Raw genomic sequence first — 57,671 nt, forward strand, 5'->3', positions numbered from 1 at the left:
ATAGCTATAGAGGGTATACCTGCAATAGCCCCTTCAAGAGCTCCACTCACTGTTCCGGAATAAACAACATCCGTTCCCAAGTTCTCTCCCCGGTTAATTCCGCTTATGACTACATCCGGGGCAATTCCCTTATCCTTATAAATCACATCTAAACCTATTTTCACACAGTCAGCTGGTGTTCCTGAAACTGCATACATCTCAAATGGTTCGTTTATGTCCAATTTTCTTGCCCATAATGGAAATCTAAGCGTTATGCCATGTCCAACTGCACTTTGCTCAGATTCCGGGGCACTCACGATCACATAGTGTTCTTTACTTAAGTAGCGTGCAGCACACAGTATACCTGGAGCAGTAACACCATCATCGTTTACAAGTAGTATGTTCATTCGCATTCCCCCTAAAAACTGTTAACATGTTTTGCTTTTTTGTCCGCCAAAATCCGATTTATCAATTCCTTTAATTTTATCAGACCTTCATCGAATTTGTAAGTCCCTATTATCTCCCCTTTATAGAAAACCACAACTCCATCTCTAACACCGGCAATTCCTACATCGGCATCCTTTCCCTCGCCTACACCATTTACCACGCAACCCAAAACAGAAATTGCTATATCTTCCTGCACACCTGATACAAGCTTTTCCACTTCTAAAGCAACAGACTCAACATCAAAAACTGTCCTCGCACAAGTAGGGCAAGCAACTACGTTTGGACCTTTTCTTAAGTGAAGTGCTGTCAATAATTTCTTTGCTGCAATCACTTCGTTCACCGGGTCTCCAGCAATTGAGATTCTTAATGTATCTACAATGCCTTCAAGTATCAATACTCCAAGAGCGATGGAGGATTTTATGAGCGAGTTGTAAAGCGTACCTGCTTCAGTCACACCAACATGGAGAGGATAATCCACAACGTTGGCAACATATCTATTAGACTCTATTGTTTCAACCACATCAGAGCTCTTCACGGATACAACGATATCATCAAACCCGTGTTTTTCTAGAATCCTAACCTCTCTAAGTGCCGCTTCTGCTAAAGCTTGCGCACGTGGTAGGTGTTCTAAATCCTTAGGCAGAGAACCACTGTTGGCTCCAACCCTTATAGGTATCCCTCGCTGTTTTGCCGCTTTAACTACTTCAACAATTTTCAATTCGCTCCCTATATTCCCCGGGTTGATTCTTATCTTATCGATACCTTGTTTTATAGCCTCCAGTGCAATTCTATAGTCAAAATGTATATCACCAACTAACGGAACTTCCACATTTAATTCTTTCAATCTCTCCTTAATAACACGAACTTTACGCGCACTTTCCAAGTCAGGGAGAGATATCCTAACAATCTCACATCCAGCATCAACCAAAGCTTTGATTTGCTTCACTGTAGCTTCAACATCTTTTGTATCAGTGTTTGTCATTGATTGTATAGTTATAGGAGCATCCCCACCAATAATGAGATTTCCAACCTTTACCGCTCTTGATGTTCTCTTAGTTACCAATGTTTCCACAACCTTTCCGACATTCGAGCTTTCCAATCATTCACCAAAGAATCTACTTATATCGACGAAGGTCATAAAGAACAAGAAGCCTAAGAGTAAGAAGAAACCAATTGTATGTATGAGGTTTTCAACTTTTCTGTTTATCTTCTTTCTGGATATCATCTCAACGAGTGCAAATATAATCCTACCACCGTCTAAAGCAGGAAGCGGGAAAAGATTGAATATACCCAAATTTATCGTTATCACTGCAACAACTATTAACACCGTCTCCAAACCAAATTGCACAGCTTGTCCGATAACTTGAACAACACCAACAGGTCCTGAAACATCCTGAATATTCCTGCCTACAAAGACTCCAGGCAACGTTTTCCAAATGTACAAAGCAAGTCTGTTGCTTCGGGCTATTGCTATGGAGAAAGCCTCCAATCCTCGAGGCTTCATTTTGGGTGCTTTCATTTCAAATATCCCAGGCGTAGAAAGAACACTTAAAAGTTTTTCTTTCGAAATTGTGATTTCTTTTTGAGTGCCGTTTTTTGAACTATAACGAACTTTTACATTAGCTGGTAAAGGTCTTATAACCTGTTCAACTTCTTCTCCTTTGATTCGAATATAAATCTCATCAGAGTTTAGACTTAGCGCCGTCACTATATCCATCAAATCCGTTGTTGACTCTACTTTTATACCTTCAACCTCAACTAACGTATCACCTTTTGAAAATATCTCACTATCCTTGGCAAATACATTAGAGAACTGTCCATAGTAAATCCCTATTGCATATCTCTCCGGAATGTTAGATACATTATCGAGCAAGCCTTTCAGTTCTCCTAATTCCGATTTTATTGTCACATACTCCTTTGTGTACTTTTCGATGTATCTTTCAAAAGGAATGTTGTTGACGCTTTCTACTTTACCTCCTATATTCCCCTTGACATCCTTCAAATACAAAAAATATTCTTTTTGAGTAAGTGCCGGTGTCACTTTTACAGTTATTCGCGTATCTTTTCTAAGCACTTCAAGTGTTAGTGGTTTACCTTTTCGTATAATGCTGGTCATATCCATCGTATCAAAAACATACTTCCCGTTAAGCTTTAAAACTATATCGTTTGCTTGAAGTCCTGCTTGTTCAGCTGGTGAACTCGGGATGACTTTATCGATTATTATAGGAGTGTATCCCCATATGGAAATTATCAATACAAATAGCAGGTAACCTGCCAAAATTGAAAAAACAGGTCCCGCGAGTACAATCAAAAATCTCTTCCATGCAGCAACTCCGTAAAGTGAATCTGGGTCTTCTTGCTCTTGAGGATCTTCACCCTTCAGTCTGACGTATCCACCAAGTGGAAAAACGTTTATTCTAAAATCTGTCTTCTTCCCTTTCTTTCTGTAAATCGCCGGTCCGAAACCGATTGCAAACTCATGCACCTTAACGCCAAACGCTACTGCAAAAAGATAGTGACCAAATTCGTGAACAACTACAATAAATATGAAAACCAAAATGAAAGCGATGATATTAACAAGTACACTCATTTCTGAACCTCCCTTTCGATGAAATCTTTAGCGTAACTTCTTGCTAATTCGTCAGTTTTGTAGACATCTTCTATAGACGTAATGATTATGTTTTGCGAATCTATGCGCTCTATTGTCTTTCTAACTACCGTTTCAATATCTTTGAATGATATTTTCCCACTAAGAAATGCGTTAACTGCTAACTCATCTGCTGCGTTCAGTGCAATCCTCCACGACAAATCGTCTTTTCTTTTTAACATATCCAATCCATAGAAGAAAAGAGGATAGCGTTCCCGTTCAACATCAGATAATAGAAGGTCAAATTCTGAGACGTCAGCCACAGATGAGTGATATTTCCTTTCCGGGTAAGTAAGCGCGTAAGCAATGGGTATCCTCATATCAGGTTTACCTGCATGTATTTTTATAACCCCGTCCTTAAGAAAGACTATCCCGTGTATAAAACTTGAGCGATTGATTTTTACCTCTATTTTGTCATACTCCAAATCGAAGAGCTCGTGCGCTTCAATTACCTCAAAAAGTTTGTTCACCATCGTTGATGAATCGACAGTTATCCTACCTCCCATGCTCCATGTTGGATGTTTCAAAATGTCTGAAGGCTTCAGGTCCGATATGTATTTGAGAGGAACGTCCCTAACAGCACCTCCTGAAGCGGTTATGAGTATTTTTTCAATGTGAGGTTCGTAGAGCTGGAAGACCGCCGAATGCTCACTATCAACAGGGATAATCTCAACATGTTTCTCTTTGGCTATCTTCTTAACAAATGGACCTGCACAAACTAAAGCTTCTTTCGTTGCAAGTGCTATTCTTTTTGTGTATTGCAAAGCAACAATTGTGGCTTTGACACCCTCGAATCCAGGAATTGCGCAAACCACTATATCAGGAGCTACCTCTTCTAATAATTGCTGTGTATTTTCAAAGCGCTTTCCAAACCCTACTTCTTTATTTGAAACGTAATAATCTACTTTTAAATCTTCCATTATCTTTCGTGCTTGTTCTACGTTTGAACCAAAGGAAATACCAACAACTTTGAAGCCTTCAAGTTGTTTTATCACATCGACCGTCTGCGTTCCTATCGAACCTGTAGCACCTAGTATTACGACTTTTTTTATAGTGGATTTTTCTTCCAACGCACAAACACCACCTTACCATTTTTCACTTCTATCTTCACAAAGTCGCTTAAAGCAACGTTACTGACACCTATCGGAGCTGTTATATCCATACTTCCATTGAATTGATATTTGAACCCTTCTATCAAAAACTCGGCATGACACAAAGGTATAAATGACCAAATCTCTCCGGGGACAGCTTTCAAGGTTTGGGTTCCTTTCTCACCCGCTTTGATAACCCCAACCTCACATTTATCAGATATCGCTATTACATTGTCGTATTTACTCATCAAGCCCACCATTGCGAGTATCATATCAAGCCTTTCACCTTGCCAGTTAAGTATTTCAACTTCCGTTGCACCGTGCTTGAAAACATAATTCAATGCAAGCTCAAGGTCAGTTTCGTCTTTCTCTGTAGGATACGTGTAAATCTTAACACCTTTTGTTTCGAAATACTCGAGTGTATCATCTGATACAGAATCCATATCTCCAATAATCACATGTGGAATAATCTTTCTTCTTCTTAATTCGTCAGCACCTCCATCAACTGCAACAACAAGTTCACCAGTTATATACATTGTGCCATTCGAATTTCCATTAAGAATTATGGAAGCTTTCATTCACACGCCCCCTATCTTGTATAATACCTCGTATAATAAATCACAATACTCATATAAGTATAAGCCCCTTTTCAATGTAAGCTTTTGCAAGCAACAACATTTGACCCCAACCATATGCACATCCGTACCTTATGTGTAATTCTCCCTCATCCTTCACAAACGTCCTATCTCTCACTGTCACAATCGTTTCTTCTTCATCTGTTGGCTGAAACGTCATTTCCACAAACGAACGGTAACCATCCTCGTATTCATACCACCAGAAAGAGAAAAGACGCTTGTGAATCACACTAACAATCCTACCAGTGTCCGTAACGACCTGACCATCGGTGAGCCTGAACCAACGAAAGTATATCTCGCCACTATCCTCGTATATCTTCATTCCATCTGTAAACCATGGGTCCCAACCGTTGGGGTTATAAAATGTCTTCCATACAACGTCAACGGGAGCTTTGAACCGCTCGTGAAATTCCATTTCATCGTTCGAAAGTGGCATCAAAACGACACCTCGACTCTCTTTTGATTAAATTATCAGCAATCTATTTTTTCCCATATCGCCTTAACCTTTGCTATATCTTCTGCGTGTTCTGGATTGTCACCTGGAGTTTCCAAAATCAATGGTAGTGAGTTAAAAATTGGATTTGACAAAAATACTTCGAGCTTTTCTCCAATCTTTCCGTTTCCTATATTCTCGTGTCTGTCTTTCTGAGAACCAAGTTCGTTTTTGGTATCGTTAAGATGGACAAACTTCAGCCTTTTTATTCCCACTTCCCGGTCAATCTCCTCGAGGAGTTGCTTTATGCCTTCAGCTGTTGTGACGTCGTATCCCGCGTCATAGCCGTGACATGTATCAAACGTCAAACCTATCCTGTCTTCGTATTTGCATAGACTTATTATCTCCCTCATTTGAGCGTAGTTGTATCCTATGTTTCCACCTTTCCTGACAACGTTTTCCAATAATATATAAACGTTCTTTTCCTTTTCCATAACTATATTCAGAGCTTTTGCAACTCTTTCTATCCCTTCCTTCTCACCAAGTCCTAGATGGCTTCCAGGATGGATGTTCAAATACTTAATTCCAAGTCTTGCACATATCTTCGCTTCGGTGATAAGCAACGCAACAGACTTTTCCCAAATATCTTCTTTAGGGCTTGCTATGTTAACAAGATAACCAGCGTGACACATGAAATTTTCTGGGTTCAAGTTGTACTTTTTAACGTCTCTTAAGAAATGGACAACATCATCATCAGATGGTAACTTCGCATTCCATTGACGAGGGTTATGTGGGAAAATCTGGAATGCATTTCCTCCTATTTCCACGGTCTCCTTTGGAACTCTTGCAAAACCGCCACCTATTGGCATGTGAGCACCGATTATCAGTTCTCTTTTACCACTCATATTCTCACCTTCTAAACTCTTCACTATTTTTCCAATCTTCTTTCATTAATCCCATTACAATTATATCCCAGTATCTTCCATCGTGGAATTTTGCTTCTTTGAGAATGCCTTCTTTTTTGAACCCCAAACTTTCAAGTAACCTCAGCGAACGTTCATTATACTCGTAAACTTCGGCTGTTACTCTACGAAGATTTAATTCTTTGAAAGCAAACTCTAAGGCTTTCCTTATAATGAGCTTTCCTATGCCCTTACCACGGTATTGTGGAGCCACATAAAATGTGATATACGCATTTTTGTTTATGACTCTCAAATCAAATTCAACAAATCCAATTTTCTCGTAATTACCATCGTTTGTTTCAAAGAAAAATACTAATGTAACAGGTTCTGCCTTCGTTATTCTCCTTTCAGAGAAGTACTTTATATCTTCGTCACTTAATTCAGCCACAAAACTATTACCGATATGAAACTTTAATTCTTCACCCTTTGGGTTGTTCATGATTGGAACTCCTCCTAACCGCCTAATCTTCTATATTCTCGAATTCCTTTATCTTTCTTTCGATTTCTTCGAAGGTCTCCATTACTCTTAGCAATTCCTCCTCTAATTTTTCTTTCTCACCCATCAATTCCATCAACTTAACATAATCTTGTTCTTTGTGCATACGACTTTCTAAATCACTTATCATGTATGTTATCTCGTTCTCTCTTTCCTTTAGTTCTTCCAATTGTTTTTTCCAACTCTTTAACTGATTTCTCAGTCTCTTTTTCTCTTCAAAATCTACGTTCTTTTCTTTTTCAACCTTTTTCTTTTCTTTAGAAAAGAGTATCGGCTCGTTAGATTCCAACAGTTCCCCATTTTTGATGGTAAAAAACCTGTTGCATACGTTTCTAATCAACTCGAGGTCATGGGAAACCAACAAAACTGCTCCCTTATATTCTTTAAGTGCCGATTCAAGCGCTTCGACTGTTTCCAAATCCATATGGTTCGTTGGCTCGTCCAGAATAAGCACATTCGGTCTTCTTAGCAAGACCTTTGCAAGAGCGAGTATCTGTCTTTCTCCACCACTCAAATCAGCAATTGTTTTAAAAACATCTTCACCGCGAAATCCGAATCTACCTGCATAGGCTCTGATAACGTAGTCTGGTTTATCTGGCATCTCTTCGAAGAGCTCATCGAAAACAGTGTTTTCTAAATCAAGCTGGTCAACAAACTGTTCAAGATAAACTGCTTTTACATTGTATCCGAATGTTACTTGACCAGCGTATTTGGTTAGCCCGTTGATGATTTTTAATAGTGTTGTTTTCCCAGAACCGTTAGGTCCAACAATCGCTATCTTATCTCCTTGATATACTGTGAACGAAACGTTTCTTAACAAACCGTCCCAAGAAACATTTTTAACTTCCAAAACAACGTAACCTGTGTTGTCTGGTTCAGGTATATCTATACTCTTCTGCTCTTCCTCCAAATACAGGTTGGGCATACTTTCTAATTCTTCGAGCATTTTCTCGAGCATCTTTTCTTTACTTTTCGCTTGCCTTGTGAATTTTTCCCTACCCCATTTTTTGTATCTATCTATTATCGCTCTCAATCTTTCTATTTCACGTTGTATATTTGCGAGCTGTCTTCTTTGAGTTTCGATAATCCTTTGTCTTTCCAAATGGTAGCTGTCGAAATCCATATCAAAAACCCAGATACGCTCGTTGTTTATCTCCCAGAATTTTTCGCAGGTGTTTCTGAGGAAATCTCTGTCGTGCGAAATGATTATATATCCTCCGCGGAAACTTCTCAGTAACTCTTTCAAAAACTCTATACTTTCTATGTCCAAGAAATTGGTTGGCTCATCTAAAAGAAGAAAATCGGGGTCTTCCACAAAGAGTCTTCCTAACTGCAGTTTCGTTCTCTCTCCTCCACTGAACGTTGAAATATCCCTTTCCCAATCCTCTTCCGGAAAACCTAATCCTTTCAAAATACTCCTCACCTGCTTTTGTTTTTCTGGGGTATCTGCTACCTTCATGTAGTATTCATAAGGTGTTCTTGCTTCAAATGTTCTGTATTGATCCATGTATGATACTTTACCTTGAACTGTTATTTCCCCTTGGTAATCTTTAAAAATTCCGGCTATCGCTTTCAACAGCGTACTCTTACCACTCCCATTTTTTCCCATCAATCCTATCCTATCCCTTGTTAGGACGGTTGCATTGAAATTAGAAAAGAGCGTCTTTTCGGGAAAGGCTATGGTAAGATTCTTTATTGTTATCATTTCCGGGAACCCCTTTCTCTTCTTAACCATTTTAAAAACAAGTCTGGTTGCGTTAAAAATAGTTTGATAGGTTTTGGTAAAAGAACCATTAATAACACCATTGCTCCAAACGTTAAGGCAAAAGCAATATACCAATACTCTCGCAGAGTTTCTTCGGTAACGGTAAAGCCCAGAGCCATTGTAATCAATATGGTCAAACCTCCGACCAAAATATGGTAACCGAACGCGAATATCGCATTATCTGAGAAAAGTCTCGCAATGCCAAGTATATATTTCACAAAGAATCTTCGTAATAGGCTGTTGGTGTTTTTTGAAATGTTCACGAAGCGCTCAATAAATATTCCAACTGAGAAAAAGCACATTGCTGTCCCAATTTCACCAAAGAATGTTAATAGTGGGTTTGTACCGTAATAATCTATATTCCACGATGTCCCATCGACAAGCAAAGCAACTAAAGTCCATGTTATCAAACCTACGAAACCAATTGGTCCTCCGAACTTTTCGAACGTGGTTCTTCTCTCTTCCACAAATTTCCCCAACCAAAACATGTAAAGTCCAGAAAATGCTACATCAATTTTGAAAGGAAGTGCACCCGGATAAAAAAAACGCAGTAATATACCTACAACTATTGCATACGGAAGGACATGAAAATTGCGAAAAGCTATGAACATGAATTCAGCTACAAAAAGGAAAATTAAATACCACAGCGGCACAATCGGAAGTGGTATCTTCTCAAGCAAATCTGTTCGAACAAGAAGAAAACTTTTCAGATAAGTTAAATTACCAGCTTTTTTAAAAGTTTCTGGAACAAGGAAAATCCAAAGAATATAACCAATCAGTCCAATGTAGTAATACGAAATGATCAATGTTGTTCGTTTAGCGAAAAAATCTTTAAAACTCATATCTTTCATTAGATAACCGGTCAAAAATGGGAAAACAACTATAACATAAGAGACAAATGCAAACAACTTCGACGGGATCTGAGAATGTGCCAGTACAACCATTATTAACGCCAAACCTCGGGCGTAATCAATCCATAATTCACGATTTTTATTAGTATTCAAATTTTCGACCCTTTTCATAAACTTGCTTCACTCCTGTTTCTTCTTTGCGAAAATCCAGCCATCTTGTCTCTCACTTATGTTCAAAACGCCAAGGATTATTGAAGCCAGCATCAATAAACCACCCATAGTTTGTGAAGTGGTCAGGTGTTCTTTTAGAATGAGAACAGACAAAATCATTGCAAATAACGGTTCACCAACAAAAATGAGAGCGGACACATTACTACCAACAACCTTTTGATATTTTGCTTGAATTATTATCGCAACAATTGTAGCTGTCACCGCTGTAAAAGTAGCAACAAGGATTGCATCCATAGAAAAGCTCCATTTGTTACCGTTGCTCCGGTAGAACACATTGAAGAGTGTGTTCAATAGTGCTACTGTGAAGAATTGGGGAGTTAGCAACGAATATTCACTAACTTGCTTGGAAAACTTGGTTATCAACACAACGTGGAGTGCATACATAACTCCACATATTGTTGTAAGAAAGTCGCCAAAATTGTAACCACTAATTCCTCCGCTCAATAAATACATACCAACAAGTGCCCCAAGAAAGCCTAAAACTTGAAGTTTTCTCACCTTTTCATGCTCTATGATGTAAGAAAAGAAAGGAACAATAACTATGTATAACGAAGTAATAAATCCGCTTTTCGTAGATGTTGTTATCGTTAACCCCCATGTCTGAGTAGCGTAAGCAATAGCCATCACTATGCCGAGCACCGTGCCGCGTATCCAATCAGATTTCCCAAAAATAAGTGCCGATAAAAAAGTTGCGATCCAAAATCGGATCGCATTGTACAAAAATGGTGAGATTTCTTCTTTTAACACAAGCTTTTGTATGGGAAAGGTCAATCCCCATAAAAAAGTGAGTACTAAAAGCCAAAAAATAGCTATGAATTTATCTTTTAAAGCGTATTCGTTTGCAAATTCGTCCTTCATACCCACCCTCCATATGTCCGGACCATTAACTTCTGGCAATCTTTCCAACGGGAGCAAGATAAACAACCATCTCGTCTTGTCCATCGACACCAAGGAACCTATCCATGAGTTTTTGAGAATAGGCTGCTATTGCGCATGTTCCAGCTTCTATTGCTTCACAAGCGAGGTACAAGTTCTGGCAAACATGCCCCGCATCCAAAAGTATCGCCTTGTGAGAAGCAGGACCATATCGCCATTCTGTCCTATAGGGTATCGCAGTCCATATAAATACGACTGCAGCTTGACCAACAAATTCTTGTTCTAATGTTGCATGTATAATTTCTTCTCTCAGATATCTATCTTTTCTGTGCAAGATTAAACTATGTTCAAGCGGTAGATATCTGTAGACTGCTTCTTCTAATCCTTCCACATTTTCAACATATACATATGTTTCGAACGGATGCCTTGCACCAGCAGAAGGTACTGTTCTGAATGTAGCTTTAGGTGTTACGTACCTGATTCCTTGCGTAGCCCATAGAAGAAAAGAGAGCTCCGCTAACTTAAGTGGTTTATTTTCGTACTTCCTATGACTTTTTCTGTTTGCAATAGTTTCAAACAGGGACTTTATTTTAAATTCATTGATATTAAAATCTGGAAGCTTTATTAAGAACGCATCTTGTGGGAACGGTTTCTCAAAAGGGGGCATCTCAACCCCTTTTCTTTGGTCGCTTGTGTAATTTTCCAGAACTTCCCAATTTGATTTCAGAAATTCTCGACCCAAAGAAATGATTTTATCAAACTCATTTTGGTCTTTCGCGCTGAAACCCATCAGCTTCCCCCCTTTCCCTTGTTCAGTTCACCAATACTCTTAAAACCTTGGATTGATACCGCATTCTTTCTTAATTCTCTCCTTTATATCTTCAAGTGCAAGGTCCACTTCTTCATCGCTTAGTGTCCTTTCTGGATGTCTGAACTTTGCGTAAATTGTAACACTGTAGAATTCATCGCCAACTTTTCTGTAAATGTCGTCTATACCTACTTCTTCAACAAGTGGGTTCTCTTTGTAAATCTTTAGTAAATTCTCAATCTCGTATCCTATTGGAATGAGATAAGACACGTCTCTACGCACATACGGGAATTGCGGTAGCGGTTGGTAAGTTTTCCTTGCGTCAGCTGAATAGATTGTTTCAAGATAAATCTCCCCAGCGTAAATTTCGTCTTTGACGTCGTAAAGCCTGTCTGCAAGTTCAGGATCTAAAAGCCCTATAAAACCAATCAATTGTCCTTTGTAGTAAATTCCTGCGGTTACAGTCGGAACAAAACCCTTCTTTTCAATCTTTTTAAAAGTAACTTCTAATCCAAATTGTTCGAAGAGTTCTTCTAATACACCTTTCATTGTGTAAAGCGACACAGTCCTTTTGTCAGTGTAGTCCTTGACCGATTCCCTTCCTGTTGCAACAAAGCCGAGAGCTTCTTGTTCATGAGGTTTACCATCTACAATAGAAAACACCTTACCAACTTCAAAGAGTTTCACGTCTTTCATTTGCCTTTTGTAGTTGTAGGAAAGTGAATCGAGTAAGCCGTAAAGAAGAGATGGCCTCATCGTGTCGAAATCTGAAATAATAGGATTGCTTATGGGAACACCTTTTCCATTGATGTCAAAAATATCTATAACCTTACTTGCAGCGAAAGAAAGTGTGTTCGCTTCATTGAAACCCATTGCAGTCATGAGGTTTTTGATTTCAAATCTTCTTTTCTGCTTTTCGCTCCTTCCTTTTTCAATAGCGAGCATTCTTGGTGGTTCTGCATGGAGATGTTCATAGCCATGGATGCGTCCTACTTCTTCCATAACATCCTCTGGAAGAGAAACATCGAAATATCTGAAAGACGGCACGTAAACATCATAACCATCCTTCGTTTCTTCTACCTCAAAACCAAGTGGCTCGATGTACTCACCGATATGTTTCACATCTATACCTAAGACTCTTTTTGCATAGTTCTTCGGAACAAATATTTTCTTTTGCTCTATTTTATGAGGATAGTTATCTACTATTTCTTTTGAAGGTTTACCACCTGCGAGTTCCTCAATCAATTGCGAAAGCCTTTCAATAACGAACAATGCGTCGTCAAAATCAACACCTCTTTCGAAGCGATAAGAAGAATCTGAAGAAACTCCTAACCTTCTTGATGCTTTTCTTATCCTGACTGGGTCAAACATCGCAACCTCTAACAAAACATCGGTTGTGTTACTTGATATTCCAGATTCTTCTCCTCCCATGATACCACCAAGTGCGAGAAGCTTTTCACCGTCAGTTATAAGTACCTCACCGCCGGAAAATTCATAAGTCTTGCCATCAAGTAATAACATCTTTTCACCAGGTCTCGCATCACGAACCACTATCTTTCCATTCAGCTTTGCAAGGTCAAAGGCATGGACTGGATGCCCAGTTTCAAGCATCACGTAGTTCGTTATATCAACAATGTTGTTTATAGGTCTAATCCCGGATGCGATTAACCTTTTTTGCATCCATAGAGGGCTCGGACCTACCTTAACGTTTCTGATTACCCGCGCCGTATATCTCCAGCAGCCATCGGTCTCTATGTATACCTCAACCTTATCATTTCCTTCCGCACTCTTAACACTTGGAATAGGGAAGTGAGGTTTTCGTTTTAACCCGGCAGATAACTCTCTTGTCACACCAAAATACGATAGCACATCAGGGCGATTCGGGGTAATCTCCATCTCAAAATACCAGTCATTTAAATCGAGGAGTTTGACAACGTCTGCTCCAAGCGGAAGTTCTTCATCCGTCATATAGACATGCTCACTTTTTTGTTCAAGTCCGAGCTCTTCCAAAGAACACATCATGCCCTGAGAAGGGATGCCACGCATTACTTTTTCTTGAATTTCTACACCGTTTGCAAGTCTTGCTCCTTGGAGCGCTACAAAAACGTACTTGCCTTCTTGGACGGAAAGGTCTGCTGTTAATATTGTTTTATACTCGTTACCTATACTCACTTTGCAGACCACTAATTTATCGGCTTGAGGGTGCTTCTCAACACCCTCAATGCGTCCAACAACTATCGGACCACGGAGTGGGAAAACAGGACCTTCTTCACCAATGTCAAAGCCGAGTTTTGGCAGATACTCAGCCACTTCCTCCTTATTAACATCGATATATTGATTAAGCCATTCCAAAGAAATTCTCACAAAGAGCACCTCCTGATTATCCGTGTTTCAATATTTTCTTTAGAATATCAAAAACTTCCAAATTATCGTAATCACAATTGCCGATAAAGGACTGATCCACCAAGTATGAATGTTAATACGTTCGCGTTTCCACAGTTTGTAAAGAAACCCCAAAACCAGTGAGAGAAATGCCAACCAATAACTTTTTCCGAGAAAGAACACGTAAAAAGCTAATCTTTCCGAGATACCATCTAGGTCGTTGTAATTCTCGTCCCCCGGGTAGAAGTTTTTGAACACATACGTCACAGCCATCGTCACAACAGCCATACCAAGTAAATAGAGAGCAAACTCCTTTGAGATAAATGAATAGACAAACAAATCAGCCACAAGAAAATTCAAAATGAGTGCGATTATCAGTTCTGATAGCTCAAGAATGTGTAGTTTCATTTTGCTGTTTTGAATCTTTGTTCTTATGATATCTCCAGCAACGTGGATTATCATCATGATAAGCAAAACAGTGACACCTTTTGTACTTTTTAACAGCGTATCGAAAGTGAAAGCAAGAAGGGCAAAAATTGACCAGATGATATGTTCGAAAAGTTTATACCCTTTGTAGTGTCTTATCTTTGCGTTATCAGTAAAACCGTGATCTGCTACGAAGTGAGCCAAGAACAGGTGTATCATTTAAGCAACCTCCTTTAAATAGTTTCCAAGTCTCAGAAATCCTTAACTTTAACCTATTTTGTAGACTAACAACCCTTCACTCATCATTAAATAGAGTTTATCTTCCCAAACGGTTGCATCATAAACTATCCCAGCCACGTCTTCAACAATTCTGTGAATGCGTTTTGCAGAAAAATCTATTAGCGTTACAAAACTGTCGCCAACGGCAACAATGAAATTACCAGACCTATACAATCCCAAGTTACCTATCCATCCTTCACCAACGTAAGCATACCTTCCCATCTTATCAAAAACGAGCAATCCATACGCACGTGTTGTTGCTATGATGTAATCATCCGCTACCAAAGCGTAAGTTATATCGTAGGTATTCCTTAACCCCAAAGGTGCAGTGTATTTGATACCGTAGAAATACCGGTAAACCTCTCGGTTTGTTACAAATAGCAGTTCATTTCCATCGAATATGACCCTTCCATAAGCCCCTTGCAATGTTGCCAAAACATTGCCAGTGTTATCAACAAAATCTATCTTATTGTTACCCCTTGGTTTGGCAAAGATAGCGTAGTCTTTGGTAGCAATGAAATCATCCGCTGGAGTTTGTTCAAATGTCACTGTATCTGCGAGTTTTCGATAGTAGACCTTTCGTTGTGTCCCATAGCTTACTCCGTCGATTGTTTCTTTCAAACCTATCACAGACTCTTCCCATACTCGCGTTCCAGCAACATAAAGTCCTTTTTCATCTGCGGTATAAACTATCCCGCCATAAACGGCAACTTGAGTGCCCGGATAGTTGTAGGTTCTTAAGAATTTAATGTAGGGATTATCACCTATCTTCCATTCATCAACGTAGAAACTCTCAGCAGAACCGGAAGTAATGAAACGTTCTAAAATTTTTTCTTTTTCACTTTTAACATACTCTGCAAACGTATCGTCTTTGTAAGCAGGAATTTCTGGGATTTCAAATGCAAAGAACTTCTTTATCTCCTCAATGAACGGTTCGGATGAATAAAAGTCGTTCCAACTTCCGTTAAATATCTTCAAAGTCATATACGGAAGCCGGGCTGAGTTTCTTGTAACCACGCCGTCTCCTAAATTCAAAGTTAGCTCAGGATAAAACTTTTCCAGTAAGCTCCCACCGACGTCTATCGACAAAGGAGGGGTATTACCCATGTAAGCTATTGTTGGTATATCACTCCGATATGGAAGATACTGGAGACGTTTTAAGAATTCCGAATTCGGTAAGATGTCTGAGTAATAAATATTAATGGCTTCTATGTAAGATTTTAAATAACCTTGGAGCGTCGCCACAACTGATTCCGGTAGGTTGTAAAGTAAAGCTGCTGCTGATGGTTTTGATGCATAGATGGTTGTTGCCAAACGTGGGTCCACAACGTTTGTACCATAAAACGGTGTAGAGACATAAGCCACTCTTCTGATATTTTTTATCTCAGGATGCATCGCTAAACAATAATAAAGTATAAGTCCGCCCACCTCGTGAGCTAACACATCGAATTGGACATTAGGATATCTTTTAAGTTCCTGAGCTAACCGTTCCGCCTCAAATACAATAGGACTTTGCATAGGTTCAGATTGCTGAAACGCTTTGAATGCACGTGTATAATTATAAGATTTCGTGTCGTTCAGCGGGTATTTATATACATAAATCGACCTGTCTGGAAATACACCTTGCCATGTTGAAAGAGGCGTTACCTTTGCCGATTGGTAATAACCAGCAAAATTTGCATCACTACCAGGGATAATAAGAAGTGGGGGATAAGCAGAAACCACGCGGTAAACTTCTTGAATACCAGTTTTCAAAACTTTTCCCGGGACAGATACAACTCCCAGCCATCTTGGAACCACGAAAAAGCTCGCCTCAACGAAATAACCTCTACTGTCCCTATCTATGAAGCTTCCGGGGATTATATTGTATACCTTACCATCACTACTCAGTCCGGCAAATGCGAGCGCATTTGAATCGTTACTTCCAATCAGATTAGACGGGAAATAGTATCTAACCTTTATGGGCAACGTAGCCATATCGTATCTTCCATCGTTTGGTATCAATTCATAAATAGGGCTGACAAAATTTCCGGAACTAACCATTCCTTGAACTGAGTTTTCAGGGACTACCCTAACCTTGAATGATTTTTCGTATGGAAACGCACCTGGTGGTATAGAAATAATCAAGTTCTCTACCGTCTGCGTTCCTTCTGATAAAAATGCTTCAGGAACCTTTGGACGTGAAAGCAATATTCCCAAAGCAACGATGAGAACAACCACACCTAAAAATGTGAAAAAAAGCACTTTTCTATGCCAAAGCGTGCTTATAAAGTATTTTATTTTTTCAAGCAACCCTTTTATACCCTTTTCCCCTAAGGGCTTTCCTTTTGATGGTGCTTCAGTAGATTGTATTGATTCCTTTTTAGTTTCCTTTCCAAACTTTAAAATACCTTTGAGCTTTGAAAAATCAAACTTCGGAATTTTCGGCATAGAAATCCCCCACATAAGTTTTTAAACTTATCGTATTGCTCAATCAATTATCGTAGTCTTCAAAGTTATCGTCATCTTGATTATCGTTATCCTGTTCGCTTTCCCCACCTTCAAAATTTGTGAAATCTTCTGTATTGTCATTCAAAAGTTTTTTAAATTCGCTAATGTCCAAATTTTCAACGAATTTTTTAAATTCTTCTTCATTTTCTGATTCGCTTAGTTCTTCAAAAGTAATCGCTTCCGTTGCGATGATTTCATTTGTTACATAGAGCGGAGCCCCAGTCTTCAACGAAAGTATTATACAATCAGACGGTCTAGCATCAATCTCTATAAATGGATTCATACCTTCCGCAGCTTCTTGTTCAGAAACAACAAGGTCCCTGAGAACGATTTTAGCGTAGAAGACATTATCTCTAATGGAGTGGATTACAAACCGCTCGATTTTCAAACTGAGCTCATTGACCAAAGTGACAATCAAATCATGCGTTAAAGGCCTATCAAAAGGTACTTTTTCAATTGCTATAGCCATCACACTTGCTTCGCATGCACCTATCCATATTGGGAGAATTTTCTTCGTGTTTTCTATCCCGAGTAAGACAACAGGTGTATTCGAAACCTTATCTAACACAAGTGCCTTAACAAACGCTCTTTTCATTTTCAACCACCTCTTTCAACTTTTCCACACCCTGTCTTATAACGTTCTCAACGTATGCTCTCAGTTCTTCCTCACTTTTGAAGTTTTCTGGATAAACAACTTCTCCAAACATTATACCCGTTTTATTACCACTAACTATCAATTTATGTTTTGGAATTACCAGGTGGTTTCCCCAAATAGATACTGGCAATATGGGAACTTTCGCTTTAAAGGCAATTTCCAAACTACGAGGTTTGAACGGTAAAACTTCTCCGTTGGGTGATCTTGTCCCTTCCGGAAAAATCACAAAATGATAACCTTCATTAAGCTTTCGCATAACTTCCCTAATCGCTGTTGCAGTTTGCCTGACATTTCCTCTATCAATCAGTTCGCTACCAAGGTACTTGAGATAAACGTTCACCATTGGAAACTTCTCAAGCTCTTTTTTCGCTATGAACGGTGTTGGACCAACGTATCCTATTATAAGTGGGATATCCAATATGCTCTGATGATTGCTAACAACAATATAGTTCGAATTTACATCGGGCTTTTTACCACACACAAATACCTTAACACCAAGTAGCTTGAATGCAAGCCTTCCGAATATCTCTACCTGTTTCAGAACAAACTTTCGCCCTTTTTCTTTTCCCAATATCCATCCAATTAGCAAAACTATGGAGCCGTAAACGAATATGTAAAGAAACGCACCTACAAGTAACCACAAACTTCTAAGAATGTTGAAAAGTTTTACAAATATATTTTCCGAATTTCTATAACTGCTGTTAATTTTTTCCATTGCTCTTCACACCCCACAATTTGGCTATTCTAAAGAAGAAGAGCAAGAGCGAAAGAACAAACGTAGCCCATGCAAATAATGTGTTGTTTAAATTAAACACATACTTATCAAAAAAGAACATGCCTATGGAAACCAATATAAAAGAAGACATCGCAGTTGCTATCAGTCCTATGAATTTAGAGCTGTTTTTAACCGCGTAGAAACCACCAATCAGCCCCACAAGTAAGCCAAAGACTAAGTAAATATACCACTGAAACGTCAAGTAGGAGGTCAGAAATGATTTCAGTAAAAAATTCCCAACCAGGAACGAAATTATGAAACTTCCCACAAAAATTAGTGACTTATACAGTGAATAGAAAATCACAGCAAACACTACCGAAACTATAAGCGAGTAAATTTGGAAATTACTTTCCAAAGAATTTGAGAACTGCGGGAGATATCTTTCCAAAAAGCTAAGCACAGAAGGACTGATATATCCATAACCCACTATTAACCCAATGGCAATGAGTGTAATTACCTCGACCAAATTTGGAAAAAGCAAAACAAACACAGAAAACGGGACAAAGATATACCAACTTGATGCAAAAAACTCACTCAACACCTTCAGATTCTGTATGTTGAAAATTATCGCATCCATATTAAAACCGCTCACAATTCCAATCCCCCTTCCACGTACTTTTCTACCTCTCTTTTTACACTCTCATCAGAAAGCTTTTCTTTTGCCTTTTTCTTATTTCCCAAGGCTATATAACACAGTGCAAGCTGGACATCCAAATCAAAACTTTTCAGACCTAACTTTTCCGCCTTTTCGAAAAACATCACCGCCTCGTTGTATCTATCAACTTCCATAAGTGCACACGCAAGATTGAAGTAAGCGATGGAAAAGTTCGGACATATGTGTATTGCTTTTCTATACATTTCAATAGCCCTACCCAACATCCCTTGCCTTCTGTATACATTACCAAGGTTGTTAAAAACTTCCGGTATCTCGTAAGGTATAAGCTTATTATAGATTTCTATAGCTCTGTCGTAATTGCCTTCCTCGGTTAGTTTTATCGCCTCTTGGAGTAGAAGTTCTATATTTTCGTTTTTTTCACTCTCTTGTTGTATCTTTGCCATACCCACCACCAATAAATCGTAAAAATGTCATTTGTTGTTTGATTTTGCTATAGAGTTTAGTATCAATTTTTGAGTGTAGAACATAGTGTCATAGTAAAACTGTTCCTTAAACGACACCTTCGCACTAAGTTTGATAATTCCAGGTGGAACAGGTTTCAAGTAAGTCCACCTAGCAACCCACAGTATTTTCTTATCCAGAAGTTCTTCAGCGCGTGCTACACTGCCTGTAAACCTTGTAAGTATTGGACAATTCCCAACAACTTTTACTCCTTGAAGCCTATATGATATAAGTTCACCTGTGCATTTTTCAACTTTCACACTTCTAATATCTACCTGCTCTGCGTAAATATCCGTTGGAACGTAAACATCATGTTCATACATTGCCAAAGCATATCTTATGTAATGCAGTTCGTCACCAAAGAGGTCTTCAACACTGATGTAAGCGTATGCGTTGTTCTCATCAAATGAAACCAATTGGATGTTCACAAATATAGGTTTGTCATCTTTAAAGAAGTACTGCTCAACTGCATTCCCTTTCCATTTAATAGCGAAGAGTGTAGGATATGAGTACTCTATGAAATCCACATCCTTTATCGGATATTCCTTTCCATTTGCAACAATTTTATCTTTACCCAGATATATGATATCACCGTATGGAGTCACCTCAAATGACCATACTTTCTCCGGAAGGTTCATTTCATAAATCTTTTCCATAGTATCTATCCTAAATATTTCTATCTTCTGCCTTAAAGCATCCAAGATGTAAAGTTTGTCTATAGTCAGCTCTGCGTCCAAACAGAATGTTCTTTGGGGTAGCTTAAACTCAACACTCTCCTTCTTGTTTGGGTTGAATTTTATAACCCTGTCAAAATCAATGATGTAAATGATTCCAGAACGGTCCGAACCTGCGATGTAGGGAACTTGGAGACCACCTAAAACTTCTTGTTCATTTTCATCGTATAACGACTTTTCACCAAGCAGGTACAGATTGCCATCTTTGTTGTAGAAAACCTGTTTCACGTTCTTTGAAACCTTCTTGATTTTTGTCATTTTGTTATTTTTAAAAAATACCAGCCTCTTATTTTTTTGGTCCAAAAGCACCAAATTTTCACCGTAAACGCTTAAACTTGTCGGCGTCTGAAAGTATTCTATTCCTCGAACGTTTCCTTTTATCGAATCTATATACCCTAGTGCAAATGATTGAGAAGGTGCTAAATTAAGCTTTCTAAAATATCCAACTTTTTCCATTAAGTTATTGATGTCGTCATTTCTGACTAGGACCGTAAAGTTTTTAAAATCCTCCAATGCTTTGTCCACTAACCCATTGATAATAGCCAACCTACCTCTTAAATACCAAAAATGAGATAACTCTTCCACATAAACCCTACCAGACATCGCCTTGAGCGCTAATTCATAAGCACTTTTAAAATCACCAACGTAGGTTTTTTCCAGAGCTTGAGTAAAGTACATCCTGGCTGTTTCTTCGTCTATAACAGCCAAACTTAAAACTGGTATTATCAGTAGCAAAAGGTAACCGATTAATAGAAGATATCTTTTAAACATCTTTTCATAAACGTGTGGAGCCAATAGCTCATTTCTCCTTTCGTTCAAGTTTATCCATCCAACCTAAGAAATAATCAACAACATTCGTTTTTCTCTCGTTACCAGCCAATAGCCTTTTTATATTCTCTTTGTGCCTGTAAACAGAAAACAGTGCGAGAGCTAAGAAAATCACCCAGTAATCTTTTTCGAAAACGAATGCAAAAAACGCACCCGCAAGTAACCCAACAATCGAACCCAAAGAGACGTATTGCGTTGCTGCAACAATTGCGATCCATACACCAAGTGCGAACAAACCAGCTTGAGGATATATCGCAAAGAACGTCCCAAGTGTTGTTGCCACACCTTTTCCACCTTTGAATTTAACAAACGGGGAGTAACAGTGCCCAATGACAGACATTGCACCAGCCATTACCATTGGATGCTCCCCAAATGGTCTGAATATCAAAACAGCGATAACTGCTTTCATAATATCAAGAAACATCGCCAGTGCACCGTATTTTGTTCCCATATTTCTCAGCACATTGGTACCACCGACGTTTCCGCTCCCAACTTTTGTTATATCAACTCCTTTTAACTTCGGAATTATATAACTGAAAGGTATCGCACCAATGAAATATCCTAAAATAGCTGCCCAAAACAACGACACACCACATCCCTCCACACTGAAAGCCACAATTTTAAACCAACCACACTATCACATTACCGAACATATTTCTCAAAATTATCCTCACCAACGAGCGTTATAAGAATCTCTTTGTAACTCGGATGTAGATTTATCATATTACTCAAAGCTTGCTTGATAGTTTCTAGTTCCTCACCTTTGAAATCCCCACTATCGATTGCCTGAACCAAATCACTTACAATCTCTGGAATATCAAGATATGAAAGCACCATCGCAACTTGTGCGCCGAACATAAACCGTTCTTCGCCCTCCAAAAGCATGTATCTAAGCAGTGGGTAAAACTGTTCTCCTACTCCAAGTTTTGCTAAGGCTTCGTATATAACCAACTGAGCCTCTTCCAAATCGTATAATTCCAATGCCTTTGTGATATCGGTTACCAGTTTTCTCAAACCTAAATCCCCAGCCAAATCTATTAAGTAAAGCAAAGGTACGTCGTTCTTTATGCCTCTTTTTATCTTTTCTTTAATCGTCTTCTCTAACTTTGAGGCTATTCTATCACCTAACCTGTACAAGACCTCAGTAACAATTTCTCTTACTTCTGGGTCATCATCTTCCTTCTCCAGCAAACTTATCATTTCATCGTAAGCCCCTTCTCCTTTTTCTTCAATTATCCTTCGTATCAGCTCTTCTCTTTCTCTTTCTTGTGCCTCATTTCTTTCTCGGTCGTATCCTTCATTATCTTTGCCAAAATCATCGAAAAGCTTTTCATCATTACTCACGATTCTTTGCTCCTCCTTTTGATTTACAACCTTTTGTTCTCAAAATATTCCACAATATTATATCACAATATTTCGATGTATAAACTACCAAACCATAGTTAAAAATAACCCCCAAGGCATGCACCTCGGGGGTTAGATTATATTTGCCTTATAAAGCTAAGCTATTATCTCCTCAAATTACTTGCCGTTTGGAGCATTTGGTCTGCTGTCATTATGGACCTCGAGTTAAATTCGTAAGCTCTCATTGCGGAAATCATGTCAACCATTTCTTTAACCACATCTACGTTTGATTTTTCAACGTATCCTTGCATAATGGTTCCAAACCCGTCCTGACCAGCGGTTCCTTCAATTGGTTCTCCGCTTGCTGCAGTCGCTACGTACAGGTTATCTCCTATCGATTTTAAACCAGCTGGGTTGACAAATCGTGTTAAAGTTATCGTCCCAAGCTGCTGAATTGTTCCGTCAGGTAATTCAACTGAGACGATTCCGTCCGGTGAAACCGTAAGCGAAACCGCATTTTGTGGTACCACGAGAGCAGGTGATAAGAGTAACCCGTTCGCTGTTACAATCCTACCTTCGCTGTCTATCTTGAACTGTCCATCTCTTGTGTAGGCAATTCTTCCATCTTGCAGTTGTATCTGGAAAAACCCATCGCCACTGATAGCTAAATCTAATGCATTACCTGTGTTTTCTATATTTCCCTGCGTAAAGAGTTTTGTTGTTGCCGCAAGTCTGACCCCGTGACCAACGTAGATACCTGTTGGTGTTGTTGAGTTTTGAGCGGTTGCGGCACCTGCGTTCTTTGAATAACTATAAATTAAATCTTGGAACTCGGCTTTAACTTTCTTGTATCCCGCGGTATCTACGTTTGCAATGTTATTTGAAACTGTATCCATCTTGAATTGCTGAGCCCACATGCCCGTTGCTGCGGTGTATAAACTGTTAATCATCTATACCCCTCCTCACCTTTTGATTATCTTAGAGCTCCTACACTGTTTATGACTTTGTTCAGTAACTCGTCATGAATCACTATCGCTTTCGATGTTGCATCGTAGTGCCTTTGAGCCTCTATCAATTTCACCATTTCACGAACAGCATTCACATTTGATTTTTCTACATATCCTTGTAATATCCTAACATTTGAATTCGGGTCATCTATATTTACTATTTGTGCTTGACCAGTGAAGAGGGTTTCTCCCATTTTTCTTGGATTTTGAAGTGTGTAAATTGCCACTCTAGAAACAATATTCCTATTCGCATCATAAACATTACCTGCCTCGTCAATATAACCATTTTCTGGGAGTGTTATTACGTTTCCATTCCGGTCTAGTAAATAATAACCCTGTGTATTTACCAGTTGTCTATTGCCATTTACAACAAATTCTCCATTCCTTGTGTAAAACACTTCGTTACCTTTCCTCACCGCGAAAAAGCCTTCACCACTTATAGCCAAATGCGTTGGAACATTAGTTTGTTCTATAATACCTTGTGCGTAGTGTGTACGAATCTCATCAACGATGATAGCTTGCTCAACATCACCTATTTTCGAAAATTCGACCCTTCTATTTTCTGGCTCAGGCTTAATACGATATATCTCACGTGTGAGGTAAGCTCTGAAAGTAGGTGTGTCGGCTTTGTAGCCATTTGTTTCAATGTTTGCTAAGTTGTTTGACAAAACATCCATCTTTGTTATGTCGGCAAGCATTCCCATCGCTGCTGTGTACACACCACGGTACAAAGAAATCCCTCCAATTCAATCAAAACTTATTTTTCGTAAGTTACTGCAACATTTTTCAACAATTCTTCGTCTTCCAGTAACTTACCAGTTCCTTTTGCAACACATAGTAACGGTTCATCAGCAATTCTACAAGGTACACCTATGTCTTCTTCTATCGCTTTATCAATCCCTCTCAAAAGTGCACCGCCACCAGTTAACACAATCCCATGTTCCACGATATCGGCCGAAAGTTCAGGCGGTGTCTTTTCAAGCACAAGTTTTATCCTCGAAATGATGTTATCAACAACAGGTCGAATCATCTTATAAACATCCGTTGAGTTAATTACCTCTGTTCTTGGAAGTCCTGTTACCGCATCTCTTCCTTTTACTTCCAATTCTAAATCTTCTACGTCCGGATGAACTTTTCCTATTCTTATTTTTATCTCCTCTGCTGTTGTATCACCAATCAGCAATCCGAAATTTCTCCTAACTCCTTTAATAATAGCATCATCGAGAGCATTACCAGCAAGTTTTATAGAATCTCCAACAACGATTCCTCCCATACTTATCACGGCGATATCTGTAGTCCCACCACCGATATCAACAATCATGTTACCCATCGGTTTCATTACATCAAGTCCGATTCCAATAGCAGCAGCGGTTGGTTCAAGAACGATATGCACTCGTTTTGCTCCCGCTTTTAATGCCGCATCGTAGACTGCTCTTTGTTCAACACTCGTTGTCTTTGTTGGGATACCTATAACCATGTTACACTTGAAGAACAATCCTTTGTTGAGCTTTTTCATAAAGTATTTAAGTACCTCTGCGATAATGGTATAATCTGCGATAACTCCATCCCTCATAGGTTTGACTGCCAAAATTTTGTCTTCTGGGGTCTTTCCAAACATCTCTTTTGCTTCTGTTCCTATCGCCAAAATTTTGCCAGTTTTTCTTTCAATCGCCACAACGGAAGGTTCGTTTAATACGATACCTTTACCCTGTTGATAGACTATGAAGTTCGCTGTTCCGAGGTCAATTCCTAAATCGTTCTTTGCCATACTCTTCTCCCCTTTCAAAAATGTATAATCCTAATATTAATGTTGTCACCCCAAGGATGTTGTAAATTGTCGGTTTTGATTTCATCAACACAAACTCTGATATAGCCGTTACCAGTGGTATGAAATATATGAAATTTGTAGTCTTTCTGTCACCTATCATCTCAATTGATTTATTCCATAAGAGATAACCAAGCGCAGAACAAACAATACCAAGGTAAATCAAACCAACTACGCTTCTTACTTCGAATTTAGCTTGCATATTTTGTAAAAGAGAAAACGGGACAAGTGTCACAACACCCCAAAATGTAATTGAAAATGTCTGGTCAATTCCCACCACATCTTTTATTCTAACTACGTAGTGAGTATAGAATACCCACGAAATTGCCGCTCCAAATGCAAGAATATCGCCTACCGGATTAAGTTTCATCAGCCGTCCGTTCAAAATAACGAGGGCAACTCCAAGAAACGATAAAATAGAACCTAAGTAATGATACTTATTGGTTTTAACTTTGTGAAATATGTGAGTAAACAGCACATACAGTAATGGGACACTTGAGACAATAACCGCCGCATTTGTTGGTGAGGTATACCTTAACGCTGAGTTCTCAAAAATGAAATACATAGTGATTCCCCAAAATCCTGACCAAAAGGCATTAATGTTTCTTATCTTCTTTTTTTTCGTGAATGGTAAAAGTACCAACAGCGCTATCAAAAATCTGTAAAGTGCTGCAGGGAACGGTTCAAAAACATAAACAACAAACTTCGTAGCAACAAAGGATGCACCCCAAAAAATCGTCACAAGCACACCTGGAAGATATTTTAAAACCTGCTTCAATTTATAGGAACCCAACATGCTCATTTTCCTCTCCACTGATGTTTCTATTTTGAGATTCTTTCCAAGATTTCTAGAACTTCTTCTACACTCCACGCTTGGTATACTTCCACCAGTTTCCGGTTATCAAGGTACTTACCATCGATTAAAACATCCGCGATTCTGTCTGTCCAACCACCCGTTCCCCGAAGTAGAATCACAGGCTTCCTATTCGCGTATGCCGCTAAGATTTCTATAGCTGTTCCTATTTCTCCACCCACAGATACCACAGCATCAACACTCTTAACAAGTATAAATGACCTCATTTGAAAATCTAACCCTGTTTTTACAACCAAATCGTTGTATCCATTCGACTCCTCTCCCTCCCAAGGAAGTACGCCGACACAGAATCCCCCAACTGATTTCACACCCTTTGAAACTAATTCCATCACACCATCTCTTCCACCGGTGAATACGTGGTATCTTCTGCCAAGTTCCTCTCCTAGTTTCAGGCAGAGCTCGGCAATTTCTTTAATTGGAGTCTCGTATGGATTCCCTGAGTATCCTATCACGCCCACGTTCTTTACTTTCTGTGCATTCATTAGTCTCCCTCCACCACCTAAGTTTTACTTGAGAGTTAATTCTGCTCTATTTTGAAAGTATATCATAAATACGTAAATAATTACAGATGATTTAATCCGATAATAGCTTGGAATTATCTGAAAAGTGGTATAATTATTTTTGATAAAGTTTTACGAAGGGAAATGGTAGTATGCTCAATATCCTGAGCACATTTGAAGACTCAAAAAACGCAATGCTTAAGAACCAGATTGAAGAAATACTAAGAAAGCACGGTATTAAGGCTCAAAAAGCTCACATTGAAAGACTTATAAAAAATATCAAACCAATTTCTGAAGCGCTGACACCCGTGCTTCTTGAATCCATTGTTTTGGAGAACTTAACAATAGGAGAGTCGTATTTCTTCAGAGATATCCAAACTTTCGAAAAACTGAGAAAGATATTAAAAGAAAGACCTTCGTGGAATATACTTTCCATAGGCTGTTCTCGGGGTGAAGAAGTTTACTCAACTGCAATAGTTTGTAACGAAGCTGGGGTAGAGTGTTCCATAAAAGGTATTGATGTCAATTTCCATAGAATATCACAAGCCAAGTTAGGTTGCTACAATTTCTGGAGCGTTCGTTTTCTTTCAAAAGAACAGATAGAAAAATATTTCAACATTGTAGATGGTAAATACTGTGTTAAAGAACAATACAAAACCAACATCGAATTTTTCCAAGGCAATATTTTAGATGCTGGACTTAGCTTTTTTGGAAAGCGTGAAAAATTTGATATAATTTTTATAAGACGCGTCTTACTTTACATAGACCGAATCGATATAGTAATACAGAAAATTTCTACGTTGCTCAAAGATAATGGATTTTTAATACTTGGTGCGGGTGAATACTTCCCAGAAGTTTTAGAACACTTCTCCCCTGCTTTTAATGACGTAGGAACATTCTACAGGAAAATATCAAAAAAAACTGAACACCCAGAAATCAAAACAACTAAATCCAAATTCTTTGGAAAGCACAGAAAGTTAACAGAAATCGAAAGAACAAAAAGTGAAAAAACACAAGAAATCGAATTTGCCAAATTACTTAAAAAAACATTCGAGGGGATGGAATTAGAAGAGCGTATCAAGTTAGTTGAAGAATATCTTTCAAAAAAGGCATATCAAAAGGCATACGATATCGTAAAAGAATCGTGCAAAAAATACCAAACCAATTATCTGCTCTGGAAATACAAAACGTTGATTGAACTTGAACTGAACGATATTGAGAATGCGAAACAATCGTTGCAACGTGCTCTTTTTTTAAACAGCACAGACGACGAGATATGGCAACTCAAACACGCCTTAGACTTTCGAGCAAAGTTGAAGAAGTAAGAAATCAAAAGAGGTGGTCCGATGTCACAAGAGTTCTATTTTTGCGAGGTGGAACACAAAAACGGAGTTGTCCGGTTAGCTCTAGATGCGAGCTTAGTAATTGGAGTTAGCGATGTTGCCTTTCCAGCGCCTAAGGAGATAGAAGTTTTCGGTTTCGCGTTGCACGATGGTTTCCTTTACCCTGTTGTAACACACAGTGGCTTGGATGAACCTGTGTTCAAATATTATTTGATATTAAAAGAATACGCATTCGGTGTTACAAGAATCATCGAAAAAGCCCAAGCAGTTCCTATACCATTTTCGCCAGACACTCCTTTAGATAAAGACGACCAGTTCAGAAGACTGGGTGAATACAGTGGAGTTATTGTTGCCCTTGAAGACGACACGGAACAACACTATTACGTTTACAACACATATTATGTCACCCTTCCCAAAACAGCACGAGTGGTAAAACAAGACAAGAAAAGTGAGGAAAAAGAACACATTAGAGAACTAAAAAGCAAATATATAATAGTTGGTAACACGTTTGCGATATCTTTATCGAACGTACTGAATATCCTATCTGCCGATGTAGTTACACCTTTTAAAACGGAAGAATGGGATGGATTTATAGATTACAATAAAATTATCCCTGTCAAAAACATCGATGCAGGGAAATTCGTTGTAATAACGCAGAATGTTGCATATAGAACTTCTAAAGTAGCCATATCCGATGGTAATATCTTGACGAAAGAAACTTCCAACGAAACTTACCTTGAAACCCCTGAAGGTATATACAAAATCATTGATCAGTCCTAACTACCTTAACCAAAAAATAATACAAAGGGATGATAGTATGGATTTCTTGGAAGTATTCCTTCAAGAATTGAATGAAAAAGGGCAAGAAGCGATAAAGTTAATTAAATCATTCATCGAAAACAAAGACCCGACTTCAATACATGAGATTTATCGCCTTTTTCATACGATAAAAGGCTCTGCAAGTCTCGTCGGTTTCGACAAATTTAAACAACTATTTCACAAAATCGAGGATTACTTCAAACGGCAAATGAACGGTGAAGACGTGATAACAGAAGACTTCATGCTCAAGTTACTCACAGTGGTCCCAGAAGTCCTCAAAAAAGACTCTGACCTCACAGACAACGAATTAGAACATTACATAGATATTATAGAAGGTAGAAAATCTCCATCGGAAGCAAAAGCTTACGTAACTACAAGCGAAACCATTCCTGCTGAACTACTGCAAGAGTTACTCTCAAATACACTTAGCGCAGAAAACAGTCTAATGCGTGAGGATACGCAAAACGCACTCCGCGAAATTCGACTCGTAAAACAAAAACTCGTATCTTTACTTGAAAATACTTTCTACATCAAGCTAAGGCAAGTTCTTGCAAACTTTGAAGTTTTGGTCATGCAAGAAGCCTTTTCGAACAAGAAAAAAGTAAAGTTTGAACTCCAAATAGGCGAAGAAAGAATCGAAAAGAAGGATTCTGAAATGCTTTTGAACATGCTAACCCACTTGGTTAGAAACGCTATTGCGCATGGTATAGAATTGCCAGAGGAACGCACTAAAAAAGGAAAACCCGAGGTAGGGAAGATAATAATTAGAAGCTACGTGCAGGGTAACGAATTGTTCTTAGAAATTGAAGATGACGGAAGAGGATTGGAATTTGAAAAAATCAAGCAGAAAGCTATCGAAAAAGGGCTGGGTAATCTAAAACCGGAAGAAGTTATTTTTGTCCCAGGTTTTTCTACGAAAGACAAGGCAGACGAAACAGCGGGCAGAGGTATAGGGCTTGATGTTGTGAAAAACTTTGCAACAGCACGAGGCGGAGACGTTGAAGTTGTTTCGGCAACAGGCAAAGGCACAAGATTTATCGTTCATTTCCCAATCAAGACCTTCTTGGTGAGAGTTCTCGTTTTAGAAGCTGATGACTTGCGGTTCTGCATCGATTTACAAGATATATTGGAAATCGTCAGCAAAGCGGAAATCAAAGACGGTCAGCTCAAGCAGAAAGATAAATTATACGATATAACATTCAGTTGTACATCACCGAGGTTTGCAGTTATTACAAAGAATAACAAAGCTCTCTTAGTGAGCAATTTAATAGGCATCTTCGACGGGCAGGTCTCTAGTGAAAGTTATGGCATGATAAAAGGTTTTGTAAAGAACATCTTTGTCTATCCTTTGCCAATAATATCACCGGAGCAATTCCTTAAACTCCAGAAACCTTCAGAAAAAGTCCGCAAAGTATTGGTTATAGACGATTCTGTGGTAACAAGAAATATACTCGGAAAATTCTTAGTGAACTTTGGTTACACCGTTTTCGAGGCGGAAAACGGGATTGAAGGTATCGAAGTATTTAAAAAGGAAAACCCAGATGTTATTGTGTGCGATGTTGAAATGCCTGGTATTGATGGCTTTGAGACAACAAGAAGAATAAGGGAGCTAAACAAGGACGTGCCGATAATAATCTTTAGCACTCTTACAAGTGAACAACTTTCTAAGGGATTAGAAGTTGGGGCAAACGCGTACCTTTCAAAAGATGAACCACCTGAAAGATTGGTACGTTTGATTGAAAGGTTTATCCAGTAATGTTTAAAACTGTGAGAAATTGTTGGGAAAAGGAAAATGTGAGAATTTCCGCGTGCAAGTTCTTGAACATCGTAGATTCTCAGCAAAGGACTAAAATAACTAATATGAATTACCTTTGCGATATCTTAAATCATAATTCGTTCAATCAGGAGAATGTTATATGGCAAATGCAAAGAAAGTAATTATCGTCGGTTCAGCAGGAAGTCCTTCGCAAGCTGTTGAGATACTAAAACTCGGTGAGAAATTGAATTTTCCTGTCATAGTTAATATTCATTTTACAAGTAGTGCAATAGAAACTTTTGCACAGCATATACGTTCTGAAACAAATCAAAAAGTCACAATAGTAAAAGGACCTGTTTTCTTAGAACCTGGAGTATACATACCAGAAGGCGGAAAAGACTTGATTTTTCTAGGCAGTAATGCCGTTACTGTTGTTGATGAAACCACTTCAAAAGAAACGATTCATCCTTCCATATCTATTCTGTTCAGTTCAATGAAGAAATTCGCCAATAAAGATTTCGTAGTAATAGTCCTTGGCGGGTTAGGGGGCGATGGTGCAGAACATGTTAGTGAGCTGAAAAAGAAAGGTGTCTATTTCATAATAGAAAGAACCCCGAAATTTCCATACCTCCCTGAAAATATTGCTAAACAACTTGGAGAGCGGTACGAAAAACTGGAGATTGAAAAAATAAGGGAAATGCTTAAAATGTTTAACGCTGAGGCAAAACAACAAACAAAAGACACCAACGCATGAAAAGTTAAAAAAATAAGGGTAAAGGTGGTGACAATAAGTGAAAAAGGTTCTTGTTGTTGATGATTCTGCAGTTTGGAGAACCTATTTACAAAACCTTCTGGAAATTCACGGATACGCCGTTGAGGTTGCGAAAGACGGACTTGAAGGACTTAATAGATTTTTTTCTTTCCTTCCTGATACTGTTATCGTAGATTACGTGATGCCAAAATTAAATGGTGTCCATTTCACACGATTTATCAGGAGCTTTAGTACATTTAAAAATGTTGGAATAATGATTCTCACAGGCGCTGAAGAAACTATAAACCCATTCTGGGCAAAGAAAAGTGGTGCTAACGCTTTTTTGAAAAAGACAGCATCACAAAGTGAAATAGAAAGAACGGTTTTAGAATTCGTAGCTAAACCATTCTCCATGGAATGGTCGAGAGAGCTTTACGCACTTCACATTGAGCCATTCGGAGAACTTGTTGATATACTTGAAGAAAGCCTTCGTGATTCAACTATAACAAAAGAAATTCTTCAACTTTCCGAGTACATTTACGACGAAAAACTGGTAATGAAGAAAATATACAACCTATTCACGGAGCTGTTTGAGTTTGATAACTTTTACGCTTGCGTCTCGACATACTCACATGCACGAGTTTATGCATTTGGAAACAAAGAGCTCTCAAATCCCAATTCGGTTTTCGAGAAAGCGGAAGAAATTAGATTCTTTAGTTATTTTAAATACATTGATGTTTACTATGAAGATACGGAACGAAAGATAGAAAATGCTATAGGGGAAGTGATAACAAGAAAAGAAGAACCTATAGGTTTCATAATCATAGAAAATCCAAAAGTTCCAGAGGTTGCCGAAAGAATTCTTGCTCTTGCAAATTACAGTATCTCGCTGATTTTTGACCTGATAAACTATCATAAGCTACTCGGAAGTCAGAAAGAATTAGAAGAGATAACCGGGGCTTACGACAGGCATGCGATAACTGGAAAAATAGTAAATTTAATCGATTTCTCAAAACGGAACCAACTGCCGCTTTCATTTGTCAGTATTAAGTTGCTAAACTTAAGAAAACTCTACACTTCGAAAGGCACAGATTACACAAACCAACTGCTGAGAACCTTCGTCAAATTCCTTGAAGAGCAACTTTCCGATACTATCGCGAGGATAGAATTAGGCAAGTTCTTGGCTGTAATACTTGGAAAAAACGTAACACCAGTTCAAAAACAGTTAGAGTCATTCCAAATTATCTTTAATGAATCTGAAGAATATAAGAACTTAAAAGAAATTGAAGTGGAAACGAACCTATTTGTTTGGAATGGCGAAAGTGTCGGTGAAATCCTTGAGAAGTTGTAGCAAAAAATAGACAGGTTATTAAACTTACAAGGAGGGAACAGAGAATGAAGAAGGTATGGCGGCTTTCTTGGAGTTACGCACTGACCGTTTCACTGTTCGTTATAGCATGGAGTAGTATATTGCTTACGATAATTATTCCACGTGTCAACAAAATAGTCGAACAAGTGAGCACGAAATCCTTCTTGCAAGAAGTCGTTTCAATCACAAATGCAGGCGTCTCACAAAAAGTCTTTGAAAGAGAACCAACTTTTGGTTATTACTATCTCATCGATGAAAACGGCATAACTGTTGAACACACAGATAAGCAAAAGGTAGGCTTGGATGTTAGGAAAGCTGTTCCTGGTCTGTTTGAGTATATACAGTCAAATAAGGTTGGAATCTACTCGTACACATACCAAGGTGTTAAACGATACGTCGCTTTTGCTTTCGATGGAAAATACTATTTAGCTCATGCTGCTCGCCATGATGAACTATATGGTGAACTTGCAAGTTTCCTTTCAAGCTTTTTCAAATTCATTGTTCCAATACTTATCGTACTTACCTTTGTAGCTGGCTTTTTCGTTGCGGAATTACTTCTGAAAAGGCCGAGGTATCAACTTCAAGTTTCAAACAACCTTGTGAGAAATATCTCAGAAAATATCATTCATACATTCTCGTCTGTTTCTGAAATCAAGGCTATGGCTGAAAACACAGAAGGAGCAGCAACTCAGTTAGACCGTTCTCTTGAAGAGTTTGCCGCATATTTAGAAGAAAGTCGTGCAGAAACCGAGACAACAATCAACGGTCTCAACGAGTTCACCAACACCATCGAACAGATTACCGAATACACTTCAAAACTCGCTATGCTTACGGAATCTCTTGGAAAATTAACCGATAAGATAACAGACATTTCAGATAGTATAACCGTTTTAGCAATAAACGTATCTATCGAAACAAGCAAACAGAACATTGATAGAGAAGGTTTATCAAGGATTGCTGAGATGATTATGGAACTATCCAATTCTGCACGCAATCTTGCAAAAGAGGGTAGACAGTCACTTGAAAACGTAGAAAACATCGTCACATCAACAACACTTATAACAGAAAAAATCACCAAAAGACTAACTTCAGTAAGAGAATCACTCAATACTATCCTGCAAGTATCACAAGCATCTACAACGAACGTTGAGAAAATAGTGAACGCATCTAGGACTGCACACGAAGCAGTTGAGGAGTTGTACTCTGGAATAGAACAACTGGAAGAAGCAATCTCCAACATAAAAGATGAAATTGAAAGATTCAAAGCAGAACTGGAAAGGTTTGTTATTTAATTATTTTTAGGGGGAAATTGAATGGACGAACAAGCAAAAAACATGGAGCATCACGGTGAATATGTGTTCTTCGAATATTCTCCAGTTTTCAGACGCATGGCTATTCTCCAAGCTTTGTCAGAAGGTATAACAAAACATTCTGAATTAGCCTTGAAATCAGGGATCGTGCCTTCACTTGTGAATAAATACTTGAAGGACTTCGAGAAAGAAGGGTTAGTCGAAAAGGTAAATAGAACCTACAAATTAACTAACACAGGACTTATTCGGTTAAACTATCTGAGACTGGGTTACCTATCAGAAATTGCACAGATGTATAAGAATATCGAACTCAAGTTCGCAGACATCTTCCTGAAAATCGCTGGCAAAAGGGACCTATGTATCTACGGAGCAGGTGTTGTGGGCAAATTGTTGGTGCATTTAATTTCAACAAGGCAATCCCACAACATCGTTGCCTTCCTGGATGAGGATGAAAAAAAGATTGGAACCAAGATTGAGGGCATAGTTGTTTTACCTCTTGAAACAAGGATTTCAGCCGATGCTTACCTTGTTGCTTCATTCAAAAATGGCGAAATAATGGCAAAAAAGCTACTTGAACGTGGTTATAGAAACGTTTACACCATTGAATTTTCAAAAGACAAGTTAAAACTTGTGTGGAAAGGGTAATGCAAGATGGAAGAAAAAGAATACTTTGACAAACTTTTCTCAGGCATTCAGGATGATATAAAAGAGGAATTTTTAACGATAAAGCGACTGCACGAAGAAAATTTCTCAGAATACAAAGAGCAATTCACTGAAGTATTTTGGAAAGTTTACGAAGCCATTGCGCAGAAATTAGAAGAAACATCTCATATCGAACAAAAGCTTTTCATACGCCTTGGATTAGTTGACCCAAGGTATCTAACCAGAGAAGACTTAGAAAGAATCAAAGAATGCATATCATCAGCTTCAGACGACACCTTTTACTACGTTGATGAATGGCTAATTTCGGCGAAAAGCGGAAAAATACCACCATCAACCTTCGAAGAAGTCATTCAGGACCAGCAACAAGAAAAGCGCACATTCGATTACACATGGATTGAGAAAGAATACGAGAGAAAACTTTTTGAAAGGAGCATAGAGGAAGAAAAACTGAGGGACCTTGTGAAAGGTGTGCAAGGCAAAGGTCCATACACAAAGGGTGTGTATACCATATTTGATGAGATAATTAAAAGTATTGGGAAACTCAAAAAACTGGATAACGATATAAAAACTTTGAAAGAAACCCTCGACAAAGCAAAAGAACAAACTTCATCAATTCAGCAAATACCACAAACATCGAAAGATACAACCACTTCTCTTTTTACCGAACCACAAGTAATCAGGCAGATGGTTAAAAAGGCTATTGGGAAATTGGGCATCCAATATCCAGCACTCACGACAAATTACCTAAGGGAAGTCAATTCGATATTTTCAAAGAAATACTCACTAAAACTTTTCGAGGAATTTAAATTACTTGACCCAACAACATTGAAAAGAACGATAAAAGGAACGGAAGTTTACATGCCACCTTATGTTATTTTGGTGCCAGGTTACGGAGAAAATGGTTTTTGCTGGGAACCTATTGAAGGGGTAAATATCTACGGACGAGGTCGAATTGTCGTTCCAATCTTCTCCAGAAAAGGCACAGACCCGTTTTTCCAAGCATTTGGAGAATACAGATGGAAACTAGAAAAGGAACTTTCGTTCGGCAGATGGATGGAAGAAGGACTGACAGGCGAATACTATCAGTACCTTCAAGAAAACAAACTGAAAGGTCAGCCAGCTGAATACTTCATTAAGGATTACATACTGTGGATTTCAAAAGAATCAAACGGTATACAAAAACTCGATAAAACTGTCCGTGAAATATTCTGGCGTTACCTACCTTTTGATGACTCCATAAAAGAAAAGCTATCAAAAGTAAGCTATGTTTATCAACAACTCTGGGAAAAGGATTTGAGAAAAAGACAAAAAAACAAGTGAAGTTGGCAGAGATATAAAATCATCTGAAAAATCGAATACTTAAAAAGAGGAGGAGGAGTTGTGAAAAAAGGCAAACTTTTTAGGTCTGTATTTATTTTCGTTATCATACTTGCTATCGCTTCTGCTTTGTTTTTCTTTCTTAGAGAAGTCTTCTCAGGAAGACTGATTGTAAGAGATTACATCTTCCAAATTGGAAAGTTCCAACTCCGATGGTATAGTGTATGCATTGCTACTGGGATATTCACTGGCTACTTCCTTGCCAGAAGAAGACTAAAGAACTACCCTATAACCCCTGAAGACCTCGACGAGGGTTTATTTTGGGGGGTTATATTTGGAATCCTCGGAGCAAGGGTATACTATGTTGCTTTTAACTGGTCGTATTACTCGAGATATCCTTCTGAGATATGGAAGATTTGGCATGGTGGTCTTGCGATACATGGAGCTTTTTTTGCTGCACTAATAACGATATACGTTTATTCAAAGTTGAAAAAAAGATTCAACTTTGTTCACGCTGCTGACCTTTTCACCTCCGTTCTCCCAGTTGCCCAAGCAATCGGAAGATGGGGAAATTTCTTCAATTACGAAGCCTATGGAAGACCTACTAACTTACCGTGGGGAATGTTTGTGCCTCCGGAAAAAAGAATTCCCGGATTTGATATGAATACACATTTCCATCCCACATTCCTTTACGAAAGCCTTTGGGATTTGACTGTTTTCGTAATACTGTACTTCATCGTGGAAAAAAGAAAGAGACACTTTGGAGAAACAACAGCACTTTATTTAGTTCTATACTCCATTGGCAGATTTTGGATTGAGGGCTTAAGACTTGATAGCTTAATGGCAGGTAATCTTAGGGCGGCACAGATAGTGAGTATGATTCTTATAATCTTCGGTGCCTCGTGGTATGCATACCTAATGGGAAAAAATAAGAACGATGTTCAAAAATAAAGCTCAAGCTCAAAAATGAACTATTTCACACAAGTTTTTTACAATTTTAAAATTTTCTTGAACGTTTTTCGAGAATGAAAGGTCTAAATTTATGGAAAAGATATCCAAAGAGTTTCTTTACATTAGGTGTAGATTTAAAGGCGGGGTCTCCATCTTGTGGTAGCTCAGTTAAGGAGGGATTGTATGGAGAACAGAGAAAAGATGTTGAGTTATGTAAAGTACGAACACGAACTTGAGACAGAATACCGTGAAAAACTTGCTGAAGCTAAGAGAAAGAGCGACGTTAGGGATGTCTTTGCAGAGTTTATCATAAAACTTCTCAGAAAAATTAACCCAGATATCCCTGCTTCTCTACAAGAACAAATTCGTTTTGATGAAAAGGAATTTCAATTTGAATTCGTTGATGAGCTCAAAAAAATTGTAGACGAACTTTCTGAAGGAAGTGATTTGAGGGCGATAATAAATAGAATGTATGAGGCGGCAAATCACAGATATAAAAAGATTGAACATGATGAAAATCTTGATTACTTTAGAATGGGCTACAATACAAAAAAATAAATTTCTCCCCCTCCCCATCCCCCAATAAAAGGCATTGCCCCGTGTGTTGGACTCCAACACACGGGGATTTTTTCTCAATATCCTCTGTTTTGATATTTTAACTCTTTTAACGCCTGTAAATTCAACGCCCTGGGACCTAACTCAAACGTAGTTTTATAAACCTCACCAAGAATATTTATCGTGACACCAGCAAAACAAGTCTCCTTGATTATAATCTTTGGGTTCATTTTCAATGCTTCTTGAACCGAGACATGTTTCAAAACTTTTAGCTTTCTCCTTAACTCGTTGATTTCCCTTATAATCTCTTCCCTTCTCGCTTCTAATTGAACAATAAGGCTTTTAAGTTGTTCCTTCTTAACACTCTCTCCAGATATTTTTTCATACGCTGCCCGCAGTTTCAAAATGTATCCTCCTACGTAAAAGTATGGTATAAATATTTTAGTCAAAAAATAGGCAGGGCAGGACGACTTAGTGTCCCTTGGCTTTCAAGCCATTACGGGAGTCTGTCGCCTGCCTTTAACCATGATAAGTTGGTTGGGTTTTTAACCCTCGTCACACTGGAGGTTTGGTTCAGCAGGCCCCTGCCCTCGCCTTTTAACCTATTCAATCGAAAGGAGGTTTTAGTATGTCTCAAAACTTCTCCATCTTTGTCGGTATTGACATCTCCAAGCATAAGTTCAACGCCTGTGCTATCCAAAATCCTAATTCTATCATCTTCGAATCTGCTTTCGATATGTCCAAACAAGGGTTTTCCTCCTTTGTTCAAAAGCTCTCCGTTTTCCCTAAGTCTTCTGTCCTTATCGCTATGGAGTCTACTGGCTGTTACCATCTTAACCTTCTTTCTTTCCTCTCTCTCAATGATTTCTCTTGTGTCGTTCTTAATCCTTTGCTTGTTAACAAATCTCTTCCCGTTGGGCTTAGGAAAACTAAAACTGACAAAATCGATGCTCGCTCTATTGCTCTTACCATCTTCTATACCCATCACATTCTTCCTACTTCTTCTTTCCTCAACTCAGATTTTCGGGATATTGCAAGGAAAAAGGAAAGCATCACTCATCAAATCTCAAGAGTCAAAAACGACATCGAAAAGCTTCTTTCTCTCCTCTTCCCTGAACTTGAAAAAGTGACCAACATCTACAATGATGCTATCTTGGATTTGCTTTCTTCTTTCCCTTCTGCTAAAGCTATCCAAAAAGCCTCCATTGATTCTCTACGTGTTTTCTTTTCAAAAACAATCGGTAGAAAGTTAAAACTTACCCCAGAAACTCTTAAAGAGCTTGCTAACAACTCCATCGCTCAGTATTGGCCAGTGAAAGAGAAGATTCTTATTCAAACTATCAAGGAACTTCGATTTTTACAACAGCAACTTAATGAGTTTGATGAGATGCTCAAAGAATATTGCAAATGTGCTTCGCTTAATCAAGATGTTGAAATACTCACGTCCATTGACGGAATTGGTGAAAATAGCGCACTGTATTTTCTTGCCGAAGTTGGCGATATTTCAAGATTTAGCACTTACAAAAAACTAATTGCCTATTGTGGGCTTGACCCAAGCGTAGATGAATCAGGCAAACACAAAGGAGAAAGCCGTATATCCAAAAGGGGCAATGCACACCTGAGACGAATAATTTGGCTGATGAGTGTGAATGTAGTGAGACACAACGAATATTTTAAAGCATATTTTCAAAGAAAACGAGCGCAAGGGTTAGTATACAAAAAAGCGATGATGAGTGTAGCGCACAAATTGCTAAGGACGATATTTGCTATGATGAAAAAGCGCGAGAAATTCAACATCGATCATACATTTTCGTCTTCTACTCAAAATTTAATTTTACATAGTTGACTCCCGTATTACTCAACTCATCTAAGAGTAATTTCAGTTTGTGTGTAATTTCAGCCTTGGTAGTTTCATATTCAAAATCTATACCAACTTCAACATTTGTTGCCAAACCATATTCGTTACCAATCTTCTTTGCTTCTATTAACTCAACTGCTTTCACATTGCCTCCAACAACCAAACCTTCCCCAGTGACCTTAACAGCCCTTCCCGCTATCACATCAGAGTTCATTATGTAATCTTGCACATTCACATCCTTTTTCGCAATCACTAAACCTTCTGTAACGAACTGCACAGTAACACTTCCATCGGTAACTATAGCCCCTTTGCCTCTACCAAAAAAGCCACCTCTTATGTACACATCTCCACCTGCTTTTATTCTGACGCTACCGGAAACCACACCATTCACATTTAAATCCTTTCCTGCGGTTATCTTAAATGCCCCATCAACGTTGCATGTAATGATAATTGTTCCTGGAAAATCAATTTTTTGGCTTTTTTCTAAATCTCTTTCACCAATTACAAGAACGTTCCTTACATGCACCACTCCATTGTCATCAACATATGGCTGACCTTTGATGGTAGCTATTATTTTATTATCAACCACCTTTGTGTTCTCTCCAGCATACTTTCTTATATCAAAATCCTTACCTTTCTGGCTCGGTAACTCTTTCCCCGTCACGGTCTTGCCTGGTTCTCCATCTTTGGGAGGTATTTTCTCAGCAAGCACTTGCCCTTCGTCACACGTTGGGAATTCGTCGAAACTTGTAGAATCTCTTAATGTATTGAATTTGTAATCTATCATCGCGTCTACTGGAGGAGTTGGCTCAACACCTTCCGCAACCACAACTTGCTGGTATGTTAGCTTCTCTTCAAGAATCTTCTCCAGCACGTCTTTTTTAATTCCATAAACCACTCCCGATTCAATCAGGATTTTCATCAGTTCTTCAACTGTCGGAACTTCTCTTTCAAAACCCGGAATGATGGTTACGTATGCTTTCATTTCATCCTCACTTATCGTTACATGAACCCTTGGATTCTCATATTCTTTAAGTTTCTCTTCAAGATTTTCAGGTGTAGTTAGTGTCTTTTGTAAATGTTCATCTTTCCTTTTTAATGTAAGTTCGGAAGAATGCTCTTCGATAATTAATTGTTTTATTTTAGGAACTTTGAAGATTATCGGTGTCACAACTGCACGAATAGTCCCATCTATATCTGTGCTGACGTCAACATGAACATGCTCATACCATTTCGATCCGTATCGTTTCTCGAGTTCCTCGAAAACCTCCGTCAATTCTTTTACCCTAATAACTTCCATACCCTCCCCCCTTATTATCTTTCCATCTCCTTTTTACCGTTCACAATGCAGGAGTTAATAAATTCTTTCTAAGCACATACCTTCTTTTACAAGTCCTCCGTTTTTCGCATCACCAAAACCTATCTTGTTTTTTCCCGGGAATTGGATATACTTTATCCACAATGCACCTTTTCCACAAGCAATTAGTCCTCCCTTTGATTTGTCTATAGAAATTATCGTCCCTGGTTTGTACGTACTATGCTTGTCATTTTGTTCTATCTCGCAAGCAGCAAAGAGTTTGACCTCCGTATTGTTTAACCTTGCTTTCACACCTGGGACCGGGTCATACGCTCGTATTTTGTTTCTTACCATCTCCGCCGGCATTGAGAAATCAACGTGCAAATCATTCTTGTCTATCTTAGGTGCATAGCTAGCTTGTGAGTGGTCTTGTGGAACCAGAGGCACCGGATATCTTTTCAAAAATTCATCGAGTAATTCTGTTCCATGGATAATCATCTTTTCGTACAATTCGCCAAGTGTTTCACATTCACTGATTTCAAACGCTTTTTGCAAAGCTATATCACCATCGTCCATCCCTTCAGAAATTTTAAATATTGTAACCCCTGTAACTTTTTCTCCTGCTTCCAAACATCTTTGCATAGGAGCGGCACCACGATATTTAGGTAAAAGAGAAGCATGAACATTATAGAATGGTATAGCATCCAAAAAGGGTTTCTTCAAAAGCCGGCCGTAGGCGACAACTATTCCGATATCAGGTTTGTATTTCTCGAGTATCTGCGGTCCTTCCCTCACCAAGCTTTTGGGTTGGAAAACGGGGATATTATACTTCAAAGCCACTTCTTTTACAGGGGTCGGCAACAACTTCTGACCTCTGCCACGTGGCTTGTCTGCCTGTGATATAACAGCCACAACGTTGTATCCCTTCTCCAATAAAAACTCCAAATAGCTTGCTGCAAACTCTGGAGTGCCAAGAAAAAGAATCCTCAAATCATTTCTTGTCTTTTCACTGCTCATCTATACAACCTCGCTTTCTTTTCTACACCAAAATTGCTCTCATTTCGACATTTATTACATTTTTATTATATCATAAAAGCCAATTTCAAAATCCGTTGCAAAAATCCAGGAAAGTTTTGATATAATTTACAATGTTAGAAATGCCAAACTCTGAAAAGGGACGGTAAAACCAAAGCAAAAACTGGGAGGGGTAAAGATGAGAAAGTTCAAGTGGATTTTTGTGGTAACGTTAGCTGCACTTTTACTGAGCACATTTACTTTTGCTGAAGTTAAAGCGCAAGATTTAAACAGAATGTTCTACGAAGCCAGAAGAGACCGAGATGTGACCAAGATACAAAACGTGATAAAAACGATAGAAGCAACATTACACTTCGACAAAGATACAACACTCTTAACAATCCTTGCAGATGCGTATTTGGAATACGGCCTGTGGGGAATTAGCGACAAAGAAAAAGAAAAAACCTACGAAAAATCACGCCAGTATGCTGAAATGGCTTTGAAACTCGACCCAAAGAATGGAAGAGCGTCTTACATCGCAGGTGCTGCAATTGGTAGGCTCGCACAATACAAAGGCATTGTTCAAAGTCTATTCATGCTTGGTGATTTTGACAGATACATCGACAACGCAGTTAAATTGCTTAACGAAACTGATGAAGAACAAAGACTTTATAAAACCTTCGCACTCATTGCGTCTGGTATGAGATACAGGGATGTCCCATGGCCGCTCTACAACTACAAAAAATCCGAAGAACAGCTTAATATGGCAGCTAAACTAACTCCTAACTACTCAAACATATACCTTGAGCTTGGTTATTTGTATCTAAAAACCGGAGATAAAACTAAAGCGAAGGAGATGTTTGAAAAAGTTATTTCAATGGGTCCACATCCGTGGCTTATCAAAACACACGAGGATGCTGTAAAAAGTGCACAGGAGGAATTGAAAAAACTCAAATGACCGTAACTTGCATTGGAAAGTTAAACATCGATTTTAACTACTCAGTAGACACTATAGAGATTGGAAAAAATCATGTATCTGAGAATGTAGAAACTTCTATTGGTGGTAAGGCGACAAATATCGCTGTTGCACTGAGAAAGCTAGGTATCCTGACACAACTTATCGCGAACATCGGAGACGATGAGCTCGGCACAAATGCAATTTCACAGCTGCAATCGTTTGGTGTAATTCCTCTAATCAACGTGAAGCCCGGCACACGCACGGGCTTCACGTTTATCGTTGTTGAAAGTGATGGAACAAATACAATGTTCAACTATCTTGGAGCGAATGCAACACTTTGTGTTGAAGACATTGCGTTGCACGAAAAAACTCTAAAAAACTCTGACATAATCTTCTACCAGATAGGTGCAGGAGAATCTGATGAAATACTTTCATACTTAAAAACCTTAGGCAAACCCATCTTCCTCGAGTTGTGCAAATATGTAGAACCAAAAATACTTGATGGGATAGATTTCGTTTCACTCAACGAAGAAGAGGCGTTGAAGATAACCGAAACAAAGAACACGTTTGAAGCGTTAAGTACTTTGTTGGATTTGGGGATAAAGAATATATTCATGAAACTTGGTGCGAAAGGCAGTATACATGCTTGCGAAGAGAAAATCACATATGGGAAACCATATACGATAGATGCACTTGATACAACAGGCGCGGGTGACGCTTTTAGCGCAGGATGTATATATGGTATTCTAAACAATTTTCCGGTCGAGAATATCCTCTCTTTTGCCAACAGATGTGGAGCACTAACATGCACAAGGAAGGGCACAACGCGGGCATTTCCAACGATTGAGGAAGTACAAAAATTCAAAGAGTAAAACCATCTACTTTTTTATTAAATTGCCCATCACTCTATTTTTCCACTCCAATGCCATGCATACTACCATCCATACCATTGAATGCAAAGGCAAAACAAAAAACCGATGGGGTCTGAACACCCCATCGGTTTGCTTTGACGTTAAAATGAAACTATCACTGTCCGAAGATTGTCCACCAGACATAGATTGGCTGCGAGTCGGTGCCCAAATTCAATCCACCAAAGTCATCAATTATAGTCCATGTGGTTCCAGCTTTTAGAACTCCGTAAACAGGGATGTCTTCACCGTTCAATGTTACTGTTCCTTGGATTGTAATATCTGTCGCTGCTGGTAAGAGCGTTTGTATACCAAATGAAATTTGACCTGAGAGTAACGACAAATCGTATGTTTGATTTCTTGCGTATGCCACACGACCGTAAACTCCTCTTAGTAACGGATCAACAACCACAAATTGTGGGTCTTTCAGTGTTGAGAGGTTAGTGCTGAATTTAACTTGCAGTGTCGAATTAAAATTGACATTGAGTTGTGTTGCATCTGGAGAAACTCCAAAGCCGACGAAGGAAGCTTGCCTTTCCTCAGCCATTCTCAAAGCAATGGCATAACCTCCGGGAATACTTTCTCCATCGTAAGGAGCCAGAGCTCTATCCCAGTGGTCTGGTCCACCAACAAATATGTCGTAAGTGCCGCTGTCGATGTGTGGGAACCTTGCTATACCATCAGGACCTGTTTTCGCATAATAGCATGAACCATTGTCTCTCATCATTGATACAAAGACCGTTGGGACTCCGAAATTTCCTTTAGCATCCGTAACAACTACTTGGAACTCTTCGACTCCACCTTGTGTCGGAAGAGGACCTTGCAATGCTGCATCGAGCTTTACCAGACCATAACCGGTATCGTGATCCCAACCATTTCCGTTAAAATCGAATGCTGTGTTTTCGAGTAATTTTCTTATCTGCCATGGTTTTGCGTTCGGGAATTTTTGTAGCAATACAGCAACAACACCTGTTACATGCGGTGCAGCCATTGAGGTTCCTTGATAGTAATCATAAGTACCGCCATTTGTTGCAGGAACGTTTTCGTTGTGCCCTTCGTATCCGATACTATCTTCGCCAGGAACCGTCGAGAGAATCGTAACTCCAGGTGCGCCAACTGAGACTCCATCGCTTCTGCTTGAAAAACCTGCCACTCTAAATGTTCCACCGTAGTAGTCAAGAGCAGCAACTTGGATAACACCAGGATAACCTGCTGGATATTGATGGTGTGAATCTGATGTATTGTTACCAGCTGAGACAACCATGACAACTCCATGCTCCATCGCATAATCAAATGCTTCTTTCATTGTGTAGCTGTAACCCCAGCCACCCCAAGAGTGGTTCATTACCTTTGCACCATGGTCTGTTGCCCAAATTATACCTGCTGCGACATAATCGTCGCCAACGTAACCATTTCCACCAACAAGTGCTGGGTCATCGAATATAACTATCGGCATTATCTTTGCACCAGGTGCAACACCAACGATACCTTTTCCATCTTTCTTTGCCGCAATCGTTCCAGCAACGTGTGTTCCATGTGAACCACCGTAGGATGAATCTGTTCCTGCTGGGAGTTCTTCATCAAATGCCGGTCTGTATCCTGCGATAACTTGCCCTTCCAAATCTGGATGGGTGCCGTCGACACCAGTATCAACAACCGCAACGATAATATTTGTTCCCGATGCTTCTTCCCAAAGCTGTTGTGTTACACCAATTGCCTCAAGGCCCCAGAGTTCGTTGGAAAGTTCTTCACCGTAATCTCTTGCAGTACTGTTCAACCCAGGTTTTCTGATTTTGTACATATCAGGATTTGGCTTCACAACTGTTGGTTTTATGAGCTCCCTCTTGTAACTTGGTTCAACATACCTGATACCTTTAAGTGCAAGTGCCTTTATCTTGTCGTATGCTTGTTTAACCGTCATTCCATTGAGTTTTATGGAGACCACTTTAATCTGTGGTAATTCGAGCACTACTTTACCGTTAACTGCTTTGACTATTTTATCTACTTCCGACCTATCGTTGTAACCAACGAGGATTTTACCCTCGGTATATTCCCCGTCCCTCAATTCACCGAAGAGTATATGGTAACCCTGAGATTTTATCTCCGGTAACGATGCTAAATCTTTTGCTTTGCTCCTTGGCTCAAAACTCGGATTTGCACATGAAAAGAGCGCGAGAATAAGAGCAACAATGGAAGCTATCAACAATACTTTTCTCATCGCAATCCCCCCTTTCTTAGTTCTCACCGGTTACAAATCTGTGGTAAATCTCTGTTTTAACACCCCACGGATCAACAAATCCGGCTTCATCAACCTTTATCGCATAAGCAATACTTCTGTCCGTTGCGTCAATCACCATCGCAACTAACAGTTCATTACCCCATTCATAAACTTTGTTAGCCTGGAGCTTGTTGTATGGATACCACGCTCCAGCTGCAAAGTCTATCCAGCGGTATGTTCCTGATGTAAAGTCACTAAAGTTAAATTCGACAGTTGGAGTATCTGATGTGGTGTAGAAAATACTGTAAGAACCTGCTTTTGGATCCTTTCCTATCGAATAGTAGCAGTAATCATTCACAACCTCATCGTATAGCCAGATGTCATAATAGTATGTGACTGTTCCTTCTTCGGTCCTTGGGACTCCATTGAATCTCCACTTGAATGTTGGATCTCTTGAAACATTTGTTGAACCGTTGACTGGGCTTTCGTAAACCACGTCAAACATTGGTAGTGGAATTACGTTACCAATAACTGTGTACGGTGTTTCAAATCCATCGTAAACTGAAGAGACCGCATAGTAGACTTTCTTCATTGGCTCAAGCTCTGCTGAGTAATCGCGGTAGTAATAGTACGTATTTGGAACTGTTGCAATTGGTTCATACGTTACGTTGTCAAAGGACCTATAAATCCTGTAAGCCTTTGGCATTGTTGTTCCGGATGTTGAATACCACGGTCTCCAGCGTACTTCAATGTAGAGGTTCTGACCTTTGCCTGCTGCTGTCGGATTTGTTCCTTTCTTGTAGAACTCAATTGCCTGGTTTCTCGTGTAAGCAAGTATGTTGTAACTCGTTGGCGCTATTGCTGTGTATTTTTGAACAATATATGGAACAATGCTTGAAACTGGTTGTCTGATAACATTTATATAAACTATCTTTTCATATCTGTTGTCGTTTTGGTCATAAACATCTATCAATACAGGTGTCATTCCTTCAAATTCTTTCGCTGACTGGGTTGCAAGTATAGAACCAGAGTAACCTATTGTTCTTGGATTTGTGAAGGTTCCGGTTCCAGGAACACCACCAACTTTAACATACCAAAGGTTGAATGCGTATTCCGTAGATGTTGCTTGTCCAACAACGCTTATTGTATTAGTAGTCAGATTCGAACCTGGCAACAGCATATTTCCGTTAGCATCATACATTTCGAACTCAAGTTCGAATGGTTTATCAGATGTTGTTGGTCCAAGCTTTGCAACTCTTAATTGAGTTTCAAACTTCACTGTTTCAGCATGCCTTAGTCTTAGACCTTCGATGTACGTTCTTGCATGTCCAGTTTTCTTAATAACAATGTCAAAGTCTGTTGTAGAAGATAGCAGAACGTTGCTGAAAGATGCTTTACCTGTTTCATCCGTGGTTGTAGTTGCTACCGTGTTAGTTCCAGCTCTAAGTTCTACCGTCGCACCTTGTACAGCTGCTCCGGATTTGTAGTCTGTTACGTAAACAGTAAGACTACCTGCTCCATCGTACGGAGCTTTAACTTTGAACGTAAGGTTAGCAATTCCACCTTTGCCGTCTGAAACCTCGATTGTTACATTCTGAGCATCTGTCGACTTCGTTGTGGGGAACCAGTAGTATTTCTTTCCTATAACATACCCCGGACCAGATTTTACCGTAAAGGTTAATGCATCACCATCTGGGTCATACGCGTAATCTGCAAGATTAACAGTTACAAGCTTACCAACGTTTGCAATTTGTTCTGGAACGGGCAAAACATTTGGAGCCCTGTTTGTTGGTGGTACAGGAACAACAGAAACTCTCAACTGACCGTAAGTGAAAGCACCTTTAGAATCCGTTGCCTTAAGCAAGAATATGTAGAGCCCTTCAGAAACACTTGCTGTGCTCCATGTCAGTGTTTTGTTAGTGATACTTGCACCAGTGGGGCCACTTTCTATCGTTATCGTTACTTCATCGCCATCTGGATCCGTAACTTTGTCTTCTAATGCGTAATTCAGAGATTCACCTTTTTGTATTTGAATACCATCCTCAGGCAAGTTCCATACAGGAGCACTGTTTGGCAAAGGATTAACTGTGACTACCAACGTAGCATAGGATTCTCCACCCTTACCATCGCTTGCTTTCAATGTAAAAGTAAATGTTTCAGAACTGGTTGGAGTGAATTTGAATGTCTTGTTCGTGATCATAGCTCCGTATGTTTCTCCAACGATAGTTATCGTTACTGGGTCACCATCTGGGTCGCTTACTTCACTCGAGAGGTCAAACGTCAGTTCTTGACCAACCCTGGCTGTCTTTGTGTAAGAATAGTTCTTCCACACCGGTGGTTTGTTGAACAAGTTACCTACCTGCTCACACCCACTCAGTGTGAGAATGAGCAAAAGTACCAAGCCGATGGCTAAAAATGCCGCTTTCTTCACCTTAATCCCCCCTCTTTTGAGATGTGGTATTGCGAGCTAAACTTGAAATTTTAAAAGCCCCCCTACAAAACGGCACGTGATGGCATATTAAATTATACAATTTTTTGTAAAGCAATGTCAACATCGTCAGAAATCCAACTATGCCTTAAAAATCCTTGCGTTTAAGAAATTCTTTCAACAAAGCAATGGTATGTTCGTAATCTTTCTTGCTAATCACGGAAACAGGCGAGTGAATATACCTTGCCGGGACGGAAACAACACCCGCCGGAATACCCGTGAGCGCGTATCTTCTTGCGTTTGTACCACCAACAGTGCGCATTTTGTACTGGAATGGTATGTTGAACTGCTTTGCTGTTTCGATAAGCTTTTCAAATATTGCCTGATGAACCACATATCCGCTGTGCATAAATGTGATAGCTGGTCCATCACCAAGGTGTGTTGACCACAGTTGTTTCTCGAGTTCCGGGTCATCTCCACTTGTTGTTGTCTCAACAGCAATAGCAATATCTGCTTTGAGTTGTTCGGCGATTATCGCAGGTCCTCTTAGCCCTGTCTCTTCTTGGACTGTAAAGGCAAAGTATATATCGTTTTGTGTTTCGATATTCTCATCAATTAAGTCCATCAACACACTGCATCCACACCTATCATCCAACGCTTTTGCGATGATAAAGCCTCCTTGCTCTTCGTAAGGTGTGATAAATGAAACATAGTCTCCTATTTTAACTTGCTTTTCAGCTTCCGCTTTTGATTTCGCTCCTATGTCGATTTTTAGTTCACTGTATTTCGGCGCGTTCATGTATCCATCTTTTTGCAGGTGTATCGCCTTGTAACCAATTATACCAACAACATCTTTTCCAATCTTTACCTTTTTTCCAATGATTACCCTCGTATCCACTCCACCAACTGGTGCGAAGGAAAGAGTTCCATCTTCGTTGATGTTAGTGACTATGAATCCTACTTCGTCCATATGTGCATCGAGCAAAATTTTCTTTCCATTGCCTTTACCTTTTTTAAAAGCAATTAAATTCCCCATTCTGTCTATAAATATCTCATCAACTTTCCCAGAGATTTTTTCCTTTATATATTCTCTCACTGCGTCTTCATTTCCCGAAGGTCCACTTATTTCTGTGAGCTCTTTCAGGTATTTGAACATCATTCTCCCTCCTTAACTGAGTCTGCGTTTTGCGACTCTTCATATTCGATTTCTGGCAAGTGTGCTGCGGAAAACGCAAGCAGTTTTGCCGTGTCCTCAACGTCTTTAACGGCAATTTTTTCATACGGGTTATGCATGTATTTTAATGGTATAGATATTAGTGCTGTTTTAACACCAATTCTTGTAAGCTGAACCTCGTCGGTATCAGTTCCTGACCTTCCTGCGATAGGTTCTATTTGGGTCTTTATGTTGTATCTTCCAGCCACCTTGTTTATATGTTCTACAAATTTTCTATTTGTCACCGGCCCAACCGCAACAGCTGGCCCTTCACCTATTTTGATTTTTGGATAACCTGGAACATCCTCGTCTCCGTGTGTCACGTCGATAACTATCCCATATTCGATTTCCGATATATATGCCCCGCTTCTCGCACCCGGTCCACCGATTTCTTCTTGTGTTGAGAATACATAATAGACCTCTGCTTCGGTCTTGATTTTGCTAAGTAATTCAGCAGCCTTTATTATCGCAACACAACTTGCCCTGTTATCGAGCGCTGGCGCAAAGATTGTTCCATTCTTTTCAAAACCTTCTGTATCAAGCGTAACTAAATCCCCTATTGATATATCTTTCCAATTTTGATTCATAGACACATCTACAAAGATGTGATCGTAATCCGGCACTTTTTTCGATTCCTCAGTTGTCTGAAGGTGTGGTGGCATAAATCCAACTACACCTCTCAGTTTCCCGTTCTTAGTATGTACCCATACCTTTTGGCTAATTACTGTTTTGGGATCCCATCCACCAACTCCTGAAAGTCTCAGAAAACCATCATCGTATATCTTAGTAACCACAAACGCTATTTGATCAGCATGCGCAAAAAAGCCAATCTTTGGTCCGTTCCCTTTTTTCACACAGACCAAACTCCCCATCGGTGTTTTGAAACATTCATCAACAAAAGGTTTCACTATCTGCTCAATTTCTTTTAATACCTCGTCTTCGTATCCAGAAGGTCCAGGGATTGATGTTAATCTCAAAAGTAGTTCATTTGTTTTCAGTTCTACTTGTTTATTAGCCAACTTCTATCCCTCCTATCTTACTATCGTATTTTCCGACCTCTATTCGTCCTGCTTTTACATGGAGAATAACTGGATAGTTGAATTTTTCAGTAAATGTCCCTTTCAAATCCGATATTTGGACAAAAGGCGCCTCGAAGCTCAGAGCAATGATAACAGACTCCCTGCCTTCGTTTATCCCCGCCCTCACCGTGCCTTGACACCGCCCAAAGATGACGACACTGCCACCAGCAACGATTTCGGCTCCCGCGTGTAAATTGCCTACCAAGATAACATCACCGGAATGAATTATACTCTGCCCACTTCTTAAATTCTTCTTCACTAATTTAGTACCTGAACGTGTATCACCTTGATTGACCATATCAACTTTCTTTCTAATTATCACATCATTTTTCCCTTCGGAGCCCATCAGAACATGAGAGATAGTGAGTCCAAGCTCCTGAACTCTTGCCACTATTTTTGGGATATCAGAGATGTGTTTTTCGTGCTCTTCCACCAGTAACATGATTTTGTCGCCTTTGGCAAAGAAATTCCCCATAGCCTTGACTTTGTCCTCTATCTTCTGAAGGACATCAACAATATCTGTGTAATCTTTTATATATAACACCAATCCGTCCTTTGTCATCTTGAAATCGACCATCGCCATACCCCTTTGCTTTATTTTAGAATATTATCGTTTCTATCTCGTCAATCCATTCAGAAACATCTATCGGAGAAATCTCTTTTACCAAACGCTTGAAATTAAAGAAATTTTCCCTGAAAGTATCTATCTTGTTACCTGAGTTGATTTCAACTGCACATTCCAACAACGCAGCCAGATAATCAGCTGTACGAACAATCCTACCTGCCTCACCTGAGAATGGTTCGACAGCACAATCGACGTATTCTCTAATTGGTGTCAAAGCTTCGCAACCACTAATCCATTCGATAGTCATTTCTTTTTCAACATTTGCCACAAGTTCGTCAAGACCTGCCACCTTTTTTTTCGTGGGGGTTATGACATCACCTGTGAACGCCTCAGGAAGGTCGTGGAGTATGCTTTTGATGATTATTTCTTCAACATGCTCAAACTTTAAAAGCTTGGCAATCAGGTAAGCTATTGTGACAACAATAAAAGAATGTCCGCTGACACTTGTTCGCACATTCCTGTGCGTTCGGTTCCAGCGAACCATCGATGTGAGGTTCAGCAGAGGTGTCCAAACATATTGAGCGATTTCCCAGTATTTTTCCAGTTCTGTTTGCGGAATTGTTTGAGATATGTTGTCTATCTTCTCCTTAAGCTCTTTCAACGGTTGCCTGTAATCGTATAGTTTGCCATTTTCTTGCGCCTCAAGATAGCTAACGTAAAGGTCGGCAAGTTTATCCAAGGGGTTACACTCTTGTGTTTCAGTGACAAGAAGCTTTACAGTTTCTTCATCTGCAAAGTTTTTTAAATCGTCGAGTGCTTTTTTCCTAACTTCATTCCACACTTGTGGAGCAAACCGTTCTATACGTTCTTTCAACTGCAAAGAGACATCGGAAAGCACGATTTTTGGTAGCTCACGAGATAGTCGCCAACGCAAACTGTTTTCAAGCGCTTGGCTTTTTCTGGTGTTGTCCATGTTTTGAATTGTGATAAAAACAAACGAAAGAAAAAGCGTATTAAAAGAATTATCCGCCTCAGTGAATCTCAACAAGGCTGGCCGATTGTTCCAACGTTGGATGGTGAAAAGATTGGTTAAAGAAAATAAAAATGTTCCCTTCCCCAAAGAGACCACCCCTTAGTCTTCTTAATTTACATTATACCACAGGATGGCGGGAAAGTGGAACATTGACTATTCAACAATATATGCCAAACATTGCATGTTTAACCACGGTCGTGCTTAATTTTTTTGAAAACTCTTAAGAATTTGTCTGTATAGGCATCAAAGTGTTATTCACCAACATATGAAGGTCTTTCTTTTTCTTCTTTTCTTTGTACATACGTTCATCGGCAAACTTGAGGATTTCAAATAGCCCTTGGTCATTTTCTATGGGAACTATTCCATAAGAAAAGCTGATATCAGACAAGTTTTTAATCCTTTCAAGAAGTATTTCTGGATTTCCGGAATCAACGAATAGAATAAATTCGTCTCCACCGAACCTAATAAGTATGTCTGTTTTTCTCATGTTTTTTATGCACGCTTGAGCGAATGATTTAAGCACTTCATCGCCTATTAAATGCCCATATTCATCGTTGATTTTCTTCAGATTGTCAATATCTATAAAAATAATAAACGCATCCCTACCGGTTCGCTTAACACTTTCTACAGCACTTTCCAACAACTTTAAACCAGCTGCTTTTGAATATGCTCCGGTAAGTGAATCGTAAAGTGCCATTTCGGCCATTTCTTGGTATTTTAGAATATTTTTGTAGTGCGTTTCGGCAATGTTCGAAATTAAGTTTAACACTGGAACGTCTTTATCGTTAGTGTCCGAAAAATAAACGTTTATTCTCACATGCTTGGAAGAGAAGTTATACAAAGTTCCTGTTTTGGTGCCTAATATTTTAACAAAGTTAGGGGTCATAACCCTCACACCGCTGGCACTTGTGTGCATGTAAATAGCTTTTGCAAGTTTGTCCACAAACTCCCACTCGTCTAATTCACTCAAAAAACTCAAAAAATTCACAAGATTGACGATTAAATTTATAGGCAATGTTGGCATTTCTTGAGCAAAAAATGTGTCAAGTTTTTCCACTACGTTCACCTCTTTTCATTCTTCTCAAACGATTTATCGGAAAAATGGGTCTAAAATTTTAGAAGAGGGAGTATAATAATAACGACATGTTAAATAAAAGGAGGTTTGAAGATGGGTTTTGAGACTAAATTTAGACCTGCTTTTTCTTTAACCGAAACAATCGTAGCACTTTTGCTGATAAGTATTGTTTTTATGATTATCACAACCGGTGTTTCGGGTGTTCTCCAATCTCTCTCATCTATCCAAAATCAACAAAAAGCGATAGAACTCCAAAATTTCATTGCACGATACATCTACATCCAAGGGTCAGTTGGACAAACTGCAATCGATTTGGACGCTATTAACAAAGGTTTTCACAAATCAAACGAAAATCAAATCTCTTATCCGAAGGTTATAAACCTCTCATCGACAACAACAACTTTTTTTGTTAAATACCTTTTTACAATCGAGCGTGTCCCAGGAAAGACTGAAGAATTTGTCGTTTATCAGTACAAATCATATTAACCTAATAACAAAGAAGGTAGGTGTAAGTATGGAATTAACAATTTCTGGTTTGATAGCAAGTATGGTTATAATGGTGTTTGTTATAGCGATGTTAGGTCTAATCTTCAACCTATCACTTAATGTGCTCAATCAACAGCAAGAATATGCCGCGTTTTATGCGGAAGCTCAAAGTATAACAGATATATTGGACAACATTTTGACGCAAAGTGTATGGAATGATGAATGGGTGGATGCGCAAGGTAGGCCTCAAGCTGCGGAGATTGACCCAGATGGTAGGTTTGTATATTTGAAATTCTTTTCACCGCTTGGTATGAATGTAGTCACTGTCAAGAAAAAACTTGAATTTGTGTCAGTAGGCGACAGTGTGATAATACGGTTTGACGGCAAAGATCTGATCAGGACATCTAAGATAAAATACATTTTGATTTCACTGCAGACTAAAGAAGAACCCTCAGGTGCGATAAAAGACCCAAAATTTCTTGAAGTCACGTTCATTCACAATAACGGAAAAATAAAATATTCTGTTCCATTGCTAACTGCTCTAAGCAGTTCTTCTTAAACTTAGGTAAGAAAATTTGAGGAGGGACTCGCATATGCAAACAAGAAACGGATTCATGACTGCCTTAGTGCTCATCTTCCTAGTGGTTGCAAGTATCATGCTTTTGACCCTGTATCAACTTGTAGGCAACTACAGAACGAACGCTATCAGAATGCAAGTCTCATCGCAACTCGGGATAGATGCGCTCAACTTATTAAACATCGGAGCTGGATTTATGCGAAGTCGTTCGACAGGGGTTTTGGGATTCAACATCCCGTATCAAACAGGCTTACCTTCTTGGTACACTGATTTCAAATCAAAACTCAGTGAGGAATGGAAAGATTTTTTTGAAGTCTATGCAGATAACAAATCTTTCTTAATTGCTGAAATAACACCAGGTGGTAGTTCCGCTACTGAAAGTCAAATACATGACGAGCTTGTTGAATACTTGTCAAATAGGAAGCTCTCAAATGTTTCAATATATGCCATCAAGTCTAAAAATCCGTTTTCTGCTCTGGTTATTGCAAAGGCAGAAAGAGAAGGAAAAGGTGTATACGCTTATGCGATAGTAACCTCAAAACTTTTGAACCAATACGTTTACTTCACAAATAGCGAAAAACGTTCTGATGGAACCACAATCTACTTTCACGCAAACGACCTGATAGACGGACCCATTAGATCACACGATTATATAAACATAAATAACGCAGGTGGAAAGCCAACGTTCACATCGCCAATAGAAATCCTTGGAATAAAAGATATGAACGGAAACATAGTAAACCCTGCTGATTATAGCAATTTTGCAAACTTGTTGGGAAATCCAACATACAGGTTATTGACAGAAGCAGATGTAGCCGCACTCGATTTTAATGCGATAAAAAATGAGTATAAAAATTCCATAGCCTCACTTGTAAGAAGTTACGATGAGATCCGTTCACAACCCTTGGTGCTCAGTGGAATAAAGTTCAACAGTGATATCACTATCAGTTTTGCTCATGGGCAATCTGTGAGTAACTACGATATAAAAATTTCCCAAGGTAACACCGATTACATCATCTCGTGGAACCCTTCTTCTCCGGATGCCAGGATAAGAAAACAAGGGGGCGGTCCAGCAGAGGAATTTAATATAAAATTTAACGGTGTTGTTTACGCAACTGGAGATATAACTATCGATGGTCCAACGGAATTATCAACTTACAAAGGTAACTACACTCTTTTTTCCGAAAATGATATCATCATTAAAGACCGTCTTATTCCTTACGATACTTTTGCAAGTCAGTTCACCAATAATGAACATGGTAACAACGGTGATTCGGTCAGTGAAACCAAGCTCCCAAGTATAAAAGATTTCGTAAACACACAGGAAACATCTTCTTTAAACCTGGTTGCCATCAACAACGTAAGGGTTGGTAAAAAGCTAACAAATATGAAGATTTTCGCAAGCTTGTTTGCATTCGATGGTTCATTCACAGTTGATGGTTACAATACCGGCAGTTCCTCTGAGCAACTCTTTGTGTTCGGAAGTATCATGCAAAACTACAGAGGACCTGTTGGCACGTTCGATCCACGCACTGGTCGAACAATTACGGGATATTACAAAATATATGCATACAACCCAAGGATAATGACGGGGGCATATCAACCCTACGGAACCCCAGCAAGGTCTCAAACGGTTTCTGTCAAGGTCGTAGGAATTGTAAAATAAAATTTTGATAAAAATCATTTTTTACAAAATATCCATGATACAATAGGTTATACCTAACAATAGACAGTGTATTTAATTTGGAGGTGCGCTTATGAGTTTGGCAGAAAATGAAAAGAAAACTATTCTAAAAAAACTTATTCTTTTGCCTTTTATTGTGGTCACGGTTATCGATTTACCTGCACTCTTGTTCAGCTATTATGTCTTTGCGGCCATTGGGAATTACCCTGTTGTAAATATACTTCTTGGATATCTAATCAATTTAGTTGTGCTCCTCCCGGTCGTACTTTTTTTGATTAGGACTAACGTGGGAAAGGCATTCGAGGGCAAAGGTTTTAACATCCCAATATACATGTCTGTGGTGTTGTTCACTGCCAATATAGTGGCAGCAACTATCGTGGGGCTTTTTGCAAGTAAATTAGCTCCGCTTCCCGAAAGCGCACTTATGCTCAGATTGTCTGGTGCACTTGCAATAAATATGGATATAATTGCACTTGTGTTGTATATTTATTCAAAGATGAATGTTGCTCAAGTAGTCGATAGCAAGATATTTCATAAATTCATGATTCCAACTACCACAAAGTTGAGTGTGGGCGTTATGGCTGTATCACTTTGGATTGGTCCCGCACTGCTAAAATATGCGACGCTCGCTTTTGAGATTGAAAACTCTGTACAATTCAAGCTTGTGTTAATAAGCATTGCGCTGAATATTGTAATCGCAGTAGTTACCATCGTTCTTGCAAGGAGTGTTCTAAAAGGTCTGCCGTCGCTCAAGCAAGCATTTGAAAAGATTGCAACTGGTGATTTGACATACAGGGTTGAGGTTAACTCTATAGACGAATTCTGGCAAATCAATTCGCTCCTTAATCATGCAGTGGAAAGTATTTCAAGGCTTATCTCTGAGTCAAAGAACGCTTCCGAAAAGACGGAAAAATCACTTGAAACATTTGAAAGAACTTTCGCTAACTTCGAAAATCTATCAATCTCTTTTTCTGCAGTAATTGAGAAACAGCAAGAGGATATCTCTCGCATCTCCGCATCTGTCGAAGAGATAAATGCAACTATTGAGGAGCTTTCAAGCCAATCACAAGGTCTAAGCAACCTTGCTGCCCAGGCAGCGGAATTAGCAAAGATGCTTGAAGAAAGAGCAGCACTTGGAAGTAAGGAACTTGAAAATGTCAGGAACATTACCAGTGGTTTTGTGAAAGAATATGAAGAACTAAGAAACGGAATTAGAGACCTGAGTTCTGCGACAAAGAACATAGGCAGTATTATCGAAACCGTGAGGCAAATAGCAGAGCAGACCAATTTACTCGCTCTGAACGCAGCCATTGAGGCGGCAAGGGCAGGTGAAGCAGGAAGAGGTTTTGCAGTTGTTGCCGATGAGATAAGAAAATTAGCAGAACAAACAAAGACTTCGACTGATACAATAAACTCAACAATATCGGCAGTGGATACATATTCCAAAGCTCTGGAAAGTCAGATAGAAAAGCTTTACACGGAAGTTGAGCAGACTGAACATGGTTACAAAAGAGTTTCAGAAAGTTTTGAACAGATAGCCAAGTCTATATCAGAACTAACAAACGTAATAGACAACGTTGCGGCACATTCACAGGAGCAGACAGCAAGTGCGGAAGAGATGAGTTCTGCATCCACAGAGATAGTCCACAGTATACAGGCAATCGAAGAAAGTGGTTCACGTATACTTGAAAGCATGAAGGCGAGCGTTGAAGAAATTGGAAATATCCGAAGACAAGTCGAGCAACTTAGGGACGTTGTTGATAGGTTAGTTTCCGAGCTCAACAAATTCAAGGTGTGAAAAGATTCAAAATACCAAAAGAAGCTCCCCAGATGGGGAGCTATTTTTATTTATTGCCTGTTACAAAGAGATAGTACTTCTCAGGTGCAATAACCACGGGTGAAATTTTGAAGTTGTAATCACAGTTTACACTCAGCGACAAGGAGTTATTTTCATTATCGTTCCACATCACTGCTATTAGTTCCGGTG

At 39.1% G+C, this 57,671-nt stretch carries 55 protein-coding genes (2 of these 55 running past the window's edge); 17 read left to right on the plus strand and 38 right to left on the minus strand.

Annotated features, from left to right (window positions below; translation table 11 throughout):
- The 27 genes from surE to FERPE_RS06495 all read right to left on the minus strand — a co-directional run.
- Positions 1-386, minus strand: partial view of a 5'/3'-nucleotidase SurE gene (gene surE, locus FERPE_RS06365; protein ID WP_014451815.1) — the 5' end (the start) only. Its footprint begins 394 nt before the window's first position; the window shows 386 of its 780 coding nt (coding positions 1-386); its start codon is at positions 384-386; its stop codon lies beyond the left edge, outside the window.
- Between the two features lie 11 nt (positions 387-397).
- Complete coding sequence (gene ispG, locus FERPE_RS06370; RefSeq protein ID WP_014451816.1) at positions 398-1,498, minus strand: flavodoxin-dependent (E)-4-hydroxy-3-methylbut-2-enyl-diphosphate synthase; 1,101 nt, start codon at positions 1,496-1,498, stop codon at positions 398-400.
- A gap of 27 nt (positions 1,499-1,525) precedes the next feature.
- Positions 1,526-3,016 (minus strand): M50 family metallopeptidase, encoded by a 1,491-nt coding sequence (locus FERPE_RS06375; protein ID WP_014451817.1) that lies wholly within the window; start codon positions 3,014-3,016, stop codon positions 1,526-1,528.
- Complete coding sequence (locus FERPE_RS06380; RefSeq protein WP_014451818.1) at positions 3,013-4,143, minus strand: 1-deoxy-D-xylulose-5-phosphate reductoisomerase; 1,131 nt, start codon at positions 4,141-4,143, stop codon at positions 3,013-3,015. Before FERPE_RS06380 ends, FERPE_RS06375 begins: the two co-directional genes overlap by 4 nt.
- On the minus strand, positions 4,122-4,742 hold the full coding sequence (locus tag FERPE_RS06385) for a thiamine diphosphokinase (RefSeq protein ID WP_014451819.1): 621 nt from the start codon (positions 4,740-4,742) through the stop codon (positions 4,122-4,124). Before FERPE_RS06385 ends, FERPE_RS06380 begins: the two co-directional genes overlap by 22 nt.
- A gap of 49 nt (positions 4,743-4,791) precedes the next feature.
- Complete coding sequence (locus FERPE_RS06390) at positions 4,792-5,235, minus strand: SRPBCC family protein (RefSeq protein ID WP_014451820.1); 444 nt, start codon at positions 5,233-5,235, stop codon at positions 4,792-4,794.
- 35 nt (positions 5,236-5,270) lie between these two features.
- Complete coding sequence (locus FERPE_RS06395; protein ID WP_014451821.1) at positions 5,271-6,137, minus strand: deoxyribonuclease IV; 867 nt, start codon at positions 6,135-6,137, stop codon at positions 5,271-5,273.
- 4 nt (positions 6,138-6,141) lie between these two features.
- Complete coding sequence (locus FERPE_RS06400; protein WP_014451822.1) at positions 6,142-6,633, minus strand: GNAT family N-acetyltransferase; 492 nt, start codon at positions 6,631-6,633, stop codon at positions 6,142-6,144.
- A 22-nt stretch (positions 6,634-6,655) separates the two neighbouring features.
- Positions 6,656-8,395 (minus strand): ribosomal protection-like ABC-F family protein, encoded by a 1,740-nt coding sequence (gene abc-f / locus FERPE_RS06405; RefSeq protein ID WP_014451823.1) that lies wholly within the window; start codon positions 8,393-8,395, stop codon positions 6,656-6,658.
- Complete coding sequence (locus FERPE_RS06410) at positions 8,392-9,477, minus strand: hypothetical protein (protein ID WP_014451824.1); 1,086 nt, start codon at positions 9,475-9,477, stop codon at positions 8,392-8,394. The genes abc-f and FERPE_RS06410 overlap by 4 nt, the downstream gene beginning before the upstream one ends.
- A 9-nt stretch (positions 9,478-9,486) precedes the next feature.
- Entirely contained in the window at positions 9,487-10,395 is a 909-nt protein-coding gene (locus tag FERPE_RS06415; protein WP_014451825.1) for a DMT family transporter, read from the minus strand.
- 25 nt (positions 10,396-10,420) lie between these two features.
- Entirely contained in the window at positions 10,421-11,203 is a 783-nt protein-coding gene (locus FERPE_RS06420; protein ID WP_014451826.1) for a SagB/ThcOx family dehydrogenase, read from the minus strand.
- A gap of 39 nt (positions 11,204-11,242) precedes the next feature.
- On the minus strand, positions 11,243-13,585 hold the full coding sequence (pheT, locus tag FERPE_RS06425; protein WP_014451827.1) for a phenylalanine--tRNA ligase subunit beta: 2,343 nt from the start codon (positions 13,583-13,585) through the stop codon (positions 11,243-11,245).
- 39 nt (positions 13,586-13,624) lie between these two features.
- Positions 13,625-14,248: a hypothetical protein gene (locus FERPE_RS06430; protein WP_014451828.1), complete on the minus strand. Its 624-nt coding sequence runs from the start codon at positions 14,246-14,248 to the stop codon at positions 13,625-13,627.
- 48 nt (positions 14,249-14,296) lie between these two features.
- Positions 14,297-16,738, minus strand: coding sequence for a hypothetical protein (locus tag FERPE_RS06435; protein ID WP_014451829.1), 2,442 nt, complete (start codon positions 16,736-16,738; stop codon positions 14,297-14,299).
- Positions 16,739-16,781: 43 nt separating this feature from the next.
- Complete coding sequence (locus FERPE_RS06440; RefSeq protein WP_014451830.1) at positions 16,782-17,393, minus strand: bifunctional nuclease family protein; 612 nt, start codon at positions 17,391-17,393, stop codon at positions 16,782-16,784.
- The gene (locus tag FERPE_RS06445; RefSeq protein WP_014451831.1) at positions 17,374-18,168 is read right to left on the minus strand and encodes a lysophospholipid acyltransferase family protein; all 795 of its coding nucleotides are present in this window, start codon (positions 18,166-18,168) and stop codon (positions 17,374-17,376) included. The genes FERPE_RS06440 and FERPE_RS06445 overlap by 20 nt, the downstream gene beginning before the upstream one ends.
- On the minus strand, positions 18,155-18,820 hold the full coding sequence (locus tag FERPE_RS06450; protein WP_014451832.1) for a hypothetical protein: 666 nt from the start codon (positions 18,818-18,820) through the stop codon (positions 18,155-18,157). Before FERPE_RS06450 ends, FERPE_RS06445 begins: the two co-directional genes overlap by 14 nt.
- Entirely contained in the window at positions 18,817-19,287 is a 471-nt protein-coding gene (locus FERPE_RS06455; protein ID WP_014451833.1) for a tetratricopeptide repeat protein, read from the minus strand. The genes FERPE_RS06450 and FERPE_RS06455 overlap by 4 nt, the downstream gene beginning before the upstream one ends.
- A 27-nt stretch (positions 19,288-19,314) precedes the next feature.
- Positions 19,315-20,898 (minus strand): hypothetical protein, encoded by a 1,584-nt coding sequence (locus FERPE_RS06460; RefSeq protein ID WP_155804121.1) that lies wholly within the window; start codon positions 20,896-20,898, stop codon positions 19,315-19,317.
- Positions 20,879-21,496, minus strand: a complete 618-nt coding sequence (gene plsY, locus FERPE_RS06465) for a glycerol-3-phosphate 1-O-acyltransferase PlsY (protein ID WP_014451835.1) — start codon at positions 21,494-21,496, stop codon at positions 20,879-20,881. Before plsY ends, FERPE_RS06460 begins: the two co-directional genes overlap by 20 nt.
- 53 nt (positions 21,497-21,549) lie before the next feature.
- The gene (locus FERPE_RS06470) at positions 21,550-22,251 is read right to left on the minus strand and encodes a hypothetical protein (RefSeq protein ID WP_014451836.1); all 702 of its coding nucleotides are present in this window, start codon (positions 22,249-22,251) and stop codon (positions 21,550-21,552) included.
- Between the two features lie 164 nt (positions 22,252-22,415).
- Entirely contained in the window at positions 22,416-23,201 is a 786-nt protein-coding gene (flgG, locus tag FERPE_RS06475) for a flagellar basal-body rod protein FlgG (RefSeq protein WP_014451837.1), read from the minus strand.
- Between the two features lie 23 nt (positions 23,202-23,224).
- Positions 23,225-23,989 (minus strand): flagellar hook-basal body protein, encoded by a 765-nt coding sequence (locus tag FERPE_RS06480; protein ID WP_014451838.1) that lies wholly within the window; start codon positions 23,987-23,989, stop codon positions 23,225-23,227.
- A 26-nt stretch (positions 23,990-24,015) separates the two neighbouring features.
- Positions 24,016-25,026, minus strand: coding sequence for a rod shape-determining protein (gene mreB, locus FERPE_RS06485; RefSeq protein WP_014451839.1), 1,011 nt, complete (start codon positions 25,024-25,026; stop codon positions 24,016-24,018).
- On the minus strand, positions 25,001-25,879 hold the full coding sequence (locus tag FERPE_RS06490) for a DMT family transporter (RefSeq protein ID WP_014451840.1): 879 nt from the start codon (positions 25,877-25,879) through the stop codon (positions 25,001-25,003). Before FERPE_RS06490 ends, mreB begins: the two co-directional genes overlap by 26 nt.
- Before the next feature lie 26 nt (positions 25,880-25,905).
- Entirely contained in the window at positions 25,906-26,439 is a 534-nt protein-coding gene (locus FERPE_RS06495; RefSeq protein WP_014451841.1) for a TIGR00725 family protein, read from the minus strand.
- A 170-nt stretch (positions 26,440-26,609) separates the two neighbouring features.
- On the opposite strand from FERPE_RS06495, the gene FERPE_RS06500 reads away from it, so the two are divergent.
- The 10 genes from FERPE_RS06500 (at position 26,610) to FERPE_RS06545 (ending at position 37,294) form a co-directional block, all read left to right on the plus strand.
- Positions 26,610-27,782, plus strand: coding sequence for a CheR family methyltransferase (locus tag FERPE_RS06500; protein WP_014451842.1), 1,173 nt, complete (start codon positions 26,610-26,612; stop codon positions 27,780-27,782).
- Positions 27,783-27,803: 21 nt separating this feature from the next.
- Positions 27,804-28,580, plus strand: coding sequence for a hypothetical protein (locus FERPE_RS06505; RefSeq protein ID WP_014451843.1), 777 nt, complete (start codon positions 27,804-27,806; stop codon positions 28,578-28,580).
- Between the two features lie 37 nt (positions 28,581-28,617).
- Entirely contained in the window at positions 28,618-30,375 is a 1,758-nt protein-coding gene (locus FERPE_RS06510; protein ID WP_014451844.1) for an ATP-binding response regulator, read from the plus strand.
- Between the two features lie 160 nt (positions 30,376-30,535).
- The gene (locus FERPE_RS06515; RefSeq protein ID WP_014451845.1) at positions 30,536-31,129 is read left to right on the plus strand and encodes a chemotaxis protein CheB; all 594 of its coding nucleotides are present in this window, start codon (positions 30,536-30,538) and stop codon (positions 31,127-31,129) included.
- Between the two features lie 37 nt (positions 31,130-31,166).
- Positions 31,167-32,477 carry a GGDEF domain-containing response regulator gene (locus FERPE_RS06520; RefSeq protein ID WP_014451846.1) on the plus strand — a complete coding sequence of 437 codons (1,311 nt, stop codon included), beginning with the start codon at positions 31,167-31,169 and terminating at the stop codon, positions 32,475-32,477.
- 44 nt (positions 32,478-32,521) lie between these two features.
- The gene (locus FERPE_RS06525) at positions 32,522-33,787 is read left to right on the plus strand and encodes a methyl-accepting chemotaxis protein (protein ID WP_014451847.1); all 1,266 of its coding nucleotides are present in this window, start codon (positions 32,522-32,524) and stop codon (positions 33,785-33,787) included.
- A 21-nt stretch (positions 33,788-33,808) separates the two neighbouring features.
- Complete coding sequence (locus tag FERPE_RS06530; protein WP_014451848.1) at positions 33,809-34,450, plus strand: winged helix-turn-helix domain-containing protein; 642 nt, start codon at positions 33,809-33,811, stop codon at positions 34,448-34,450.
- Between the two features lie 6 nt (positions 34,451-34,456).
- Positions 34,457-35,788 (plus strand): hypothetical protein, encoded by a 1,332-nt coding sequence (locus FERPE_RS06535; RefSeq protein ID WP_014451849.1) that lies wholly within the window; start codon positions 34,457-34,459, stop codon positions 35,786-35,788.
- 60 nt (positions 35,789-35,848) lie between these two features.
- The gene (gene lgt, locus FERPE_RS06540) at positions 35,849-36,736 is read left to right on the plus strand and encodes a prolipoprotein diacylglyceryl transferase (protein WP_014451850.1); all 888 of its coding nucleotides are present in this window, start codon (positions 35,849-35,851) and stop codon (positions 36,734-36,736) included.
- 183 nt (positions 36,737-36,919) lie between these two features.
- Complete coding sequence (locus tag FERPE_RS06545; RefSeq protein ID WP_014451851.1) at positions 36,920-37,294, plus strand: hypothetical protein; 375 nt, start codon at positions 36,920-36,922, stop codon at positions 37,292-37,294.
- Positions 37,295-37,368: 74 nt separating this feature from the next.
- On the opposite strand, the gene FERPE_RS06550 is transcribed toward FERPE_RS06545, so the two are convergent.
- The gene (locus FERPE_RS06550; protein WP_014451852.1) at positions 37,369-37,695 is read right to left on the minus strand and encodes a hypothetical protein; all 327 of its coding nucleotides are present in this window, start codon (positions 37,693-37,695) and stop codon (positions 37,369-37,371) included.
- Positions 37,696-37,919: 224 nt separating this feature from the next.
- Here FERPE_RS06550 and FERPE_RS06555 point away from each other — a divergent pair, with 224 nt between their 5' ends.
- Positions 37,920-39,137: an IS110 family RNA-guided transposase gene (locus FERPE_RS06555; RefSeq protein WP_014450884.1), complete on the plus strand. Its 1,218-nt coding sequence runs from the start codon at positions 37,920-37,922 to the stop codon at positions 39,135-39,137.
- On the opposite strand, the gene FERPE_RS06560 is transcribed toward FERPE_RS06555, so the two are convergent.
- Positions 39,109-40,449, minus strand: a complete 1,341-nt coding sequence (locus FERPE_RS06560; RefSeq protein ID WP_014451853.1) for a flagellar assembly protein A — start codon at positions 40,447-40,449, stop codon at positions 39,109-39,111. The two genes, FERPE_RS06555 and FERPE_RS06560, sit on opposite strands and share 29 nt — an antisense overlap.
- A 54-nt stretch (positions 40,450-40,503) precedes the next feature.
- Complete coding sequence (gene fmt / locus FERPE_RS06565; protein WP_041263405.1) at positions 40,504-41,436, minus strand: methionyl-tRNA formyltransferase; 933 nt, start codon at positions 41,434-41,436, stop codon at positions 40,504-40,506.
- Between the two features lie 223 nt (positions 41,437-41,659).
- On the opposite strand from fmt, the gene FERPE_RS06570 reads away from it, so the two are divergent.
- Positions 41,660-42,418: a tetratricopeptide repeat protein gene (locus FERPE_RS06570; RefSeq protein WP_014451855.1), complete on the plus strand. Its 759-nt coding sequence runs from the start codon at positions 41,660-41,662 to the stop codon at positions 42,416-42,418.
- The gene (locus tag FERPE_RS06575; RefSeq protein ID WP_014451856.1) at positions 42,415-43,290 is read left to right on the plus strand and encodes a carbohydrate kinase family protein; all 876 of its coding nucleotides are present in this window, start codon (positions 42,415-42,417) and stop codon (positions 43,288-43,290) included. Before FERPE_RS06570 ends, FERPE_RS06575 begins: the two co-directional genes overlap by 4 nt.
- A 154-nt stretch (positions 43,291-43,444) precedes the next feature.
- On the opposite strand, the gene FERPE_RS06580 is transcribed toward FERPE_RS06575, so the two are convergent.
- The 7 genes from FERPE_RS06580 to FERPE_RS06610 form a co-directional block, all read right to left on the minus strand.
- A complete protein-coding gene (locus tag FERPE_RS06580) occupies positions 43,445-45,544 on the minus strand; it encodes a S8 family serine peptidase (RefSeq protein ID WP_014451857.1) in 2,100 nt (699 codons plus the stop codon).
- A gap of 16 nt (positions 45,545-45,560) precedes the next feature.
- Positions 45,561-47,975, minus strand: coding sequence for an Ig-like domain-containing protein (locus FERPE_RS06585; protein ID WP_014451858.1), 2,415 nt, complete (start codon positions 47,973-47,975; stop codon positions 45,561-45,563).
- A 145-nt stretch (positions 47,976-48,120) separates the two neighbouring features.
- The gene (locus tag FERPE_RS06590) at positions 48,121-49,128 is read right to left on the minus strand and encodes a M42 family metallopeptidase (protein ID WP_014451859.1); all 1,008 of its coding nucleotides are present in this window, start codon (positions 49,126-49,128) and stop codon (positions 48,121-48,123) included.
- A complete protein-coding gene (locus FERPE_RS06595; RefSeq protein WP_014451860.1) occupies positions 49,128-50,204 on the minus strand; it encodes a M42 family metallopeptidase in 1,077 nt (358 codons plus the stop codon). Before FERPE_RS06595 ends, FERPE_RS06590 begins: the two co-directional genes overlap by 1 nt.
- On the minus strand, positions 50,197-50,841 hold the full coding sequence (gene minC / locus FERPE_RS06600) for a septum site-determining protein MinC (protein WP_014451861.1): 645 nt from the start codon (positions 50,839-50,841) through the stop codon (positions 50,197-50,199). The genes FERPE_RS06595 and minC overlap by 8 nt, the downstream gene beginning before the upstream one ends.
- Positions 50,842-50,863: 22 nt before the next feature.
- On the minus strand, positions 50,864-51,958 hold the full coding sequence (locus tag FERPE_RS06605) for an HD domain-containing protein (RefSeq protein WP_211204745.1): 1,095 nt from the start codon (positions 51,956-51,958) through the stop codon (positions 50,864-50,866).
- A gap of 124 nt (positions 51,959-52,082) precedes the next feature.
- Positions 52,083-52,919, minus strand: a complete 837-nt coding sequence (locus FERPE_RS06610; protein WP_014451863.1) for a GGDEF domain-containing protein — start codon at positions 52,917-52,919, stop codon at positions 52,083-52,085.
- Positions 52,920-53,030: 111 nt separating this feature from the next.
- Here FERPE_RS06610 and FERPE_RS06615 point away from each other — a divergent pair, with 111 nt between their 5' ends.
- From FERPE_RS06615 to FERPE_RS06630, 4 genes are all read left to right on the plus strand, one after another.
- On the plus strand, positions 53,031-53,423 hold the full coding sequence (locus FERPE_RS06615) for a PulJ/GspJ family protein (RefSeq protein ID WP_014451864.1): 393 nt from the start codon (positions 53,031-53,033) through the stop codon (positions 53,421-53,423).
- Positions 53,424-53,451: 28 nt separating this feature from the next.
- The gene (locus FERPE_RS06620; protein ID WP_014451865.1) at positions 53,452-53,982 is read left to right on the plus strand and encodes a hypothetical protein; all 531 of its coding nucleotides are present in this window, start codon (positions 53,452-53,454) and stop codon (positions 53,980-53,982) included.
- Positions 53,983-54,016: 34 nt separating this feature from the next.
- A complete protein-coding gene (locus FERPE_RS06625; protein WP_014451866.1) occupies positions 54,017-55,666 on the plus strand; it encodes a hypothetical protein in 1,650 nt (549 codons plus the stop codon).
- 91 nt (positions 55,667-55,757) lie between these two features.
- Entirely contained in the window at positions 55,758-57,482 is a 1,725-nt protein-coding gene (locus tag FERPE_RS06630; protein WP_014451867.1) for a methyl-accepting chemotaxis protein, read from the plus strand.
- Between the two features lie 46 nt (positions 57,483-57,528).
- On the opposite strand, the gene FERPE_RS06635 is transcribed toward FERPE_RS06630, so the two are convergent.
- Positions 57,529-57,671, minus strand: the 3' portion of a protein-coding gene (locus FERPE_RS06635; RefSeq protein ID WP_041262856.1) for a carboxypeptidase regulatory-like domain-containing protein. Its footprint extends 1,468 nt past the window's final position; only the last 143 of its 1,611 coding nucleotides appear in the window; its start codon lies off the right edge, out of view — the gene reads right to left on this strand; its stop codon occupies positions 57,529-57,531.

It is taken from the genome of Fervidobacterium pennivorans DSM 9078, from assembly GCF_000235405.2.
Classification (GTDB): Bacteria; Thermotogota; Thermotogae; order Thermotogales; family Fervidobacteriaceae; genus Fervidobacterium; species Fervidobacterium pennivorans.

Coding starts and splice junctions, on each gene's coding strand:
- FERPE_RS06375 (WP_014451817.1), bottom strand. CDS start 3,016: ATGAGTGTACTTGTTAATATCATCGCTTTCATTTTGGTTTTCATATTT.
- FERPE_RS06385 (WP_014451819.1), bottom strand. CDS start 4,742: ATGAAAGCTTCCATAATTCTTAATGGAAATTCGAATGGCACAATGTAT.
- FERPE_RS06390 (WP_014451820.1), bottom strand. CDS start 5,235: ATGCCACTTTCGAACGATGAAATGGAATTTCACGAGCGGTTCAAAGCT.
- FERPE_RS06395 (WP_014451821.1), bottom strand. CDS start 6,137: ATGAGTGGTAAAAGAGAACTGATAATCGGTGCTCACATGCCAATAGGT.
- FERPE_RS06400 (WP_014451822.1), bottom strand. CDS start 6,633: ATGAACAACCCAAAGGGTGAAGAATTAAAGTTTCATATCGGTAATAGT.
- abc-f (WP_014451823.1), bottom strand. CDS start 8,395: ATGATAACAATAAAGAATCTTACCATAGCCTTTCCCGAAAAGACGCTC.
- FERPE_RS06410 (WP_014451824.1), bottom strand. CDS start 9,477: ATGAAAAGGGTCGAAAATTTGAATACTAATAAAAATCGTGAATTATGG.
- FERPE_RS06415 (WP_014451825.1), bottom strand. CDS start 10,395: ATGAAGGACGAATTTGCAAACGAATACGCTTTAAAAGATAAATTCATA.
- FERPE_RS06420 (WP_014451826.1), bottom strand. CDS start 11,203: ATGGGTTTCAGCGCGAAAGACCAAAATGAGTTTGATAAAATCATTTCT.
- FERPE_RS06430 (WP_014451828.1), bottom strand. CDS start 14,248: ATGATACACCTGTTCTTGGCTCACTTCGTAGCAGATCACGGTTTTACT.
- FERPE_RS06435 (WP_014451829.1), bottom strand. CDS start 16,738: ATGCCGAAAATTCCGAAGTTTGATTTTTCAAAGCTCAAAGGTATTTTA.
- FERPE_RS06440 (WP_014451830.1), bottom strand. CDS start 17,393: ATGAAAAGAGCGTTTGTTAAGGCACTTGTGTTAGATAAGGTTTCGAAT.
- FERPE_RS06445 (WP_014451831.1), bottom strand. CDS start 18,168: ATGGAAAAAATTAACAGCAGTTATAGAAATTCGGAAAATATATTTGTA.
- FERPE_RS06455 (WP_014451833.1), bottom strand. CDS start 19,287: ATGGCAAAGATACAACAAGAGAGTGAAAAAAACGAAAATATAGAACTT.
- flgG (WP_014451837.1), bottom strand. CDS start 23,201: ATGATTAACAGTTTATACACCGCAGCAACGGGCATGTGGGCTCAGCAA.
- mreB (WP_014451839.1), bottom strand. CDS start 25,026: ATGGCAAAGAACGATTTAGGAATTGACCTCGGAACAGCGAACTTCATA.
- FERPE_RS06490 (WP_014451840.1), bottom strand. CDS start 25,879: ATGTTGGGTTCCTATAAATTGAAGCAGGTTTTAAAATATCTTCCAGGT.
- FERPE_RS06495 (WP_014451841.1), bottom strand. CDS start 26,439: ATGAATGCACAGAAAGTAAAGAACGTGGGCGTGATAGGATACTCAGGG.
- FERPE_RS06500 (WP_014451842.1), top strand. CDS start 26,610: ATGCTCAATATCCTGAGCACATTTGAAGACTCAAAAAACGCAATGCTT.
- FERPE_RS06505 (WP_014451843.1), top strand. CDS start 27,804: ATGTCACAAGAGTTCTATTTTTGCGAGGTGGAACACAAAAACGGAGTT.
- FERPE_RS06510 (WP_014451844.1), top strand. CDS start 28,618: ATGGATTTCTTGGAAGTATTCCTTCAAGAATTGAATGAAAAAGGGCAA.
- FERPE_RS06515 (WP_014451845.1), top strand. CDS start 30,536: ATGGCAAATGCAAAGAAAGTAATTATCGTCGGTTCAGCAGGAAGTCCT.
- FERPE_RS06525 (WP_014451847.1), top strand. CDS start 32,522: ATGAAGAAGGTATGGCGGCTTTCTTGGAGTTACGCACTGACCGTTTCA.
- FERPE_RS06530 (WP_014451848.1), top strand. CDS start 33,809: ATGGACGAACAAGCAAAAAACATGGAGCATCACGGTGAATATGTGTTC.
- FERPE_RS06535 (WP_014451849.1), top strand. CDS start 34,457: ATGGAAGAAAAAGAATACTTTGACAAACTTTTCTCAGGCATTCAGGAT.
- FERPE_RS06545 (WP_014451851.1), top strand. CDS start 36,920: ATGGAGAACAGAGAAAAGATGTTGAGTTATGTAAAGTACGAACACGAA.
- FERPE_RS06555 (WP_014450884.1), top strand. CDS start 37,920: ATGTCTCAAAACTTCTCCATCTTTGTCGGTATTGACATCTCCAAGCAT.
- FERPE_RS06560 (WP_014451853.1), bottom strand. CDS start 40,449: ATGGAAGTTATTAGGGTAAAAGAATTGACGGAGGTTTTCGAGGAACTC.
- FERPE_RS06570 (WP_014451855.1), top strand. CDS start 41,660: ATGAGAAAGTTCAAGTGGATTTTTGTGGTAACGTTAGCTGCACTTTTA.
- FERPE_RS06575 (WP_014451856.1), top strand. CDS start 42,415: ATGACCGTAACTTGCATTGGAAAGTTAAACATCGATTTTAACTACTCA.
- FERPE_RS06580 (WP_014451857.1), bottom strand. CDS start 45,544: ATGAGAAAAGTATTGTTGATAGCTTCCATTGTTGCTCTTATTCTCGCG.
- FERPE_RS06590 (WP_014451859.1), bottom strand. CDS start 49,128: ATGTTCAAATACCTGAAAGAGCTCACAGAAATAAGTGGACCTTCGGGA.
- minC (WP_014451861.1), bottom strand. CDS start 50,841: ATGGTCGATTTCAAGATGACAAAGGACGGATTGGTGTTATATATAAAA.
- FERPE_RS06615 (WP_014451864.1), top strand. CDS start 53,031: ATGGGTTTTGAGACTAAATTTAGACCTGCTTTTTCTTTAACCGAAACA.
- FERPE_RS06620 (WP_014451865.1), top strand. CDS start 53,452: ATGGAATTAACAATTTCTGGTTTGATAGCAAGTATGGTTATAATGGTG.
- FERPE_RS06625 (WP_014451866.1), top strand. CDS start 54,017: ATGCAAACAAGAAACGGATTCATGACTGCCTTAGTGCTCATCTTCCTA.
- FERPE_RS06630 (WP_014451867.1), top strand. CDS start 55,758: ATGAGTTTGGCAGAAAATGAAAAGAAAACTATTCTAAAAAAACTTATT.